This window comes from Rhizobium sp. USDA 4016, assembly GCF_056279705.1.
Genome location: NZ_JBWCCY010000004.1, coordinates 1 through 54935 on the forward strand (window position 1 = coordinate 1; position 54935 = coordinate 54935).

Sequence of the window (54935 nt, forward strand, 5' to 3'; positions counted from 1 at the left end):
AGGCCTGGCCGCAAATGGCGAACTTCATCCGGTTCAGGCCGCCTTCAAGGAGCATCACGGGCTCCAGTGCGGATTCTGCACGCCCGGCATGGTGATGACCGCGGTCGACATGATCAATCGTCACGGCGGGCAACTGGATGAACAGACGGTTCGCCAGGAGCTCGAAGGCAACATCTGTCGCTGCACCGGTTATCACAACATCGTCAAGGCCGTGCTTTCCGCCAATGCGGAGATGCATGGCGGCGCCAAGCAGGCTGCCGAGTAACATCTTTCCGGAATTGTCTGGCTGACTGCCGCACACGATGCTCTTTGGCGGAGGGCCAGGCCAAAACCCCATTGGGAGGACATCATGGGTGTCGAAGGAGTTGGTGCACGCGTCGCACGCAAGGAAGACAAGCGGTTCTTAACCGGCAAGGGCCGCTATACGGACGATATGGTCGTGCCCGGCATGAAATACGGCTATTTCGTTCGCAGTCCGCATGCGCATGCCAAAATCAAGAGCATCGATATTTCCGCTGCGAAAGCCATGCCTGGCGTCATCGACGCGCTGGACGGCAAGCAATTGCTCGCTGACGGCATCGGCAACCTCATCTGCGGCTGGATGATCCATTCGAAGGACGGTTCGGCGATGAAAATGGGCGCGTGGCGCCCGTTGGCGGTGGAGACGGTGCGCTATGTGGGCGATGCTGTTGCGATCGTCATAGCGGACTCGCTCGACGAAGCGCGCGACGCGGCAGAAGCGGTCGTTGTCGACTACGAGGAACTGCCGGCTGTGATCAAGGCGGTCGATGCTCTGGAACCCGGTGCGCCGCAAATCCATCCGGAAGCGGCCAATAATCTGATTTTCGACTGGGAGATCGGCGACGCTGCCGCTGCCGACCAGGCAATTGCGCAAGCAGCACATGTGATCGAGGTCGATATCGTCAATAACCGTCTCTCCCCCAATGCGATGGAGCCGCGCGCCGCGCTCGGCATCTACGATGCGGGCGACGACCATTATACCTGCTACACCACCAGCCAGAATCCGCATCTGGCGCGGCTGGTCATGAGCGCTTTCTACAACGTGGCCCCGGAAAACAAGCTGCGGGTCATCGCGCCGGATGTCGGCGGCGGCTTCGGCTCCAAGATCTACATCTATCCGGAGGAGATCGTCTGTCTCTGGGCATCCAAGAAGACCGGCGTGCCGGTGAAATGGACTGCAGACCGCACGGAGGCCTTTCTCACGGATGCGCACGGCCGCGATCATGTCTCCAAGGTCAGGATGGCCTTCGATGCAGACAATCGCATCACGGCACTGAAGGTCGACACGATCGCCAATCTCGGCGCCTACATGTCGCTGTTTTCGTCCTGCGTGCCGACCTACCTCTACGCGACGCTGCTTTCCGGCCAGTACGATATACCGGCAATCCACGCCAATGTGCGTACGGTCTATACCAACACCGCGCCTGTCGACGCCTATCGCGGCGCGGGGCGGCCGGAGGCGACCTATCTCCTCGAGAGGACCATGGAAACGGCGGCGCGCGAGCTCGGCATCTCGCCTGCTGAACTCAGGCGGAAGAATTTCATCCGCTCGTTCCCCCACCAGACGCCGGTCATTTTGAACTACGACGCAGGCGATTATGAAGCTTCGCTCAATGCGGCGATGCAGGCGGCCGATTGGAACGGCTTTGCCGCGCGCAAGGAGGAGGCTAGCCGGCGTGGCATGAAGCGCGGCATCGGCATGAGTTGCTATATAGAGGCATGCGGGCTTGCTCCGTCGCAGGCGGTCGGCTCCCTCGGCGCCGGTGTTGGCCTTTGGGAGTCCGCCGAGGTGCGGGTCAATGCCGTCGGTACCGTGGAGGTCCTGACCGGGTCGCACAGCCACGGGCAGGGACATGAAACGACGTTCGCACAGCTCGTTGCGGGCCGGCTCGGCGTGCCGATCGATAGCATTTCCATCGTTCACGGCGATACCGACAAGGTGCAGATGGGCATGGGTACCTATGGTTCGCGCTCTGGTGCCGTTGGCATGTCGGCCGTCGCCAAGGCGCTCGACAAGGTCGAGGCCAAGGCGAAAAAGATTGCCGCGCACCTCATGGAGGCGGATGAGAGCGATATTGTGATCGAAAACGGCGAGCTGAAGGTGGCGGGCACGGACAAGACGCTGCCGTGGTTCCAGGTAGCGCTTGCCGCCTACACCGCCCACAATCTGCCTGCCGGGATGGAGCCGGGGCTGAAGGAGACGGCCTTCTATGATCCGTCGAACTTCACGTTCCCGGCAGGCTGCTACATCTGCGAGGTCGAAGTCGATCCCGAAACGGGCACGACGAAGATCGTGCAGTTCGTCGCTGCCGACGACTTCGGCAATATCATCAACCCGATGATTGTCGAAGGCCAGGTCCACGGTGGCCTTGCCCAAGGCATCGGCCAGGCGCTGCTTGAAGGCGTTCACTACGACGAGAACGGCCAGCTTTTGACCGCGAGCTATATGGATTACGCCATGCCGCGAGCCGACGACCTGCCATCCTTCGATCTGTCGCATCAAAACACCCCGTGTCCGAGCAACCCGCTGGGCGTCAAGGGCTGCGGCGAGGCGGGCGCGATCGGCTCGCCGCCGGCGCTGATAAACGCGATCACGGATGCGATCGGCAACAACATGCTGACGATGCCCGCCACGCCGCAGAAGGTGTGGACGGCTGCGCAAGCAACCCACTGAGGAGGAACGGCCATGTATCAGACGAATTATCACCGCGCCTCGACAGTCGATGAGGCCGTGAGCATGATCACGGGCGCATCGGAGGGCAAATATGTCTCCGGGGGCATGACTTTGATCGCAACGATGAAGCAACGGCTTGCCGCGCCAAGCGACCTGGTGGATCTACGCCACATTGAGTCGATGAAAGGTATCCAGGTCGAAGGCCGCAAGGTGCGGATCGGCGCGGCATTGACACATGCGGAAGTGGCGTCTTCTGCCGCAATCGGCGCAATCTGCCCCGCCTTGTGCGAACTCGCCGGACGGATCGGCGATCCGCATGTGCGGCATATGGGTACCATCGGCGGTTCAATCGCCAATAACGATCCTGCTGCCGATTATCCGGCTGCGATGCTGGCACTGAATGCCCGTATCGTCACGAATAAACGCGAGATCGCAGCCGACGATTTCTTCACCGGTCTTTTCGAAACGGCGCTTGAGGAGGGTGAACTGATCGCAGCGATCAGCTTCGAGGCGCCGGAGAGGGCCGGCTACGCCAAGTTTCCGAATCCGGCTTCTCGCTATGCCATGACCGGCGTCTTCGTTGCGAAGGGATCGGGCGGCGTGCGCGTCGCCGTCACCGGTGCAGGCTCCAGCGGTGTTTTTCGCCAATCTGCGATGGAGCAGGCGCTGGGCGCCAACTGGTCGCCGGATGCGGTCACGAGCGTCAATGTCGATCCGGCCGCGTTGATGTCGGACCTGCATGCCAGCGCGGAATATCGCGCCAATCTGGTGAAGGTGATGGCGAAGCGCGCCGTTGCCGCAGCGGGCTAACATATCGAGCGGAGCCGGCTTGCCGGCTCCATCAATTGTGCAAGAACGCGCTCCGGATCAGCGAGGTTCGCGCAATTTTTTATCTGGAATCATTCAAAAATATGGGCCATTTGCCGCAGTTGATGCTAAAGCGTGAAGTAAGGGTTGACGCGCGATCGTCCGCTCAGCAAAACCGTCGCGCGATACTGGAGCACATGCATGGATTTCGAAGGATTTTTTAGGAGCGAGCTGGACGGGCTTCACAAGGAAGGTCGCTATCGGGTTTTCGCCGATCTCGAGCGTCATCGCGGCAGCTTTCCACGCGCCACGCGCCACACGGCGGACGGTCAGAAGGACGTCACCGTCTGGTGTTCCAACGACTATCTCGGCATGGGCCAGAACCCGAAGGTGATCGAGGCGATGAAGAACGCCATCGACCACTGTGGCGCGGGTGCGGGAGGCACCCGGAATATCTCTGGCACCAACCACTACCACGTGCTGCTCGAGCGCGAGCTGGCCGACCTGCACGGCAAGGAAGCAGCGCTGATCTTCACCTCCGGCTATGTCTCCAACTGGGCGTCGCTCGGCACGCTCGGCGCCAGGATCCCCGGGCTGATCATCTTCTCCGACGCCCTGAACCATGCCTCGATGATCGAAGGCATCCGCCATGCGAAATGCGGCAAGGTGATCTGGAAGCACAACGACGTCGCCGATCTCGAAGCCAAGCTTGCAGCCGCCGATCCGAAGGCGCCGAAGCTGATCGCCTTCGAATCCGTCTATTCGATGGATGGCGATATCGCGCCGATCAAGGAGATCTGCGATCTCGCCGACAAATATGGCGCGATGACCTATCTCGACGAAGTGCATGCCGTCGGCATGTATGGTCCGCGCGGCGGCGGCATTGCCGAGCGCGAGGGCCTGATGGACCGGCTGACCATCATCGAAGGCACGCTCGGCAAGGCCTTCGGCGTCATGGGCGGCTATATCGCCGCCTCAACGGCGCTGTGCGATTTCATCCGTTCGTTTGCCTCCGGCTTCATCTTCACGACGGCGCTGCCGCCGGCGCTTGCTGCCGGTGCGGTGGCCTCGATCCAGCACCTGAAAGTCAGCCAGTTCGAGCGCGCCCGCCATCAGGACCGGGTGCGCAAACTGAGATCACTGCTTGACCAGCGCGGCATCCCGCATATGCCGAACCCGAGCCACATCGTGCCGGTCTTGGTCGGCGATGCGGCGAAGTGCAAATGGATCTCGGATCTGCTGCTCGACAATTTCGGCGTCTATGTCCAGCCGATCAACTATCCGACGGTGCCGAAGAAGACTGAACGGCTGCGCATCACTCCGACGCCGCTGCATTCCGATGCCGACATCGAACAGCTGGTCGCAGCACTCCATTCCCTCTGGTCGCGCTGCGCGCTCGCAAGGCAGGTCGCGTAAAGTCGATTGGCTTCGTGGTCATCGGGAAGAACAACGCGAGGTCGCCGTCCGGCCGTGGGATAGGATAGGAACGCCGACCGCAACGGGCCGCTCCGTTTCGCCTTTGCTGGCCTTGCTGCCTCCGGCGATACGGATAGCGGATGACCGCTATCGGCATACGCAATTGACAGCCGTTTCGAATTCGGCCAGCAGCGCTTCCGACATGGTGCCATTGCAGTCGCTGCGCTCGTCGTTGCGATTGTGCGCCTGCGGTCGCGCTGGTCGGGAAGAAAGGACCGCCAATCGGCGGCCTGCCGTCAGGCGGCTTTTTCGTTGAGCGCAACCAGTTCGGCAGCAAGCCTGCGGGCTTCAGCGTCGGCGGCAAAGACGTCATCCATCGTGTGCGCGCCGCCCGTGCCGGCCATCCTGTCCATAACGGCTTCGACAATATCGGCCATTTGCAGGAAGCCGATCCGTTCGTCGACGAAGGCATGAAAGGCCACTTCCTCAGCAGCATTCATGATCGCCCCCTGCAAGCCGCCTCGCTCCAATGCCGTGCGCGCAAGCCTGAGAGCGGGGAAACGCATTTCGTCCGGCGCTTCGAAGTCCAGACGAGAGAGCTTTGCGAAATCCAGGCGCTCGACATTCAGCTTCGGCCGGCGCGGATACTCCAACGCATAGCCGATCGCCGTTCGCATATCCGGGCTGCCGAGTTGGGCGATGATGGATCCATCGGTATAACCGACCATGGAATGGACGATAGATTGCGGATGCACGACCACCTCGATCTGGTCCGGGCGGACACTGAAGAGGTGCTTAGCCTCGATCATCTCCAGTGCCTTGTTGAACATCGAGGCACTGCCGATGGAGATTTTCAAGCCCATCGACCAATTCGGATGGGCGCGTGCGGTTGCCGCAGTCACATTCGCCATCTCGGCGCGCGACCAGGTGCGGAATGGGCCGCCTGATGCCGTCAGGATGATCCGTTCGACGGCGTGCCGCTGATTTTCGTCAAGCGACTGGAAGATGGCGCTATGCTCGCTATCGACGGGGATCAACGGCCCGCCGCCCTTCAGCACCGCTTCGACAAAGAGATCGCCTGCTGAAACAAGGCACTCCTTGTTTGCCAGCGCGATCGCCGCACCCTTGCGCGCTGCCGCCAGTGTCGGCACCAGCCCCGCCGTGCCGACGATGGCGGCCATGACCCAGTCCGCTTCGATGTCGGCGGCTTCCGCCAGTCCTTGAGCACCGGCTGCGACCGCGATACCGCTGCCCGAGAGCTCGGCCTTCAGCGATCTGTATTTGCTGTCGCTTGCGGTGACTGCGAGCCGGGCGCCGGTCGATCTTGCCTGCTGCGCAAGAAGCTCAATATTTTCATTTCCGGTCACCACGGAAATTTCATAGCTCTCACGGCCGCCCAGCTGCTGGATGACATCGAGCGTATTTTGTCCGATCGAGCCCGTTGAACCAAAGATGCTGAGGCGCCGCGGCGCGTTTGTGCCGGTCGTCATGCGGTTTTTTTGCCGAAGATTTCCCATTAGCCTCTGGCTCTACAAGGCTTTGAAATGGGCGGCAAGTGTGCAGTGCAGCACTTTTCTACCGTTGAGTGGTTTACACGATGAGCTTGGGATGTGATCCTTATAACAATTCCTGCGGGATTTTAACTCCGCAGTTGTTCTGCAGTCGCCGACGACTGATGTCGCGCTGCATGGCACACGGCATCAGATGCCGGGCCAGTTCACAAATCGGGAGGAGTTGAAAGGATGCGTGGAAGCGCATCAGCGGGTTTTTGCGCGGTGCGCGCTGAGTGTGATTGGATTTGATGACGACGTTGAAGAAAATACTATTGTCGGGCGTATGCCTTCTGGGGGCCCTTCCGGCCAAGGCGGACAATCTTTTGATCTGGGCACCAGTGCGGGTTTCCGAGCAGTCCTACAAGGCGACGATGGGGTTTCGCCTTCCTTTCGAATGGGAAACGAGCGCCGGCGCCGACCTGGCGCTCGCGTCGACCGATGGCGAGGCCATCCAGCCCGGCTCCGAACAGGCGACGTTTTGGGGAAAGATCACAAAGGCGAGCGTCACGCCGGCAGGCAAAGCGCAACAGGATGCAAGCCTCCGGATCGATACGTTGCGCGGCAGTGGTTCGCTGATGCTGAGCCGCTCGCGCAGTTTTATTCTCTCTGACTCGCTCGACCTGCAGACAAGCCGGGCTGTCAGCGTCGGCTACGCTGCCGTCGAAACACGTCAGACGTCGGTGACGGCAACCCAGGCGCTGAAACTGATCTATCCGTGGACTGGAACGTCAATTTCGGCAGGAAGCAGCGTGACGGATTTCGGCAAGGATTTTTCGAGTTCAGTCGGCGTCAGCCAGACTGTTCTTCCGAACCTCAATCTCAATGCTTCGGTCACCGATCCGCTTTCATCGGGACGTTCAGCCAGCGTCAATGTCAACTACCGGGTAAGCTGGTAGGCGATCACGAGACCGACGGCTGCAACAAAGCCGGTTGCCTTTGCGTTTCTCCGCAATCCAACAAGGAGGAACGATCATGGTTTTCAAGAAGGCTACATTCCACGGGAAGCAGCCTGGAATCGAAGCGGTGTCGGTCGATCATGCATCGCTTGAAAGGGCAGTGGCTGGCGCGCTTGCGACAGCTGGCGGCATCGACGCTTCGGACGTCGAAGTAACGGCCGAAGGCGACGACATCGTACTCACCGGCTCGGTTGGTACTGTCGATGAAATCGAACGCGCGACGGCCGTCGCGCGAGACGTTGAGGGCGTAGGTTCTGTTCGGAACCGGATCCTGATTGGTTGAATGCACACGCAGCACCATAAACCAAGACGAAAGATTGGCACTCCGCAGTTGGACTGCTGGAAAGCGGGGCCCACATTGCTTTGAGCTGATTCAGCCGGCAAAGCGCTCGCTAAGGAATACCGAGCCATCGTCTGCGCCGCCAGCGCGGTCGGTCTTTTCTGTGGTGACTGGGCCGGACGACTGATAAGCGATTGCAAGCAACAGGCCACTGATCGCGACGTAAGCAATCACCAGGATGGTCATCTTTGTACGCATGACGAAACACTCCCTGTTTAGCCTTCAACGCCAGCCCTATTTCAAAGTTCCCCATGACGATATCGGGAGCCATTTGCTCGCTGTCGCTTTTCCGCCACTTGTTGGGAGAAAAGCACGCCGACCCGGGCCGATTTAGGCTGCGCCTTCGAAATGTCCGTTTGCGATGTGAGCAGTGTTGGCTGTCCGCAACATGCAACCAAGGCACGGCGCCATGACATGCAGATAGGTGGAGACAGCTTGGATCATTCTTCGATGACGCACGTTATGTGTTTCAGAGTTTGTTCTTCGCCGGCTGAAACCCAATGCCATCACCATAATTTGAGTAAGGAGACCATGATGAAAAAGTCCATTGCGATGATAGTTGCCGCAGCGTCACTGGCTCAAGCCTGCGTGACGGCTGCAAACGCAGCAGACACGATCCGGCGCTACCAAGAGCCAGACGCACGCGGCTACCAGGAGCCGGACGTACGCGGTGGGGTCAAGATTGGCCTTCTGACATGCGATGTCGGTGGAGGCCTCGGCTACGTGCTGGGTTCAGCGAAGGAGGCCGACTGCGTTTTTTCTTCGAGTGTTGGTCAGGAGATTTCCGATCACTATACCGGTGATATCAGGAAACTCGGTGTGGATCTCGGCTTCACGACGCGCAGCCGCCTCATTTGGGCCGTCTTTGCGCCGACTGCCGGCTATCATCGCGGCTCGCTCGGTGGCCTTTATGTCGGCGCCGTGGCTGAAGCCACGCTTGGCGCCGGTGTCGGTGCGAATGTCTTGGTCGGTGGTACCGCTGGGTCGATCCATCTCCAGCCTCTCAGCGTAACAGGCCAGCTCGGTCTCAATATTGCAGCGGCCGGCGCGTCGATGACGCTCACCCCGGCCTGACAAGTTGCGCGCCCCTTTCGTGATGTCGGAAGGGGCGCCAAGCTCGGATGAGGAGTTTGATGTTTGGTTCGGCAAATATAGCAAAAGCGTCCGCTGGAGCATGTAAGGCTCGCGGTCCCGCGCTGTTTATGTCGGCTCGTGGGAAAATCAAAATCGTAAGCGCAACTGGCCAAGCGTGGAATCTTTCGATTTTCCGCGCGCGGGAATCAGCAGCAGCGGCATTAGAAGCCCTTTGCGGCTTCATGTCACGTCCTCAAATGTGCTGATATCGCACTGGCGCCTTACGAATTAGGATATAGTATAGTTAGTTTGATTGGAGCCAAATCGACCGGTGGATGCACATTTTTGTGCATTGCTATAGACGGCCGACAGGTGTCCAATCAATTCACGAAACATATTGATTCTCAACGAAATGTTGTTTCCATTGCGGTGGTACGGCTATTTCGGGAGCCTGTGGCATAAACCTTGAATGGAGGGCCCATGCTGAATGAATCCGTGTTCGATGCGTTTACGCGTAACTATGAAACGCGACGCGAAACTGAGATGTCCATCACAGAATACTTGTCGCTCTGCAAGCAGGAGCCGCTTGCCTATGCCAACGCGACGGAGCGTCTCCTTGCAGCGATAGGCGAACCGGAGGTATTGGACACCGCCAAGGATCTGCGCCTCGGCCGGGTCTTCATGAACAGGACGATCCGGACCTACCCGGCCTTCGCTGGCTTTTACGGCATGGAGGAGACGATCGAGCGTATCGTTTCCTTCTTCACACATGCCGCCCAGGGGCTCGAGGAGCGTAAGCAGATTCTTTATCTGCTCGGTCCGGTCGGCGGCGGCAAGTCGTCGCTAGCTGAACGATTAAAGCAGTTGATGGAAGTCCATCCGATCTTTGTGCTGAAGGCGGGCGAGGAGGTCAGTCCGGTCTTTGAAAGTCCGCTCAGCCTCTTTGATCCAGCCACAATGGGGTCGCTGCTCCTTGAGGAATACGGCATTCCGACGCGGCGGCTGACCGGGCTAATGAGCCCTTGGTGCCTGAAGCGGCTTGACGAGTTCGGTGGCGATATTTCCCAATTCCGCGTCGTCAGAATGCAGCCTTCGCGGTTGCGCCAGATCGCGATCGCCAAGACCGAGCCGGGCGACGAGAACAATCAGGATATTTCTTCGTTGGCGGGCAAGGTCGATATCCGCAAGCTTGAGACCTATTCCCAGAACGATCCGGACGCCTACAGCTATTCCGGCGCGCTCAACCGCGCCAACCAGGGCCTGCTGGAATTCGTCGAGATGTTCAAGGCGCCGATCAAGATGCTGCATCCGCTGCTGACAGCGACGCAGGAGGGAAATTACATTGGTACCGAAAATATCGGCGCCATTCCTTTTTCGGGCATTGTTCTTGCGCATTCCAACGAGGCCGAATGGCAGAGTTTCAAGGCGAACAAGAACAATGAAGCTTTCATCGACCGCATCTGCGTCATCAAGGTGCCGTATTGCCTCCGGGTCACCGAGGAGCAGAAGATCTACGAGAAACTGATCGAAGGGTCGGAACTCGCGGATGCTCCTTGTGCACCGGGGACGCTTAAAATGCTGGCGCGCTTTTCGGTGCTTTCGCGCTTGCGAAAGCATGAAAACTCGACATATTTTTCCAAGATGCGCACCTATGACGGCGAAAGCCTCAAGGAGACCGATCCGCGCGCCCGTAGTGTCCAGGAATATCGGGATGCGGGCGGCGTTGACGAGGGAATGGACGGAATATCGACACGTTTCGCCTTCAAAGTGCTCGCTTCGACCTTTAATCATCACACGAGCGAAGTGGGGGCCGATCCGGTTCATCTGATGTACGTTCTGGAACAGGCGATCCGCCGCGAGCAGTTTCCTGACGAGACCGAGAAACGCTACATGGAGTTCATCAAGGCCGAACTCGCGCCGCGCTATGCGGAGTTCATCGGCAACGAGATTCAGAAAGCCTATCTGGAATCCTATGCGGATTACGGACAGAATCTTTTCGATCGCTACGTGGACTATGCCGATGCCTGGATCGAGGATGTGGACTTCAAGGATCCGGATACCGGCCAGCTTCTCGACCGGGAACTGCTCAATCAGGAGCTGACGAAGATTGAAAAGCCGGCGGGTATCGCCAACCCGAAGGACTTCCGCAACGAAATCGTCAAGTTCTGCTTGAGGTCGCGGGCAAACAACAGCGGGAAAAACCCGTCCTGGACGAGCTATGAAAAGATCAGGGAGGTGATCGAGAAACGCATGTTCTCGCAAGTCGAGGACCTGCTACCAGTTATTTCGTTCGGCACGAAGAAGGACGGCGAAGCCGAAAAGAAACACAGTGAATTCGTTTCGCGCATGACCACGCGCGGCTACACCGAAAGACAGGTTCGGCGCCTAGTGGAATGGTACATGCGCGTTAAGCAGGCAAGTTAACGCTCACGCGGGAGCTATCATGCACATTGTCGACCGCCGGCTGAATCCGCGCGGTAAAAGCTTGGAAAATCGTCAACGGTTTCTTCGGCGCGCGAAAAGCGCCGTGCAGCAGGCGGTGAAACGTTCTCTGCAAAGCCGTAATATTCGGGACGTGCTCGACGGTGGCGAAATCACCCTGCCGATTGACGGCCTGACAGAGCCGGGTTTCCGCCGGGGCGAGGGCGGCATCAGCGATCAAATTCTGCCGGGAAACAGAGCGTTCGTTGAGGGGGACATCATCCCGCGGCCGCCTGGCAGGAGCGGTGGCAGGCCGAAGGAGGCAGGTGAAGGCGACGGCGAGGATGGTTTCCGCTTCGTGCTGACGCGCGAGGAGTTCCTCGACGTCTTTCTTGATGATCTCGAACTGCCCGATCTCGCCAAGCGGCGGCTGACGGAAACCGAGGAAGAAAGCCCTGTGCGGGCCGGTTATTCGGTATCCGGTTCACCGTCCAACATTGCTGTCGGCCGCACGACGCGGATGGCGATGATGCGACGGATCGCGCTTCGCCGCCCGCGCATCCAGGAGATGGAGGCACTTCGGCGCGAGATCGGGGAATGCGAAGACGACGAGAAGCGCCTGGCTCTTGAGGCTAAACTCAAAGCGTTGACGGAAAAAAGCCGGCGCATTCCTTATATCGATCCGCTCGATGTGCGCTATCGCCGCTTCGAAAGCGAGCCGAAACCGGTGGCGAAGGCCGTCATGTTCTGCCTGATGGACGTCTCCGGCTCTATGTCGGAGCATATGAAGGATCTTGCGAAGCGGTTCTACCTGCTGCTCTACCTTTTCCTGTCGCAGCGCTACAAGAAGGTCGAGATCGTCTTCATCCGCCATACGGACAAAGCCGAAGAAGTCGACGAGGAAACCTTCTTCTATGGTCCGGCGACGGGCGGGACGCTGGTATCAAGCGCACTTGCGGCGATGCGCACGATTGTCGCGGCGCGTTTCGATCCGGCAGAGTGGAACATCTATGCCGCCCAGGCTTCCGATGGTGACAACTCCTATTCGGACGGCACCATGACAGGGCAACTGCTGCGTCATGAAATTTTGCCGCTGTGCCAGTATTTCGCCTATATCGAGGTCGGCGAGGAAGACAGCGATTCCTCCGTGTCGCGCTCACCGCTCTGGACGCTTTACGAAGGGATCCGTGCCGAACAGGTGCCCCTGTCCATGCGCAAGGTGTGCCGGCGCAACGAAATATTCCCGGTCTTCCACGATCTCTTCCAGAAACGCGATGCACAGTCGAAGGTGGCGCCATGACGACCACGTCGATGTCAAAGGAGCGGTTGCTGTTTAACGGCGCCGACTGGGATTTTCCAACGCTCCAGCGCGTTCACGACGCCTGCGAGGAGATCGCGCTCGGCGAACTCGGCCTGGATGTCTACCCAAATCAGATCGAGGTCATCACTTCGGAACAGATGCTGGATGCCTACTCATCGACCGGCATGCCGCTCTTCTATCGCCATTGGTCCTTCGGCAAGCATTTCGCCCATCACGAGGCTTTCTACCGTCGCGGCATGCGCGACCTTGCCTATGAAATCGTCATCAACAGTTCGCCCTGCATCTCCTATCTGATGGAGGAAAACTCGGCGACGATGCAGACCTTGGTCATCGCGCACGCCGCTTTCGGACATAATCACTTCTTCAAGAACAACTATCTCTTCCAGCTCTGGACGGATGCCGATGGCATCCTCGACTACCTCAATTTCGCCAAGAGCTACATCGCCCGCTGCGAGGAGCGCTACGGCGAAGTCGAGGTCGAGCGTACGCTCGATGCCGCGCACGCGCTGATGTCGCATGGCGTGCATCGGCACGCCGGCAAGACGAAGGTCGACCTTCGAGACGAGGAGCGGCGGGAGCAGGAGCGCCGCGTCCACGAAGAGCAGGTGTTCAACGATCTTTGGCGCACTGTTCCCGCCGGCAAGAAGCGCACGGCAGCCGATGTCGGCCTGGAGAAGCGGCGCCTCGCCCTTGGCCTTCCTCAGGACAACATCCTCTATTTCCTCGAAAAATCAGCGCCATTGCTGCAGCCATGGCAGCGTGAGATTTTGCGCATCGTCCGCCATGTCGCGCAGTATTTTCACCCGCAGCGCCAGACCAAGGTGATGAACGAGGGAACGGCCACCTACGTCCACTACCGGATCATGAACAGGCTTCATGAGCGCGGGCAGATCAGCGACGGAAACTTCCTCGAATTCCTGAAATCACATGCCAATGTCGTGTTCCAGCCCAACTACGACGATCGTCGTTTCTCGGGCTTCAATCCCTATGCGCTGGGTTTTGCAATGATGCAGGATATCGAGCGGATCGTGACGGCACCGACGGAAGAGGACAGGGCGTGGTTCCCGGACATTGCCGGAAAAGGCGATGCAATGTCCGTGCTGCGTGACATCTGGGCCGATTATCGGGACGAGAGTTTCATCAATCAGTTCCTGAGCCCCAACCTGATCCGCCAGTTGCGCCTTTTCCATCTTTACGACGACCCTGAGCAGGAAGAAGGAATTCTGGTTTCGGCAATCCACGACGAACGCGGCTATCGGCGCATCCGCCGTCAGCTTTCCCGCGAATACGACATCGGCTGGATCGACCCGGGAATAGACATCGTCGATGTCGATCTTGCCGGTGACCGCCGCCTTCTCTTGCGCCACAATGTCACGAACGATTGGTTTCTTCAGGAGGCCGATACGAAGCTTGTCCTGCAGCATCTCGCCAATCTTTGGGGCTATGAGGTCTTGCTTCAGGAAATCGATAGTTCAAATGAAGTGGTGAAGGAACACACCGCCAGCCCTCGCAAGCCCCTTCAGTGAGGCACTATCCGCATTGAGGGCTTCCTCGGAATGTTTTGGTGATCCCGGCGCGATTCGAACGCGCGACCCCCAGATTAGGAATCTGATGCTCTATCCTGCTGAGCTACGGGACCACTCCGTGCCATGCATACAAAAGGCTTGGCGGGAAGCCAAGCTTTTTTGAGACTCTTATCGAGTATAGATTTTCACGCGCCCAAACGCTGTTCGGCAAGGCGGACCCAATAAGAGATGCCGTGGGCAATGACTTCGTCGTTAAAATCATAGGCCGGATTATGAAGGCCTGCGCTGTCGCCGTTGCCGATGAAGATGAAAGCGCCGGGACGGGCGTTGAGCATGTAGGAGAAATCCTCGCCTCCCATCATCGGATCGATTTCAGAATTGACGTTTGCGGCGCCCGCTATGTCGCTGGCGATGGCAATCGCATGGGTGGTCTCCGTGGCATGGTTGACGGTGACGGGATAGTTGCGGTGGAAACTGATATCGGCCTGCGCGCCATGGGCAGCGGCTAGGCCGTTGATGATCTGCTTCAGGCGTGTTTCCGCCAGATCACGGACTTCGGCGTCGAGCGTGCGGATCGTGCCGGCGATCTGCGCATCATTCGGAATGACGTTGTGGGCGAAACCCGCATTGAACTTGGTAACCGAGACGACGACAGAACGCAGGGGATCGGCGCTGCGCGAAGCGATCATCTGCAGGTTGGTGACGATCTGCGCACCGATCGCGATCGGGTCGATCGTCCGGTGCGGCTGGGCGGCATGACCGCCGAGGCCCTTGATCGTCACCGTGAACTCGTCCGTTGCCGCCATGATCGCGCCTTGGCGGATGGCGAACTGCCCGACGGGAAGGCCCGGCAGATTATGCATCCCGTAGACCTCCTCGATACTGAAGCGCTCCATCATGCCGTCCTGGACCATCAGGTTGCCGCCACCGCCGCCCTCTTCGGCCGGCTGGAAGATTACGGCGATGTTGCCGTTGAAGTTGCGGGTCTCGGCAAGATATTTCGCGGCGCCGAGCAGCATTGCCGTGTGGCCGTCATGTCCGCAGGCATGCATCTTTCCGGGCGTCGTCGAGGCCCAGGGCTTGCCGGTGATCTCCGTCAGCGGCAGGGCGTCCATGTCGGCGCGGAGGCCGATCGTACGGCTGCCCTCTCCCTTGCCCTTGATCAGGCCGACCACGCCGGTGCGGCCGATGCCGGTCACAATTTCGTCAACGCCGAACTCCCTGAGCTTGCCGGCAACGAAGGCCGCCGTGTTTTCGACCGCGAAAAGAAGCTCCGGCCGGGCGTGGATATAGCGGCGCCATTCGGCCACTTCGGCTTGCATTTCAGCGGCTCTGTTCAAAATCGGCATACGTAGCTTCCTGTCGCGAAATCGGGTTGTCCGGCGGCTTGCGCAATGCTGCGCCGCGGAAATAACTTATTCAATGACCTTTGCCATGTCATGGCCATATAAGCTAAATAGGTGAAGCTTTCGAGATTTCCGGACATCTTAGGGACGAACCGTGTCAACGCGCCAGAAACGTTTGATTTCACTCGCAGCCACCGCTACCGCCGCTTTTTTCTTCTCGGTTCCGCTGGCGCAGGCCAATCCGCATATCCTCGTCGATGTCCAAAGTGGCCGCGTGCTGGAGCATGAGGAAGCCTTTCGCAAATGGTACCCGGCATCGCTGACGAAGCTGATGACGGCCTATACGGTGTTCAACGCAATCCGCGCCGGCGAGATCAGCCTCGAAACGCCGATCGTCATCAGCAAGCAGGCGGCTGCCCAGCCGGCTGCGAAAATGTATTACAAGCCGGGGCAGAAGCTGACGCTCGACAGCGCGTTGAAGATCCTCATGATCAAGTCGGCGAATGACGTCGCGGTTGCCGTGGCAGAGGCCGTCGCTGGTACCCAGAATGCCTTTGTCCTGCGCATGAATTCCGATGCAGCAAAGCTCGGCATGTCGGATTCGCATTTTGTCAATCCGAACGGCCTGCCAGGCAGGGGCCAATATACGACGGCGCGCGATCTCGCAGTCCTGACGGTCGCGTTACGGCGTGACTTCCCGCAATATGCGGGCTATTTCGCTCTTGAAGGCTTTACCAACGGCAAGACGAACACGCCGAATATCAATCTGCTGATCGGCCGTTTCGCCGGTGCGGACGGCATGAAGACCGGTTTCATCTGCGCGTCGGGCTTCAACCAGATCGGTTCGGCGACCCGTAACGGCCGCACCATCATTTCGGTCGTTCTGGGCACAGACAGCCTCGCGGCGCGTGCGGATGCGACGGCGAACCTGTTGCAGAAGGGCTTTACGGCACAGTTTCCCGCAGTCGATACCTTGGGTTCGTTGAAACCCTACGGACTGGGGCAGGATCAGGTCACCGACGTGAGCGCCGATATCTGCAGCGCCAAGGGTGCCAAGGTGCGCAGCGAAACGCGCGACGAGGTCGGCCGCATGAAAGTGCAGTCGCCCTATATCCAGGAAATGGATCACGAGCCGCGTTACGTCTTTGCCGGCCTCATTCCCGGCCAGGAAGTCCAGCCGGACAAGATGGCAAAGGCCGAGGCAATCGGCGACCTTGCCAATGTGCCGGTACCGCTGCCGCGCCCGACGTCCTTCTAAGGCAAAGAAAATGAGCAGTCATCACGACACAATCCCGGTCACGATCCTGACCGGCTTTCTTGGCGCCGGTAAGTCAACCTTGCTGAACCGCATCCTCAAGGATCCGGCGATGAAGGATGCCGCAGTTATCATCAACGAATTCGGCGATGTCGGCATCGACCATCTGCTCGTCGAAAGCTCGGGCGATGCGATCATCGAGCTTTCTGACGGCTGCCTTTGCTGCACGGTGCGCGGCGAGCTCGTCGATACGCTGGCGAACCTCATGGATGCGGTGCAGACCGGCCGGGTCAAGCCCGTGAAACGTGTCGTGATCGAGACTACCGGCCTTGCCGATCCGGCGCCGGTCATGCAGGCGATCATGGGCAACCCGATTATCGCCACCAATTTTGAGCTCGACGGCGTTGTCACGGTCGTTGACGCAGTCAATGGTCTTCAGACGCTCACCAATCATGAGGAGGCGCGCCGGCAAGTCGCAGTCGCCGATCGCCTCATCGTGTCGAAGCAGGCGATGGCATCCGCCGAGCTGTTGCCGGTGCTGGAGGCTCGGCTGCGTCACCTCAATCCGCGCGCGGTGCCGATGGATGCTGACAGCGCGCCCGCCGGTAGCGCGGAGATTTTCGTAAACGGTCTATACAACCCGGCAACGAAGATCGCCGACGTCAGCCGCTGGCTTCGCGACGAAGACGAGCATGATGACCATCACCATCATGGCCACGATCACCACCACCATCATGGTCATGACCACCAAGATCCCCATGATGTGAACCGTCACGATGCGTCGATCCGGTCCTTCTCGATTGTCGAAGACAAGCCGATCGAGCCGATGGCGCTCGAGATGTTCATCGACCTGTTGCGCTCCGCGCATGGCGAAAAGCTGCTGCGCATGAAGGCCATCGTTGCCGTTTCGGACAGGCCGGAGAGGCCTCTGGTCCTGCATGGCGTGCAGAATATCTTTCACCCGCCGGTGCGCCTTGCGGCCTGGCCGGATCCGGTCGACCGGCGCACGCGCATGGTACTGATCACCAAGGATCTGCCGGAAGATTTCGTGAAGAACCTCTTCGATGCATTCCTCGGGAAGCCGCGGATCGACACGCCCGATCGCGCGGCTCTCAACGACAATCCGCTCGCCATTCCTGGCATGAAGATCTGAGATTATCGCTTGCGGATCAGGAAACGGTGACCGGTTTCGGTTTTCACCGTTTCCAGTAACGCGTGGCCGTCTTCCTTACAGAAATGAGGGATGTCGATCCCAGCCAGCGGGTCGGTCGTTTCTACCCGAATCAGCGCGCCGCTTGTCATGGAAGAAAGCTTGCGGCGGGTCTTCAGCACGGGTAGGGGGCATTTCAGGCCGCGCAGGTCATAGGAAAAGGCGTCCAAGCCGCTCAGTTCCTGGCCCAGAATTTCCAGAACGGCTTCTTGGTGGCTTCTGCCGTTTCCTGCGGAGGCGGTTCCGGCGCGAAGGCCAGAGGATTCTGCGTCGGAACGGGGACATTGGCAGGTACAACCGCTGCAACAGCCGTCGCATTGTTTTGAGCAGGTGCTGCTGCCGGTGCCGGTGTTGCAGCAGCGGTCGCCGTCGCATTTGCCGCGGGTGCAGCGGGCTTCGACATCATTTCCTCAAGTTCGGCTACCTTGACCATGCGGCCTGCCTCCAGCGACGTGCCGGTCGGAGCATACGCGAGTTCACGGCCCTTGCGCTGCTTGGCGACGACGGCTTTACGCTCGGCTTCGGTTGGGTCGTACCAAGCCATGCCGTCGAATTTCCTTTCGGCCCTGGCGAAGTCGGTAGCGTATGTTTTGTTATAGGCAGCAAGTGCTGACGCCAGCGCTGGAGGCGTGGACATCGCTGGGCACTGGCCTGCCGGATTGAATGCGGCGCTGCCCTGCGCTAACTGCTGGTTGAAGACATATTTCTTCTCGCAGACATTCACTTCCGGCGGACGCTTGGTGACCTCGAAATTGTCGTAGCCGACCTTCAGCATCTTCCAGAAGTCATAGTTCTGGTTCAGGCGATGCTTGAACATGTTTTCCGCCGTCATGCGGAAGGGAAAAGCCTGCAGTTGAACGGTTGCCTGGCCGCCCTTGAAGGCATCACGCGCGAAAGCGTAGATTTCCAGAACCTGCTCGTCGGTCATCGAATAGCAGCCGGAAGACGAACATGCGCCGTGGATCATCAAGTCGGAGCCTGTGCGGCCATTGATGACGTCGTATCGGTTCGGAAAGCCGGTGTTGATCGCCAGATAATATTTGGAGTTCGGGTTCAGGTTCGCCCGTGTCAGGTTGTAGAAGCCCTCCGGCGCCTGCCGGTCGCCAGTCTTGACCTTCGGGCCCAGCCGGCCGGACCACGCGCAGATCTTGTAATCCGCGATCTTGTCGAAGCGGTTGTCCGTCTTTGCCTTCCAAACTTCGAGAGCGCCTTCTTCCTTGAAGATACGGATCATGATCGGGGAATTGCGGTCCATGCCTTTCGTTCTCATATCGGCGAGGATACGTGCCGGCAGAGGTTGCTCAACCTTGTTCTTGACCTTCGACAGATCAGTATGGGTGACGTCCAAAGCGTCGTTGCAGCCGGCAAGAACCAGCGCCATCAGAGAAACATAGGCAAAATGACGAATGCGCATTTCCCAACAAGCCCATTAAATCGATACGACCCGATCCGCGTCCATGGAGTCCGGGCGATCCCAGAATCATAGGCGGCTTATACTTCACAATTCCTTACCAGCCTATGACTTGCCCAAGGATATCCCGCAAGCGCGACTGTTACAGATAACATTATTGTGGCCAAGGTTTGGCCGCAATCCGGTCACGTATGCTGGGAGTTATGCGAGATTCCGGCCCATGGCGAGGAATTTCTGGCGGCGGTCGTTGCGCAGCTGTTCACCGGAACGCGGCGAAAGTTCGGCAAGGGCGCTGGCGATGACATCGCCGGTGGCGGCGATGACGCTTCCCGGATCGCGATGCGCGCCGCCGAGCGGTTCGGGAATGATGCCGTCAATGATGCTAAGCGACTTCAGGTCCTCGGCGGTGATCTTCATGTTGGTGGCTGCTTCCCTGGCGCGGGTCGAATCTCGCCATAGAATGGAGGCCGCGCCTTCCGGCGAGATCACGCTGTAGATCGAATGCTCGAGCATATAGACCTTGTTTCCGGTCGCGATCGCGATTGCGCCGCCGGAGCCCCCTTCGCCGATGATGACGGAGATGATCGGCACTTTCACGCCAAGGCACATTTCCGTCGAGCGCGCGATTGCCTCAGCCTGGCCGCGCTCTTCAGCGCCCACGCCTGGATAAGCGCCAGCGGTATCGACGAGGGTGACGACCGGAAGGCCGAAACGGTCAGCCATTTCAAGAATGCGGATCGCCTTGCGATAGCCTTCAGGGCGGGCGCTGCCGAAATTGTGCTTCAGTCGGCTCTTGGTATCGCTGCCCTTTTCCTGGCCTATGACGGCAATCGGCTGGCCGCGAAAGCGTGCAAGGCCTGCCTGGATCGCCGCGTCCTCGGAGAACTTGCGGTCGCCGGCGAGCGGCGTGAACTCCTGGAAGAGAATTTTTGCATAATCGACGAAGTGCGGGCGCTGCGGATGGCGAGCAACCTGCGTCTTTTGCCAGGCGTTGAGCTTGGAATAGATATCGACCATCGCTTCGCGAACGCGAACCTCCAGCCTGCCGACCTCATCGGACGTATCGATGCTCTCGTCTTCGGAAGCGAGCTTCTTCAGTTCGATGATCTTGCCTTCGAGGTCGGAGATCGGCTTTTCGAAGTCGAGATAGTTGTGCATGAGGTGCGTTTCCGTTCCTTGTGCCCGGGGCATCTTGCTGGCCTTGCCCCATGTCGCCGGTCCTATTCGTGCTTTTTCGCCTGTTTGGCAAGGGGGTGATGCGTCTGAACCAGTTGCTGCAGCCTTTCTTCAAGGACATGCGTATAGATCTGTGTCGTCGAAATGTCGGAATGTCCGAGGAGTTCTTGAACTACGCGAAGGTCGGCACCGTTAGCAAGAAGATGGCTTGCAAAGGCGTGACGCATGACGTGCGGCGAGATCATTGATGGCGTCAATCCGGCACGGATCGCGAGGTTTTTCAGCTCCCGGGCAAAAACCTGGCGGGGCAGATAGCCTTCCTTGGAGGCTGCCGGAAAAAGCCATGGACTATCAACCGGATCCTTCGTCTTGGCGTTCTCTTCTGCGAGCGACCGGCCATAGGCCTTGAGTGCAGCGATTGCCGATTGAGATAGAGGTACGAGCCGCTCCTTGTTGCCTTTACCGCGAATGATCAGGAAACGCCCTTCTTGGTCGAGAACGCGTGCCGGCAGCGAAACGAGCTCGCTGACGCGCATTCCTGTCGCGTAAAGCAGCTCCAGAAGCGCCAACATCCGCCGGCGCTGCAATTGGCCGTCCGCGGGATTGTTGGCTTCGGTTTCGGCTTGTGTCAGTAGTCGCGTCACCTCCTCGACGCCCATTGTCTTTGGCAGAGCTCGCGCCTTCTTCGGCGCGTCGAGAACGCCCGTCGGGTCATCTACCCGCAGGCCTTCGGCATAAAGGAACTTGTAGAATTGCCGCATGGCTGCCAGCCGGCGGGCCTGGGACGAGGACTTGAAGCCCCGTTTCGAGAGCGAGGAGAGGTAGGCAGCGAGATCGCCGGAGGCCGCTTCGGTCAGCCGCACGCTTTTGCCGTTCAGGAATGCATGGAGGTCGTCCAGATCGCGCTCGTAGGACTGCAGCGTGTTCACGGCAGCACCTCGCTCTGCACTCATCATCTCGAGAAAGGCTTCCACGTGGACGCGGCTCAGATCCTTCATCGGATCACTTCTTCGCCGGTTTGATCGTGCCAGTTGCCGGCGGGTTGATCCGTTCCGACGGGATGCGGATCGTCACGTCGCGCGGCTGTGGCTCCACGAAGGTCACGAGCGCCACCATCCCGCCATAAATCGCCCCAGCGATCATCGCCAGGACAGCCAATAGACGCAAGAGGGTCGGCATTTCGCAACTCCATGAGCTCTGCCTCTTTTATGAAGAAGCGGGTTTGCGTGCAAGAAGCGGCTTTTGAACCATGTTTCCCTGGTCCGCGACTTGACGCTACACCCGCATTTGTCGATACCGTTTGCAAACAAAATGTGAATGGACCGATGAGTGACCCAGTTCTGAAAGTGGGAGACAGCCTGAAAGACAGAGCTCGCGCCACGCTCGGGTCCCGCAATCTGATCCTCGTCGGCCTCATGGGGGCCGGCAAATCCTCCGTCGGCCGTATCGTCGCCCATCAGCTGGGTATTCCTTTCATCGACAGCGACGTAGAGATCGAGCGCGTCTCCCGAATGACCATCTCGGAGCTTTTCGCAGCTTATGGCGAAGATGAGTTCCGTGCGCTGGAAACACGCGTGATGAAGCGGTTGCTGAAAAATGGGCCGCGCGTGGTATCTACCGGAGGTGGCGCTTTCATCAATGATCGGACGCGCAAGCACATCAAGAAGAGCGGCCTTTCCGTCTGGCTGAAGGCCGATCTCGACGTGCTGTGGGAGCGGGTCAGCAAGCGCGACACGCGCCCGCTCCTGAAGACCGAGAATCCAAAGCAGACGCTCGAAAACCTGATGAACGCGCGATACCCGATCTATGCCGAAGCCGACATCACCGTGTTGTCGCGCGATGTGCGTAAGGAAGTCATGGCTGACGAAGTGTTGAAAGCCGTGATCGAAGCCCAAACCGAAAGTACCGAACCATGAATGCGATCACCTCCTCCGCCGAACGAAAGGTTCACGTACCGCTCGGTGAGCGCGCCTACGATATATTGATCGGGCCGGGCCTGATCGCGCGTGCTGGAGCGGAAATAGCGTCCCGGCTGAAGGGTCGCAAAGCTGCGATCATCACGGATGAGCATGTGGCGCCACTCTATCTCGAAGCTCTCGCAAAAAGCCTCGAAGGCTCGGGTATCATGTGCGCGCAGCTTGTGCTGCCCGCCGGCGAGAAGACGAAGAGCTTCGAGCATCTCATGATCGTCTGCGACAAGATCCTGGAGGCGCGCGTCGAGCGGAATGATTACGTCATTGCGCTTGGCGGCGGCGTTATAGGCGATCTTGCCGGCTTTGCCGCCGGCATCGTGCGTCGCGGCGTGCGCTTCGTGCAGGTGCCGACGTCGCTGCTTTCGCAGGTGGATTCTTCCGTCGGCGGCAAGACGGGCATCAACAGCCGACACGGCAAGAACCTTATCGGCGTCTTCCATCAGCCGGATCTGGTCCTTGCCGATACGGATGTTCTTAACTCTCTCAGCGAGCGCGAATTCCGTGCCGGCTATGCAGAAGTCGCGAAATACGGGCTTATCGACAAGCCGGATTTTTTCGCTTGGCTTGAAACAAACTGGAGCGCCGTCTTTGCCGGCGGCTCTGCGCGTATCGAGGCGATTGCCACAAGCTGTCAGGCGAAATCCGATGTCGTGGTCGCTGACGAGCGCGAGAACGGTCCGCGGGCGCTTCTCAATCTCGGCCATACTTTTGGGCACGCTCTGGAGGCGGCCACCGCCTATGAGAGTGCACGCCTGGTGCACGGTGAAGGCGTTTCGATCGGCATGGTCCTCGCGCATGAATTTTCCGCGCGCATGAATCTCGCAAGCCCTGATGACGCGAAGCGGGTTGAGAAACATCTGAAAGAGGTCGGCCTGCCGACGCGCATGTCCGATATTCCGGGCGCTCTTCCGCCGGCTGAAACGCTGCTCGACGCGATGGCGCAGGACAAGAAAGTGAAAAACGGCAAGTTCACCTTCATCCTGACGCACGGCATTGGCCGGTCGTTCATCGCCGATGACGTGCCGGCTTCCGAAGTGTTGGGCTTCCTCAAGCAAAAGCAGCCGCAATGACACTCGAAGGCACGCTGGCATTTCTTGCGGTTTACTGGCCGGAAATCGTTTCCATCGTGGCCCTCGTGCTGGTATCAGCCTTCTTCGTTGGTTCGGAGACTGCACTGACGGCGGTCTCTCGCAGCCGCATGCATACGCTCGAAGCCAACGGCGAAATGCGCGCCGGTCTTGTGCGCCAGCTGATCGAGCGGCGCGACCGGCTGATCGGGGCGCTGCTGATCGGCAACAACCTTGCAAACATCCTGTCTTCGTCTCTGGCGACTAGCTTGTTTCTCAGTCTCTTCGGCAGCCCGGGCGTGGCGCTTGCAACGCTTGCGATGACTGTGATCCTCGTCATTTTCGCGGAAGTTTTGCCGAAGAGCTGGGCGATCTCGTCGCCTGACCGTTTTGCATTGAGCGCGGCATTGCCAATCAAGCTCTTTGTCGCTGTCGTCGGCCCGATCTCATCTCTCGTCAATGCCGTCGTCCGCCGGATCCTGGGGAGCTTCGGCATCACACTATCGCGTGAAATCCCGATGCTGACGGCGCACGAGGAACTGCGCGGTACCGTCGATCTGTTGCATCGCGAGGGGGCGGTGGTGAAGGCTGACCGGGATCGTCTTGGCGGAATACTCGATCTTAGCCAGCTCGAACTCTCCGACATCATGGTCCACCGCACGGCGATGCGGGCGATCAATGCAGATGACGCGCCTGAGGTAGTGGTTCGCACGATCCTCGAGAGCCCCTATACCCGGATGCCGCTGTGGCGCGGCACGATCGACAACATCATCGGCGTCGTCCACGCAAAAGACTTGCTGCGCGCGCTGGCCGAGCCGAACGTGGAGCCGGAGAATCTCGATATCGTCAAGATTGCCCAGAAACCGTGGTTCGTGCCGGACAGCACAAATCTCGAAGATCAGCTCAATGCGTTCCTGCGCCGCAAGCAGCACTTCGCCGTCGTCGTCGATGAGTATGGTGAGGTGCAGGGCATCGTGACGCTCGAGGACATCCTGGAAGAGATCGTCGGCGATATTTCCGATGAGCACGACATCGATATGCAGGGCGTGCGCCAGGAATCCGACGGCTCGATCGTTGTCGATGGCAGTGTGCCGATCCGGGACCTGAACCGCGCGCTCGATTGGCAGTTGCCCGACGAAGAGGCGACGACGATCGCCGGCCTCGTCATCCATGAATCGATGACGATCCCGGAAGAGCGGCAGGCCTTCACTTTTTACGGCAAGCGCTTCATCGTCATGAAGCGCGAGAAGAACCGCATCACCAGGCTACGCATCCGTCCTGCTGCGGAGAACGAGACCAAACCGCTGTGAATCTTATCCGGTCGCTCCGTGGCTGGTGAGCAGACGCAGGATTTGCACTTCTTTCGGCAGTTCGATCAAAAATTCGCTGTCGCGTTCGAGGTGATGGATCTTCGTGGGATCGGTGCCGGCAAAGGTGCTCATCGCCTCGATATTCTCCCAATAAGATATCGTCACGAATTCGCTTTCCGTGTCGCGGTCTTCGCGAAAAGTCTGGACGCCAAGTGCTTTCTCAATCAGCGGCTTGATGCCCGCTTCGTAGTTATAGGCTTCGTACTCGTCAGCCTTGGCTCTTGGCGTACGTCCGCGCCAGATGCGGGCAATCGTCGGCTTCGTCATCCCTGTTTCCTCCTTGGTGAAAGGAGGGCAAACGCTTATTTGAGGGACGTGTTCCTACCAGCTGGTTGCTTCGCCGGGTGCGGCGAGCTCTACGGCGAGCGCATGCAGCCCTGCGTCAAGTTCCGGCTTCAGCAGTTCGGTGACGGCGCGGTGGCGGGCGAGCCTCGTCATTCCTGCAAACTTGGCTGAGACGATGCGCACGCGCATGTGCGTTTCACCGGTGCCGGTGAAACCCGGCTGATGGCCGGCATGCAGGCGGCTTTCGTTGATGACGCTCAGGCGCTCGGGCGCAAAAGCTTCGGTCAGTTTTTCTTCGATGCGGGTCTCAAGGGTCACGATTTCGTCCAGTTGCTTCGCAAAAAGGGGGTTCCCACCAAGCCAGCAACATTCGTGTTTGTCAATTCTTGTCGTCGCTTCGCGGCAGGCCCATAATTAGCGCCGTCATGAGACTCGATTCCAAATATTTCGATCGCATCCGCACCCGCCGCAAACGCGAGCAGGAAACCGAGCAGGCTCCTCCGACCTGCCAGTGGGACGGCTGTGATAAAAAAGGCGTGCATCGCGCGCCTGTCGGACGCAATGCCGAAGGGCAGTTCTTTCTTTTCTGCTTCGAGCACGTCAAGGAATACAACAAGGGCTACAATTATTTTTCCGGCCTCTCGGACGGCGAAATCGCCCGCTACCAGAAGGAGGCGGTCACCGGGCATCGTCCGACCTGGACCGTCGGCGTCAACAAGGCGGCGAAGGACAGCCCGCTGCATTCGGACATCCGCTCCGGCGCCTATAGCCGTGTGCGCGATCCCTTCGGTTTCGTCAGCGGCGCCAAGGGCAGCGGTCCGCGTTTTCCCGAGCAACGCAAGTTGAAGAGCCTGGAGGCCAAGGCCTTCGATACGATGGGGCTGCAGGCAAGTGCCACCTCTGCCGAGATCAAGACCCGCTACAAGGAATTGGTCAAGAAGCATCATCCCGATGCCAACGGCGGCGACCGCGGTTCCGAAGAGCGCTTCCGCGCCGTCATCCAGGCCTATCAATTGTTGAAGCAGAACGGTTTTTGTTAATTCCTGTCCTTGCTCTCCGCCTTCAATCGGGTATGGTCCAAATCGGCTGAGGCCGCAGGCAACCGCGGCATGCATCTGTGCGTTTTGCCAACGCCGCCTTTGCCAACCTTCCGGACGCGGCGTTTCTTGTCCGGGACTTTGTTCCAGAATGCTCGCAAGCGGTCATTATCCCGCCGAGGTTTCGCTTCAGTCCCGGAGAGGTATCGCCGACGTTCCCACCTTGAACGGGCGCAGAACAAAGCTGCGGCGTCATGGTTGCGAAATGGCCTGAGATAGTATGGCCGGGTGGAAGCACCCGCCTTGGAGACATGATGAGCAAGATTGACCTTGATATTTCCGAGCTTCCAGACACTACCGTTTCGGTCAGGGAGGTCTTCGGGATCGATTCCGATATCCGCGTGCCGGCTTACAGCAAGGGCGATGCCTACGTTCCGGACCTGGATAACGACTATCTTTTCGACCGCGAGACGACGCTCGCCATTCTTGCAGGTTTTGCCCACAACCGCCGCGTCATGATCTCCGGCTACCACGGCACCGGTAAATCCTCTCACATCGAGCAGGTCGCTGCCCGCCTCAATTGGCCCTGCGTGCGCATCAACCTCGACAGCCACGTCAGCCGTATCGATCTCGTCGGCAAGGACGCGATCGTCGTCAAGGACGGCCTTCAGGTCACGGAATTCAAGGACGGCATCCTGCCCTGGGCCTATCAGCACAATGTCGCGCTCGTCTTCGATGAATATGACGCCGGTCGTCCGGACGTCATGTTCGTCATCCAGCGCGTGCTGGAATCTTCAGGCCGCCTGACGCTGCTCGATCAGAGCCGAGTCATTCGTCCGCATCCGGCCTTCCGCCTCTTTGCGACGGCAAACACCATCGGCCTCGGCGATACCACCGGCCTCTATCATGGCACGCAGCAGATCAACCAGGCGCAGATGGACCGCTGGTCGATCGTCACCACGTTGAACTACCTGCCGCACGACCATGAAGTGAACATCGTCACCGCCAAGGTGAAAAGCTTCCAGAAGGACAAGAACGGCCGCGATACCGTTTCCAAGATGGTCCGCGTCGCCGATCTGACACGCGCTTCCTTCATGAACGGCGATCTGTCGACTGTCATGAGCCCGCGTACGGTCATCACCTGGGCCGAAAACGCCGATATCTTCGGCGACCTCGCCTTCGCCTTCCGCGTCACCTTCCTCAACAAGTGCGACGAGCTGGAGCGTCCGCTGGTCGCCGAGCACTATCAGCGCGCCTTTGGTGTCGAGCTCAAGGAGAGCGCAGCCAACATCGTGCTGGAGGCTTAAGGCCCGTCGATCATGGCATCACGTGGTGACAATTCGAAAGCAAGACCAAACGGCCCGGTCGACGTCGAGCCCTTGCGGCGCGCGATAACCGGCTGCGTGCGCGCGATTGCAGGCGACGGCGAGGTCGAGGTGACTTTTGCCAACGAGCGCCCCGGCATGACGGCTGAGCGTATTCGGCTACCCGAGCTTTCCAAGCGGCCAACGGCGCATGAGCTGGCGGTGACGCGCGGTCTAGGCGACTCCATGGCGCTTCGGCTTGCCTGCCACGATGAAAAAGTGCACGCGACGATGGCGCCGCAGGGCTCGGACGCGCGTGCGATCTTCGATGCCGTCGAGCAGGCTCGAGTCGAATCGATCGGCACGCTGCGCATGGAGGGGGTGGCTTCGAACCTGCGTTCGATGACCGAGGAGAAGTACTCCAAGGCGAATTTCACCGGCATCGAGCGGCAGGAGGATGCGCCGATCGGCGAGGCCGTCGCCATGATGGTGCGTGAGAAGCTGACCGGCCAGAAGCCGCCCGCCTCCGCGGGAAAGGTTCTCGATCTCTGGCGGTCCTTCATAGAGGAGAAGGCGGGTTCCGAACTCGATGACCTTACAAGCGTCATCAACGACCAGCAGGCTTTCTCGAAGGTGATCCGCCACCTGCTCTCCGCTATGGAAATGGCGGAAGAATACGGCGACGACGACAGCGAACCCGATGAGGACAACGAGCAGGATCAGGAAGACCAGCCGAACGGCGACGAGTCAAATCAGGACGAGGTCGATGATGACGCAGGCACCGATGCCGCGCCGGTCGAAGATAGCGAAGTTGCCGACGAGCAGATGGAGGACGGCGAGACCGAAGGCGCCGAGATCTCCGACGACGACATGATGGAAGAGGGCGAGGACGATTCGGAAACACCGGGCGAAACCCGTCGTCCAAACACGCCCTTTGCCGATTTCAACGAGAAGGTCGACTATCACGTCTTTACCGAAGAGTTCGACGAGATCATCACCGCCGAGGAGCTTTGCGACGCTGCCGAGCTGGAGCGCCTGCGCGCCTTCCTCGACAAGCAGCTCGCGCACCTGCAGGGCGCTGTCGGCCGGCTCGCAAATCGATTGCAGCGTCGCCTGATGGCGCAACAGAACCGCTCCTGGGACTTCGATCTGGAAGAGGGCTATCTCGATACCGCCCGCCTGCAGCGCATCATCATCGATCCGATGCAGCCGCTTTCCTTCAAGATGGAGCGGGACACGCAGTTCCGCGACACGGTCGTGACGCTGCTGATCGACAATTCTGGCTCCATGCGCGGGCGCCCGATCACCGTTGCTGCCACCTGCGCCGATATTCTGGCCCGCACGCTGGAGCGTTGCGGCGTCAAGGTCGAGATCCTTGGCTTCACGACCAAGGCCTGGAAGGGCGGGCAGGCGCGCGAGAGCTGGCTTGCCGGCGGCAAGCCGCAGACGCCCGGCCGCCTCAACGACCTGCGTCACATCATCTACAAGTCCGCAGACGCGCCGTGGCGCCGTGCGCGCACCAATCTCGGCCTGATGATGCGCGAAGGGCTGCTGAAGGAAAATATCGACGGCGAGGCGCTGATCTGGGCGCATAATCGTCTTCTTGCTCGCCGCGAACAGCGCCGCATCCTGATGATGATCTCCGACGGTGCGCCGGTCGACGACTCTACGCTTTCGGTCAATCCCGGCAATTACCTCGAGCGTCATCTGCGCGCCGTGATCGAGCAGATCGAGACCCGGTCGCCGGTCGAACTGCTTGCGATCGGCATCGGCCACGACGTGACGCGCTATTATCGCCGCGCCGTGACCATCGTCGACGCGGATGAGCTTGCGGGCGCGATGACCGAGCAGCTTGCCTCGCTCTTCGAAGATCAGGCAGCGCAGCCGCGTGGCGCCCGTTTGCGACGCGCAAGCTGATGGCGAAAGGAACCGGCGCTTAATGATCCGTCTGTCCCGCTCGGCTTTGCTTGTTCTTTTCCTCGCTGGGGATGCTTCGATCGCGGTTGCGCGCGAGAGCGTGGATATCAGCAGCCGCGTCATCTCGACCTTCAAGATTGGTTCCAGCGAGACGAGATTCGGGCCGCTGGAATTCCTTGGCGGGCTGGAAATGGTGTCCGGCAACCGGCTTTTTGGGTCTTGGTCGGCGATCCGTTTCGTGCCGGACCGGAGGCATTTCGTTGGTGTGCTTGATACCGGCCACTGGCTGACCGGCAGCATCGAGCGCGACCAGCAGGGAAGGCTTTCCGGTTTGTCCGGTGTTGAAATCACGCCTATGAAAAACCGGAGCGGGACCACTTTCGAGGGGAAGGGGCGCATGGATGCCGAGGGTCTTGCCCTCAAGGGCGACCAGGTTCTGGTTTCCTTCGAACAAGACCATCGGGTCGAAGCCTACCCCGATCCTGGGTTCGAGACCTCGTCATCGGTTGGCTCGATCCCCATTCTCGTGCCGATACGGTCGTTGCGAAGCGGCCGCGGCTTCGAGACGCTAGCGGTGGCTCCACCCGAGAGCGCTTTGAAGGGCGCTGCCGTCATCATTTCGGAAGAGAGCCGGGATCAGAAGGGGAATATCTACGGCGCAATCCTATCCGGGCCGCTCAAGGGCCGCTTCGCGGTCACGCGCAACGGTGATTTCGATCCGACCGATGGTGCGTTTCTGCCGGACGGCGATCTTTTGCTTCTGGAGCGTCGTTTCAACATCGCCAACGGCATCGCTATGCGGATCCGGCGCATCACTGCGGCAGAGATCAGGCCGGACGCCGTCGCCGATGGCGACATTTTGTTGACGGCCGATTTCGGTTACCAGATCGACAACATGGAAGGCCTGGACAGTTTTCAGGCGCCGGATGGCAGCACGCATGTGATCATCGTTTCCGATGACAACCACTCCATTTTGGAGCGGAACCTCATGCTGGAATTTCGTCTCACTGAGTAAATGGCTTTTTCGAAGGCCGCCCGCTGCCGATCAGCTTGCGCGGGCCGGCTGCATCGGCCGCAGCACGTTCATGAGTGCACCGTAGGGCAGCAGCATGACGAGGCCCATGATCATCTTCACCGAGAAATCGCTGATCGCCCAGGAAATCCAGCGCGGCGCCTGAGCGGCCATTGCACCGAGGATCGGGGCCCGCTCCAACGCAAACGGATCGTTCGGGCCGAGGAAGACGAAGAATGCGGCAAAGGCGAAGGAGAAGAAGATCGCCGTGTCGAGCGCCGAGCCGATCAGCGAGCCGACGAGCGGCGCACGCCACCAGGTCTGGCGGCGAAGGCGATTGAAGACAGCGATATCGAGCAGCTGGCCGGCGAGGTAAGCAGAACCGGAGGCGATCGCGATGCGCGGCACTGATGTGAAGAAGGAAAGCCCGATGCCGACGACAAAGCCGGCGAGCACGACCTTTCGCGCTACCTGAGGACCGAACTGGCGATTCGTGAGATCGGTGATCAGGAAAGCGACCGGATAGCTGAACGCACCCCAGGTCAGGATATCGGCGAGGTTGATGCCGGCGACTTCCGCGTTCACGGGAAACTGGACGAGGAAGTTGGAAGCCACGACGACGAGCGTCATCAGAGCGATGTAGAGGAGGGTATAGCGGGTCTTCAGCATTTTTTTATCCTGGGTGATGCCACCAGTTGGGTTATCGGGCCGGCAAAGCAAAAGGCTTGTCCGGTATTAGCCGTGCAAGCCTTTGAAGCCGTATGGAAGAAGGTGTCGAAGCTTATGCGGCTTCGGCGGTCTTCTTGACAATCTGACGGCGCAGAAGACGGGCGCGCATCGACAGTTCGTTTTCGCTTGCCTTGATCAGGAAGGCATCGAGGCCACCACGATGCTCGACGGAGCGCAGCGCAGCAGCTGAAACACGCAGACGGTAGCGCTGGCCGAGAGCGTCGGAGATCAGCGTAACCTGGCACAGGTTCGGCAGGAACCGGCGCTTGGTCTTGTTGTTGGCATGGCTGACATTGTTACCAGTCAGGACGGCCTTGCCGGTCAATTCGCACACGCGGGACATTGAACACCTATTCTTGTTTTTCTAGGCCATCGAATTACCATGCCCCGGCAAACGCGGGTCTGCAATCCAACAGGCCATAATTGGAAAGTTGCGGTTCTATAGTCAGACCGGCCGCCCGCGTCAAGCCAAACCTTGGCCTTTCCCGCAATTCTGTCAAAAAGCTCGTGTTTGCTTCTATGCGCGGCAGGAGTATAGACCGCTTGTGCAGGGCATTGTCTGCCCTTGAAAAAGGCTCTCTTCATGGCTCATCTGGGCAGGCGGATTTTCCTATCGTCAATTGCAGCGCTGATGTCCATCCCGGCCGGCGCAAGCGAGATCCGTCATCGTACGGAATATAGAGTTGCTCTTGGAATCCTGCCAATTGCGCGCGCCGCCTTCGTTACCCAGATCGACGATGATCAGCGCTACCAGGTTTCAGGCAATATCAGTTCGGCGGGCCTTGCCGATCTTGTGACGAACATTGCTGCGAAAACCAACGTCACCGGTGTCCTGCGCAACGACCGACTGCAAGCGCAGCGCTACTACCTCTATTACAAGAGTGGCAAACGCGCGCGTACCTACGAAGTCCGCTACAGAAACGGCGATATCGTCTCCACGACCGTGAAGCCGGAACGGCGCCAGCCACGCAACTGGGTCGATGTCAAGCCAGGCGATATGCGCTCCGTGCTTGATCCCATCTCCGGGTTGATCTTCCCGGCGGATACGAAACTCTGCTCGCAGCGCCTGCCGATCTATGACGGCGAGATGCGCATGGACCTTGTGCTTTCGCCAAAGGGATCCCAGGATTTCAAGACGGATGGGTTTTCCGGCAAGGCAACGGTCTGCGGCGTGCGTTTCGTGCCCAGGTCTGGCTACAGGAAAGGCCGCAAGGATATCGATTATCTGAGCAGAAGCGGCAACATGGAAATCTGGTTTGCAAAGGCGGATACGGCCAACGTATATGCTCCGGTCTATGTTCGCATTCCGACGCAGTACGGAACGGTGACGATTACCGCGGTGAAATACCGTGCAAACTGACGGAGCTGGTCTGCGTGAAGGGGGACAGGTGAAGCTTCGGGCGACATTGATCGGGTTCACGGCCATTCTGATGTGGTCGTTTCTGGCGCTCTTCACCGCTGCATCCGGCAAGATGCCGCCGTTCCAGCTTTCGGCGATCTGCTTTGCGATCGGCAGCATCCCGGGCATTGCCGTTTTGATCCTCAACCCGTCTCGCGTGGCGCTCCTGAGGCAGCCGGCAAAGGTCTGGATCATCGGCATCGCCGGCCTCTTCGGCTATCACTTCCTCTATTTCACCGCGCTTCGGAACGCGCCGGCCGTGGAGGCCGGCTTGATTGCCTATCTCTGGCCGCTGCTGATTGTCGTCGGCTCGGCGCTGCTGCCGGGCGAGCGGTTGCGCTGGTATCATGTGGCAGGCGCGCTCGCCGGGCTCTGCGGCACTTTCCTAATCGTCGGCCGCAACGGCATCGATTTCGACGGTGCCTATGCGATCGGCTACGGCGCTGCCTTCCTTTGCGCCTTCACCTGGTCCGGCTATTCGCTCCTGACGCGGCGCTTCGATGCGGTCTCGACCGATGTCGTTACCGGCTTCTGCCTTGCGACATCCATTCTGTCGTTCTTCTGCCATCTCGGGTTGGAAACAACCCTTTGGCCGGAAACGGCTTTCGAATGGATCGCCGTTGGCGGGCTCGGTCTCTTCCCGGTCGGCGCTGCGTTCTATGCCTGGGATTACGGCGTCAAGAACGGCGACATCCAGATCCTCGGCGCGGCAAGTTATGCAGCGCCGTTGCTTTCGACGCTCATCCTGACGATATTCGGCTTTGCCGAGCCAAGCTGGCGCATTGCGCTTGCCTGTCTGCTGGTCACCGGCGGTGCAGTGCTTGCGGCTCAGGAAATGTTCCGCCGTAAAAGCGTCGCAAAACAGGTTGCGGCGGCGGCTGAATAGGTCTCAGCCGCCCGGTTTCCAATCCATCGGTGCCATTTCGAATTTCGAGAACTCGAAGCCCGGCGCCACCGTACAGCCAACGAGCGTGTATTCGCCAAGCGTTTCTGCCGATTGCCACCAGTTTGCCGGAATGATTGCTTGCGGACGCTCACCATTTGCCAGGTCGATGCCGAGCATCAAGGTTTCGCTTTCCGCGCCGTCTGCGGACCTGTGGAGTGCCAAGGGCGCACCGGCGTAATAATGCCAGACCTCCGCCGCATCGTGAACGCGATGCCAGTGCGAACGTTGCCCGGCTTTCAGCAGATAGTAGATTGCCGTCGAGTGCCCTCGATCCTTGCCATTGCCATCGCGAAACGTCTGCACGTACCAGCCGCCTTCCGGATGCGGCTGCATCGAAAGCGCCTCTATAATATCGTCGGGAGACATCAGAAATTGTCCTTGCGCCTGCGGATCTCCGCAAAGACTTCCTCGTTCGTCTTGCTTTCCATCAGGAGATTGCGGCGGATGGCGGGATCGGCAGCGCGAAGAAAAGGGTTGGTTTCCTTTTCCAGGCCCAGCGTCGTCGGGATCGTGAACCTGCCTTCGGCGCGCAGAGCCTCGATCTCCGCAGCACGCGTCTTCAGCCGCTCGTTGTCCGGATCGATCGTCAAAGCGAAACGAGCGTTCGAAAGCGTATATTCATGGCCGAAATAGATCGCCGTCTCGTCTGGCAGCACGGCCAGCTTCTGCAGCGAATGCCACATATCCGCGGCCGGGCGCTCCAAGAGGCGGCCGCAGCCCAGTGCAAAGAGCGTATCGGCGGCAAAAAGCAGCTTGTCGTCAGCGAAATGGTAACAGATATGGCCGACGGTATGGCCCGGCGTTTCGATGACGTTGACCATATGGTCGCCGAAGGGAAAGCTATCGCCATCGGCCATCGATTTGTCGAGGCCGGGAATTGCCACGGCTTCGTTGACCGGACCGATGATCTCGCAGCCGAATTGCTCCTTCAACGCCAGATTGCCTTCGACGTGGTCGGTGTGGTGATGCGTGGCGAAGATGTGCGAAATCTTCCAGCCGCGCCGTTTAGCAGCCGCTGCCACGGCCGCCTCTTCCGGCGCGTCGATCGATGCCGTCAGCCCGGACTCCGGATCATGCACGAGAACGCCGAAATTATCGGATCGGCAAAGAAAAACTTCTAATTCCAAAGGTTTCATTGTCCAAGCGGCCTCTTTCCCACGAACATGTCCGGAATGTAGAGGCTCCGGCCTTGAAGTCCAATCGCCCGCTGATAACATTTATTGCGATGCACACGGATATTGTCGATCTGCGCCAGTTCTATCACTCCGAGCTCGGCCGCCTTGCCGAGCACTCGATTGCCGTGGCGCTGTCGTCGCTTTGGGTGCGCCTGCCGCAGGAGCGGCTCGTCGGCATCGGCTATGCCGTTCCCTTCCTCGACCGGTTCAGCGCCGATACCGAGCGCACCTTCGCCTTCATGCCAGCCGGGCAGGGCGCCGTGAACTGGCCGGTGGGGTCGTTGTCGTCGACAGCACTGATCTTCGACGAAGAACTGCCGCTTCCCGATTCGTCCATTGATCGTGTGCTGATGGTCCATTCGCTGGAATTCGCCGAAAGCCCGCGGGAGACCTTGAAGGAGCTCTGGCGCGTGCTTGCGCCCGGCGGACGCCTCGTCATCGTGGTGCCGAACCGGCGCGGCGTCTGGGCGCGCATGGAACATACGCCTTTCGGCTCCGGGCGCCCCTATTCGCGGGGTCAACTCACGCATCTGCTGCGCGAGACGAATTTCACGCCCGGCGCGACCGCCGAGGCGCTGTTCTTCCCGCCGTCGAAGCTTCGCACGGTTCTCAGCCTTCGCCGCGCCTTCGAACGCATTGGCCGCACACTCTGGCCGGCCTTTTCAGGCGTCATCATCGTCGAGGCACAGAAGCGGCTCTATCAGGGCCTGCCGGTAGCCGCACGGGCTTCGCGCCGCGTCTTCGTGCCGGTTCTTGCGCCGCATGGTGTTCCGACGACACGCAGCCGTTAAGTCTCACTCGACAAAGGCCGCTTTCCGCTTTATTGCCACAGGGCAATTTCCGGCCGGAATTTCCGGCGTTTTTTCAAGGTCGATCCCATGAGCGTTGAGATGAGCAAGCCTGTTCCGCGTCCCGGTATCCTCGATATTGCAGCCTATGTGCCGGGCAAGGAACATGCACCGGGCGTCGCCCGCGTCTACAAGCTCTCCTCCAACGAAACGCCGCTTGGTGCGAGCCCGAAGGCCATAGAAGCCTTCCGTTCGGCCGCCGGCCATCTCGAGCGCTATCCGGACGGGCAGGCGATCGAATTGCGCGAGGCGATCGCTGCGGTTCATGGCCTGAATCCGGCTAACATCATGTGTGGCAACGGCTCGGACGAACTGCTCGGCTTGCTCTGCCACGTTTATCTCAGCCCCGGTGACGAAGGCATCATCACCGAGCACGGCTTCCTCGTTTACAAGATTCAGATCATGGGCGCGGGCGCAGCGCCTGTCGTGGTGAAGGAAACGGATCATACCGTCGATGTCGACGCGATCCTTGCCGCCGTGACAGACAAGACGAAGATCGTCTTCATCGCCAATCCTGGCAATCCAACCGGTACCTATATCCCGGTCAGCGAAGTCCGCCGCCTGCAGGCCGGTCTGCCGAAGCATGTCGTCCTGGTGCTCGATGCGGCCTATGCCGAATATGTCCGGCGCAATGACTATGAATCCGGCATCGAGGTCGTCTCCTCGAACGCGAACGTCGTCATGACCCGCACCTTCTCGAAGGTCTATGGGCTTGCCGCGCTCCGCGTCGGCTGGATGTATGCGCCTGCCGAGATCATCGATGCGCTGAACCGCGTGCGCGGCCCGTTCAACATGAATACGCCGGCGATCGCGGCCGGCGCCGCGGCGATCCGCGATCAGGCCTTCGTTCAAGAGGCGACCTCCTTCAACCAAATGTGGATCGAGAAGGTTACCGGAGCGCTCGAAACGATCGGTCTCAAGGTTACGCCGTCGGTGACCAATTTCGTCCTCATCCATTTTCCGGATGTCGACGGCAAGCGCGCTGCCGATGCCGACGATTTTCTGACGAGCCGTGGCTATATCCTGCGGGCGGTTCGCAGCTACGGCTTCCCCAATTCACTCCGCATGAGCATTGGCCCCGAAGAAGCCAATCGCGGCGTCATCGAAGCGCTCGGCGAATTCATGGGACGCCCGGCATGACAGCGCAGTTTGATCGCATCGCGCTGATCGGCATCGGGCTGATCGGCTCCTCGATCGCCCACGACATCAAGCGACTGGGGCTCGCCAACGAAGTCGTCGTGGCAACGCGCAGTGCCGAAACGCTGAAGCGTGCCGAGGAATTGCAGCTCGGCAGCCGTTATACGACTTCGTCGGCCGAGGCCGCCGAGAATGCCGATCTCGTCATCGTGTCCGTGCCGGTCGGCGCCTCGGAAAGTGTTGCCAAGGAAATCGCAGGAAGCGTGAAGCCGGGGGCGATCGTCACCGACGTCGGATCCACCAAGGCGTCGGTCATCGCGCAGATGCAGCCGCATATGCCACCGCATGTGCACTTCATCCCCGGCCATCCGCTGGCCGGTACGGAAAAATCCGGTCCCGACGCCGGCTTCCCAGGCCTTTTCGAAGGCCGCTGGTGCATCTTCACGCCGATTGCAGGCACGGATGAGGGTGCGCTCAAGAAGCTTCGTAAATTCTGGGAAAGCCTTGGTTCCAAGGTCGATGAGATGGACGCCGACCACCACGACAAGGTGCTCGCCATCGTCTCGCACCTGCCGCACATCATTGCCTACAATATTGTCGGCACGGCCGACGATCTGGAAACCGTGACGGAATCGGAAGTCATCAAATACTCCGCCTCCGGCTTTCGCGACTTTACGCGCCTTGCGGCCTCCGATCCGACGATGTGGCGCGACGTCTGCCTGCACAACAAGGATGCGATCCTTGAAATGCTGGCGCGCTTTTCGGAAGATCTTGCCTATCTGCAGCGCGCGATCCGCTGGGGCGAGGGCGACAAGCTTTTCGAGCTCTTCAGCCGCACTCGCGCAATCCGCCGCTCGATCGTCCAGGCGGGACAGGATGTGGACACGCCAGACTTTGGCCGCCCACATGCGCAGGACACGAAGACGAACTGAGCCTCAGATCGGCGGAATCGTGCCGAGCGGGATGAAGCCGCCTACGGTGGCATTGCCGTGCTGGACGACGAGGTCGACCGAAACCCTGTCGCCGCCGACCGCGAGCGCCTTTAGAAGCTTGGCGGCGGTATCGACGGTCTTGGCGATTTCCGGGAGGGCCTGTTTCAGGCTGTCGCGCCAAGGGCCGAGTTGCTCGATCTCCAGCTTGAACTTTCCGGACAAAAAGCCTTGCTCATCGAAGGAGAAGGGGCCCGTCAAACTCATCACCTTGCCGTCGCCGATATCGGCCACGGCCTTGCGCAGCTCTCCGCTTGCCCCATAAAGCCCTTGCTGATCGCTTCCGTCGATCATTCCGCCTTTGCCTGCAAGGGTGATATCGGCGCTCGCCGAGAATTTCGGGAAGACCTGCGGCCAGTCCTTGATGACGGCATTTGCATCCTGGAGTGAGAAGGCACCGTCGAGATCGCCTGCATTCTGGCGGAGGTGGACTTCCGTGCGTCCTGCATCGACATTGACCGTTTGCCCGGTATAGGAGGAAACAGCGGTCGCCTTCAGGCCGTCGATGATCATGGAGGTGCGATCGATCCCCTTCAGCCTCGTCACCAGGCTGGATTGCAGGTTTGCCCACTGCGCCGAGATCGAAAGGCCGTTTGCCGTGCGGATTTCAGCCGGCGAATCGAGTTCCCAGACGATATGGCCCGGCGCGTAAACCTGGGCTGCGGAACGAAGTTCGCCAAAGGAAGCGGAGACGCCGTTCGTGTTGTCATCCATACCCACTTTCGAGCAATAGAGGCCAATGCGGAACGGATAGCCGCGAAAGTCGATATCGGCGCATTCGCCGCTGACGCCCGCCGTGCTGCGCGGGCGCAATAACCTTGAGCACGGTCTCCTTGAGGTGGGCGGCTGCGTAAAACCAGCCGCCGGTATAGACCGCGATCACCAGAACGATGCCCAAGCCGAGCAACCAGAATTTTCTTCCGCTGCCGGATTGGCTTGACGCTGCCATGATGGTTCTCCAATGGTGAATCGCGAATGGGAATTTCGGTCTGGCCTGCGATATGGACGAATTTTGGGTATTTGGCTACGGATCGCTGATGTGGAATCCGGGCTTCGAGTTTCTTGAGCGCTCTCAGGCTCTCGTTTACGGCTACCGGCGATCACTATGCGTCCATTCCTGGGTTCACCGCGGCACGCAGCAAAACCCGGGTCTCGTGCTAGGCCTCGATCGCGGCGGCTCCTGCCGCGGCATAGCGTTTCGCGTGGCCTTGGAAAGGCGCGACGAGGTGATGGACTATCTGCGCGCCCGCGAGCTCGTCACCAACGTCTATCTCGAGCGGCATGTGCCGCTATCGCTTCCCGGCCGACGCAACATCAAGGCAATTGCCTACATCGTTGATCGCGACCACGCCCAATATGCCGGCGCACTCGATGCCTCTGTAGCTGCGCGCACGGTGCACGCGGCAAAGGGTCAGTCAGGTTCGAACGACGCCTATGTTTTCAATACGCTCTCGCATCTTAAGGAGATGGGCATTCGCGACCACTGGCTAGAACGGGTCGCCGGCGAGGTCGAGCGGCTGCGGGCCGCTTAGGCAGAAGCGGCCGTTGCCTTCCGCAATTGCGCCAGTCTCTCTACGGCGGTCGGCGGCAGTGGCAAGTGCGGATTGCGCGCCACCGTATCGACCAGCAGTTCGTCGCTCGCCTTCTCGGTCACATCGATTAGATGCTCGAAGAACGCATCCGGATCCATGCCCGGCGGAATGGCAGGCAGGATGCGAACCTTGAAATGGCCGGGACGGCGCACGGCGCTGCGGCGCGGCCAGAAAAGGCCGGGATGCATGGCCACCGGCACGACCGGAATGCCGAGATCCCGATACATGCGGGCAATGCCGTATTTGTAGAGCGGTTCTGCGCCCGGAGGCCGGCGCGTGCCTTCCGGATAGATGATCAGCTGACGGCCTGTCGCAAGCTCTGCCTTTGTGCGCTTCAGCACCTCGACCATGACCTTGCCGCGTGCGCCGCGATCGACCGGGATCATGCGCTGTTTTTTCGCATACCAGCCGAAAAGCGGGATCCACATCAATTCGCGCTTGAGGATGTAAACCGGGTCCTTCAACCAGGGCAGCAGTGCATAGGTGTCCCAGAAGGACTGGTGCTTAGGGGCGAGGATGTAGCTGCCGTCCGGCAGGTTCTCTATGCCATCGATCTCGAAGGTCGTCCCGATGATCTTTTCCATCAGCCAATGGTTCGAAAGCGCCCAGTTCTTGGGGATCGCATAGGCGGTCTTGCGGGGCACGACGAAATAATAGGGCGAAAGCACGATCATCCGGATGATGAGGTTGGCGTAGAAGAGCGTGTTGAAGAGAACGGAACGCAGGGCGATCATGAAATTTTCCAAAGCCAGTATCCGCGCAAACGGCGGGCTGGCCCTGCCTACACGATAATGGCTCTCATAAAAAGCGCTCGATGGAAATCAGCTCGGACCGGTGATGCTTGCCGAGCGAAGGCCCGGATGGCGCCCGAAGCCGGTGATGTTGCGCGCGCCTGCCAGAAGCACCTTGGCATATTCGGCGAGCATGACGCGAAGCGCATTTGGATCGGTGAACCAGGCCCTGGTCTTCAGGTCGGAATTGACGACCGGGTAGGGGATGAACTGCGTATCGGCATCGACGTAGGCGAGTTCGGCGAGACTGCGTGGCATGTGGTAGTTGTTGGTGACGACCAGAACGCTCTTGTAGCCTTTCGCATGGATCCAGTTTGCGGCTTCCTGCGCATTGCCGATCGTGTCGATTGCGTCATAGCCGATGTCGACGCAGCAATCGAAAAGATCAGCAGACGCCGATGTGGTTTTGCGTATCTGCCCCGGCGTTGTCGACGGATGAACGCCCGATATGAGCAGCCGCTTGCCCGCACCTTTCTCCAGCAGTTCGACGGCCTGATCGATGCGCTGATAGCCGCCTGTCAAAACGACGATGGCATCGGCCTTCGGTTCGGCCGGAGGTTTCAAGGTGGTGACGGAATCGGCGAACCGCAGGAAGCCGACGAAAAGCAGCGCGGTCGCCAGGACGAAGGCGAATCCGCCCCATCGCAACATCCGGCGTAGGGGACCACGACGCAAGGTTTCGACACCGTAGCTGGCTAGCGCCGGGTCGGGACGAATCGGAGTGCGTCTAGTATGGCCCATGGTCATAAATCGTGAATATATGCAGATTGCGGCAGGGAACAGACACTTTCGTGGCAAAAAGACTGAGCCGTTCAATTCGCGATGCCATCGCTTCGGGTCGGGTCGGAGCGCAGCGTATCGATTTCATAGATCGTGCGCATCACGGTGAGCCGCGCTGTGAGCGTCGTCAGCAATGCAATGACGATCATCGTCGCAAAAATGCCGAGGTAGCCAAGGGCTCCGACCGAGAAGGTGCCGAAGAGAGCCGTGGCTTGATCGGTCTGCGGCGTCGCAATCGTACGGCTCTGCAGGAAGCCTGCCGCTAAGAAAAAGAGAGCTGCCAAAGCGCTGCCGATTGCCGATCCCTTGAGACTGATCTTCAGGAAATGCTTCTGGAATTCAGTCGCGACGAAGGAACTTTCGGCGCCCACGAAATGCAAGACCTCGACGATATGGCGGTTGCCGGAAAGCGCGCCACGTGTCGCAAAGACGACCGTCAGCACCATGGCGATGAAGACGAGCAGCAGCACGCCGGTGCCGAGCATCACCGTTGTATGCGCCATTGAAACGAGGCGATCGACCCATGTGCGGTGATCGTCCAGCGACGCCTGAGGGATGCTCTCCTTCAAAAGTGAGCGCATCGCGTCAAAATCGGGGGGGTTCGTCTCGTCAATGGTTATAATCACGAGGCGGGGGACGGGAAGCTCCTTGATGTCTAGGCCGCTGCCGAGCCATGGCTCCAGCAGACGGGCCGTTGCCGCCTCATCGACGATCTGGCCGCTTTTGGTGCCGACAAAGGTCATGGCGATATCGCGTGCCTGCGTCAGCGCCTTTTCCATATCGAGGCCGTCGTCCGGCTTGATCTGGATGGTGATCTCGCGGGAAATCTGGCTCTCCCAGCTGGCCGCTGTCGAACGCACCATGCTGACGCCGCCAAGCGTCAGGCAGGCGAGGAAGGCCATGATGGCGATGACCACCGTCAGCGCGTTGCCCTGGATATTCGAGGGCGGAAGGATCGGCGCCGTTGGCCGCACGCGCATCTCCGCCCGCTTCTGCTGTGCTTGGGCGGCGCTTTGCGCGCGGTTCTTTGATGCGGGCTCAATCATAGACGTCAAGATGCCCTTCCGAAAGGATCATGCGGCGGGCTTCCACCTGGTCCATCAATGTCAGATCGTGAGTTGCGATCACGACAGCTGTACCAAGGCGGTTGAGTTCGAGAAAGAGGTTCAACAGGCGGCGTGCCATCGGCGGATCGACGTTGCCGGTCGGCTCGTCGGCAAGCAGAACCTCGGGCCGGTCGATCAGCGCGCGGGCGATCGCCGCGCGCTGTTTCTCGCCGCCGGAAAGCACCGGCGGAAGCACATTGATACGCTCGCCGAGCCCCACCCATTTCAGCAGTTCGAGCACGTCTGTCTTGTAAGAGCTCTCGTCCTTGCCGCGTACACGAAGCGGCAGTGCGACATTCTCATAGGTCGTGAGATGATCGAGCAGGCGGAAATCCTGGAAGACGATACCCACGCGGCGGCGAAGCAGCGGCAGCTCCGGCCGCGGGATGTCGGAAATGTCGCGTCCGAACATGCGGATCAAGCCGCGCGTCGGCTGCAGCGACATAAAAAGCAGGCGCAGAAGCGTCGTCTTGCCGGCGCCAGAGGGGCCGGTCAGGAACTGAAAGGACTTTTTCGGAATATCGAAGGTGAGGTCCCGGAGAATCTCCGGGCCCATGCCGTAACGCAAACCGACATTCTCGAAATGGATCAACGGGCAGCCCAGTCTTTCATGGTTTCACGCCATCGACTTGTTAACCAACACCGTTAACAATCAGTGAATTTCGTCGGAAAGATGCCTGTTTGAAGGCAAGCTTAGCGAAGCATTAACCATTAAAATTTACGACTGGGCAGGATTCGTTTCAATGCCGGATTTTAACCGTGCACTGAAACCATGTGGAGATGGGAGAGACCGTCAACATGGAAGCATCCGCCTTCAGGCGCCGCGCGCCGAGCAACGCCTACGATTTCTTGCCGCCGGAGCCTGCCGCGCGTCAGCCCCGCTATCCTGGCCGTCCGACTGATGTCGCCGATGCCGAATTCGTCGTTATCGGCAACCGGAGCCAAGGCTTCAACGCCAAAAGTTTCAATGACAATCGTAAGCGCGCCGCTGCCGCTGCCAAGTTACCTGCGACGCCTGCGGCTTTCTCGAAGGCGACTATGTTTCTCGCGATCGCAGAAGAATGGCTGCAGCAGGCGTCGCTCAAGAGCTTTATAGCCCTGGTCTTCATGCTTTTCGTTCTCGTTTTCGGCCTGACGGGCGGTTTCTCCGGCCTGGCGGGGAGCGATACTGCTGCCTTGACCTCGCCGCTTCACTTCACGCATGTCACGGTGGCGCCGCGCGAGGCAAATGGTATGCGCATCCTGGTTATCAACGGCATCATCGAAAACGGCAGTGGTACCACACAGACCGTGCGGCCGATCCGCGCCGATCTGATGAGCGGCGAGCGGCTGGTGACCAGCATGGTCATCAATCCGCCAGCAGACGTCATCTATGGTGGCGAGAGCCGCGGCTTTTCGGCACGCGTGCAGCACTCTGGCGGAAAAATGCCGGAAGTCCGGCTTTCGTTCATGCCTTAGGGTGTTTCTGGCCTTCTAATGTGCTAACGGCTTACCCTTCGTTTCATGGAGCTAGCCGTATGCCTGTCGTGCGCGGAAAAATTATCGAACCGCTTTTCACTGCTGAGCAGATTGCCGAACGCAATCACGCGATGGCAAAGCACATTGCTGCGGGTCCGACAAAGGACCTGCTCGTCATTGCCGTGTTAAAGGGGTCGTTCATTTTCGCCGCAGACCTCATCCGCGCGCTACACGACAGCGGGCTTGCGCCTGAAGTCGAATTCATCACGCTTTCCAGCTACGGCACGGGAACGGTTTCTCAGGGCGTCCGCATCGTCAAGGATATCGACAGCGACGTGAAAGATCGCGACGTGTTGCTGATCGACGACATCCTCGAATCCGGCCGCACGCTGCTTTTCGCCAAGGAACTGCTCTACGAACGCGGCGCGCGCAACGTCAGCATCGCCGTGCTGCTCGACAAGAGCGTCAAGCGCAAAGAAAAGCTCGAGGCAGACTATGTCGGCTTCGAATGCCCGGATTATTTCGTCGTCGGCTACGGCATGGACGTCGCCTATGCCTTCCGTGAGCTGCCCTACGTCGGCGTGGTTACCGGCGACGCCTGACCTCATCGAGGATAAGACGGGTTGTTAACCATCCCTTCCATCGCCTTCTTTCGTTTACCGATCGAAAAGGAACGCCGTGCAATTTCCGTTCCGGGGCATGAAGACGGAGCGATGCACATCATGGCAAAAATTCTGATCACGGAAGACGAAGATTCGCTTCGCTCTTTCGTCGCCCGGGCCTTGCGCCTTGACGGTCATGAGACCGACGAAGCCGCCGATGGCGCCGAGGGACTGGAGAAGCTGAAGGACGGGATCTACGATCTACTGCTTTCGGATATCCGCATGCCGGTCATGGACGGCATCGAGCTTGCGCATCAGGCGAAATCCGCCTTTCCGGCGCTCAAAATCCTGCTGATGACGGGCTATGCCGAGCAGCGCGAACGGGCCGATGACCTTGCAGAAAAGATCGTCGACGTCGTGTCGAAGCCGTTTGCACTTCCAGACATCCGAAAAGCGGTTGCCCGGGCGCTGGCTGCGTGAGACGGGTTGGCGGCACCTTCCCCTGCTCCCCATTCCTGTCCTTGTGACAGGAATCCCGCCACGATGCGTCAGCGCCGTGAGCGAATCATCGTTTGAAAGAGAATCGTCTGCACCCAAGGAGTTGGATGGCGCATTGCGATCCAAGTTCAGCTACTGAATATCCAGCAGCCGTTCCAGATAGCGCCGCTCCATCTCCTGCGGCGGGTTGTTGCCGAGCTTCTCGCGGATCGCATCGAGAATTTCGCGTGCGCGCTGCACGTCGATTTCGTCGGGTACCTTCACTTGCTCGCCGAAATCGGGACCCTCTGCGCGACGCGGACGACCGAGCGGATCGCGGCCGTTCTGGTTGCCCTGGCCAACCTGACCTTGTGGCCCTTGGCCTTGCTGGCCCTGTTGCGCCTGCATCATCTGGTTCATCATGTCCCGGGCGCCCTGGCGCAACGCTTCCAGCGCGCGGCCCTGGCCCTGGAGGGCCGGTTCGCCGCGGCCCTGGCCGAGTTCGCGCCCGGCACCTTCCATTTCGCGCTGTGCCTGACCAAAGCCCGGGCCGGGCTTCATACCCATCTCGCCAAGGCCCTTCTGCAGTTCGCCGAGCTGCTTGCCAAGCGCATCCTGCTGTGCTCGGAGCTGTTTCAACGCGTCGCGCAATTGCTCCTCAGTCATCTGCTCCGACGGTGACTGCCCCTGTTCGCCGTTCTGCCCCTGCTGCTGATCCTGCGGCTGGCCATCCTGGCCTGGCATCATCTGGTCAAGCAGCGGATCGTTCATACCCATATTCGGGTCGCCGCGCTGCATACGGTCCTTCAACTGTTGGTCCAGCTTGAAGGTCTGCTCCATCAGCTTCTGCTGGTCGCGGAGGATCTGGCCAAGCTTGTCCATCTGCTGGCGCATCTGGCTGTTGTCGCCCTGCTGTTGCTGGCCCTGTTGCGGCCTGCCTGCCTGCAGGTTGTTCATCATGCGCTGCAATTCTGAAAGCATCTGCTGAGCGGCATCGCGGTTGCCTGAACGGGCCAGATTCTCGATCTGGTCCATCATGCGCTCCAGATCCTGCTGGCGGATGACGTTCTGCGCGTTCTGATTCGGTTGCATCGGCGCATTCTGCATGCGCTGAGCCAGTTCCTTCATGTATTCGTTCATCGCCTTGCGAAGCTCGTCCATGAGCTTCTCGATCTCCGGGTCCGGCGCATTGCGCTGAAGCGCGTCGGCGAGATTCTGCTGGGCGTTGCGCAGGTTGCGTTCCGCAAGCGAAAGGTCGCCGTCCTCCATGCCGATCGCGATATCCCAGAGATAGTCGGCCGTATCCTTCAACTGCTCGTCGCCCTTGGCGAGCTTCATGCGCGTGTGCGCCGATTGCAGCAGCAGATAGTTGGTGAGCCTAGGAATCGTTTCTTCAGGACGGATCGTCAGCGCCTCGTTGAGAGCGATCGCTTCCGGCATCTTGCGGGTATCGAGTGCGAAAACCTGGCGTTCTTCCGCAACGGCTGCGGCCAGCGGTTCGTTGAACGGCCGTGACGGCAGCGTCATTTCATGCGGCGGGCTCCGGCCGGTCTGGCCGGCCGCATCCTTGGCAACCAGCGTAACGCGTACGCGCTTTCCGGCCAGCGGGTGTTCGGTCAGGTTTTTGCTGGTCACGGCCTTGGCATCACGCGCGTTGCGGCGCGGAATGTCGAGCCGGAAATCGGGGAGTGGATAAAGCGGCTTTGCCTCCGGATCGGATTGGGCCGGCAGGATTTCCGCACGCGCTTCCTGCACGCCGTAATCATCCTTTACCGTGAAGCCGATTTCCAGCGCGCCGTTTACGCTGGGTTTGGGCAATCCGTCGAAAGCAATCTCGGGTGCCTTGTCGGGAATGACATTGAAGTTCCACCTGCGGCCATTGACGAGCAGCGCACCGTTTTCCTCAAGCTTCATCGAATGTGTCTGTGCGGCAAGTGCTGGCGTGGCAGGAGTCTGTGGCTTCGCCTGCGGTGCAGCACCAGGCTGCTGATTTGCCTTTGCCTCGGCTGCGATTTCCCGCACCTCGCCGCTCTCTTTCCTGAATACGACCTTTTCGTCCGTCTGCCCGCCGCTGACGCGAACGGTCAGGTTCGAGAACTGCGGAATGTTGATCGCCTGCTCAGTGCCGGTTGCCGTCAGATAGACCGGAGCGCGGCTGGTATAGGAGGGCGGGGTGACCCATGCGTCGATACGCACAGCCGGATTGGTCGCTGCCGGCGCGACGGGTGGCTGCAGCGCGTCGGTGATTGAGCCGCCGTTGGTCGAAAGCGAGTAACCGAAGGCCGTGACGAGAAGGAGGGCCGGGATGGCACGCAGCGCGAAACGGTCGTGGGTTGCGATGTCCGGGCGGGGGAAGCCAGTGTCGAGGGCTGCTATCGTCTTCGCCATCCGCGTCTGATGTTCGCGCCAAAGCGCCTTTGCGAAGGGCGTGTCGAAGGCCGGTTCATCTTCCTGCACCGTCACCGGCTGATGCGGTAGGCCGTTGCGCTCCTCAAGCAGGTGGTCGGCTTCGGCGGTATTGGGCCAGCGGAGATTGCGAAATGGGATGAGCGCGGCGAGGAAGGCGATGGCGAAGGCAATCAGCAGCCCGACACGCATGAAGTCAGGAACGGAGCGGAAGAGGCCGAACCAGGACGCTGCCAGATAGAAGGCAACGACGGAAAGAACCGGGACAAGCGGTGGCAGGACCTGCTCGGATACAAGTACCAGGCGCGCAAAGAACCGCTTTACCGCTACGAGCCTCGCGAGAGAGGGCCGAAGGGCATACGTGCCATGGCTTTGCCTGCGGGGGCTGTTCGTCAATCCGGTCTCCGCCATTTGATGCTGGAGTAATGGAGGGCGCTTCCGGCGCTTGCTAGGCAATATGCTCGCATGGAGAAAAGATAACACTCTTTGTGGCGAAGGCGAGGGCAGGCGGTCGGCAAAGCCGTTTTTTCACCTCTATTCGCCAAAAAGTGATGAGGCTGTCACTCGATCCAGGCAGGTACGGAGTCGAGGCCGATCAGTTCTTCATAGGTTCGGCGAGGCCGAACTACATGGAAATCGGCGCCCTTCACCAGAACTTCTGGCACCAGCAGGCGGCTGTTGTAGGTGCCTGCCTGCACTGCGCCATAGGCGCCGCCGGAACTGACCGCAAAGAGATCGCCCGGCTTCGGCATCGCCATCTCTCGATCGAGCGCCAGATAGTCCCCGGTCTCGCAAACCGGCCCCACGATATCGGCCTTGATGCGCGGAGCATTTGCCGCCGAGATCACGACTGGCCGGATTTCGTGCCAGGCGTCGTAAAGCGTCGGGCGGATCAGGTCGTTCATTGCCGCATCGACAATGACGAAGGTCTTTTCGCCACCGTCCTTTACATAGATAACTTCGGTAACGAGAATGCCGGCGTTGCCGACGATCAGGCGGCCCGGTTCAGTCACGATCTTGCAGTTCAGCCCGCGGAGCTGGTTCTTGACGATGGCCGCGTAGGCATCCGGCAGCGGCGGCGGCTCGTTGTCTTCCTTGTAAGGAATGCCGAGGCCGCCGCCAATATCGACATGGTGGATGTCGTGGCCGTCGGCACGCAGGGTGTCGACCAGTTCGCGCAACAGCTTGAAGGCATCGTCGAAGGGCTGCAGCTCGGTGATCTGGCTGCCGATATGCATGTCGATGCCGGTGACTTCGATACCGGGCAGCTTGGCGGCTTGCGCATAGACGGCGCGAGCGCGTTCCCAGGAAATGCCGAACTTGTTTTCCTTCTTGCCGGTCGAGATCTTCGAATGCGTCTTCGCATCGACGTCCGGATTGATGCGGAAGGAGACCGGCGCCTTCCTGCCGGCCTTGACCGCGCGCTGATTGAGGATTTCGAGTTCCGGTTCGGATTCGACATTGAAGCAGTAGATGCCGGCCTCGAGCGCGAAGTCCATCTCACGGGGCGTCTTGCCGACGCCGGAGAACATGATGCGGCTTGCCGGGATGCCGGCAGCAAGTGCGCGGCGTAATTCGCCTTCGGACACGACGTCGATGCCGGCGCCGAGCTTGCCGAGAGTCTTCAACACAGCCTGGTTCGAATTCGCCTTCATCGCATAGCAGACCATGGAGTCGATATCGCTGAAGGCTTCGGCGAAGACCCGGTAGTGGCGCTCAAGCGTTGCGGTCGAATAGCAATAGAAAGGCGTGCCGACGGCCTTGGCGATCTCCGGAACGGGGACGTTCTCGGCGTAAAGGATGCCGTCGCGATATTCGAAGTGGTTCACGGGACGTGCCTATCAAAGCAAAGGATCGAGAAGGAATGGCCTGTCGACGGCGCCCGGCTGTTTCGTCGGCTTCGATACGTCGCCTTCCTTCGTTGCCATCGCGCTCGGCGGATCGAGATCGCCTTTGCGTCCACATCCGGCAACGGCAAGGCCGATGACGGCAAAGACAACCGTCAGGCGGATGAGGTGCGGCAAGCTGGTCTGCATGGGATTCCTCTTGGAGCGGCGCTGGTGGACATCTTCATAGCGAAGTTTATCCGCCTTGTGCACCCTGATTGTTTTCTCAGTTGCGAGCCCGCCAAAAGGCGATCTGCTTCCTCACTTCGGAGGGTGCCGTGCCGCCGAAACTCTTGCGGCTTGCAACCGAAGCCTCGACAGTCAAGACGTCGTAGACCTTGCCGGTGATTGCCGGGTTGATGGACTGGAGATCGGCAAGCGGCAGTTCGGCGAGGTCGCAGCCCTTGCTTTCGGCAAGCGCCACGGCACGGCCGGTCACATGATGTGCGTCGCGGAACGGAAGTCCCGCCTCGCGCACCAGCCAGTCGGCGAGATCGGTGGCCGTCGAATAGCCGGAACCGGCTGCGGCTTTCATGCGCTGCGTATTGACCGTCATGTCGCGGACCATGCCGGTCATGGCGGCGATCGCAAGTTCCAGGCTCTCGGCCGCGTCGAACACCTGTTCCTTGTCTTCCTGCATGTCCTTGGAATAGGCGAGCGGCAGGCCCTTCATGATCGTCAGCAGCGCAATCAGCGAGCCGTTGATGCGGCCGGTCTTGGCACGCACGAGTTCGGCGGCGTCGGGGTTCTTCTTCTGTGGCATGATCGAGGAGCCGGTCGAAAATGCATCGGAAAGCCGCACGAAACCAAATTGCGGCGTCGACCAGATGACGATCTCTTCGGCCAAGCGTGACAGATGCATGCCGCAGATCGCGGCGATCGACAGGAACTCGATGGCGAAGTCGCGGTCGGAGACGGTATCGATCGAGTTGCGCGTAGGTTCCCGGAAGCCGAGCGCCTTTGCCGTCATGTGGCGGTCGATCGGGTAGCCGGTCCCGGCCAGCGCTGCAGCGCCAATGGGGCTTTCGTCCAGATGCTCGATGGCGTGGCGTACGCGCGAACGGTCGCGGCCGAACATTTCGACATAGGCCATGCAATGGTGGCCGAAGGTGACGGGCTGAGCGGTCTGCAGGTGCGTAAAGCCCGGCATGACGCTTTCGGCATGCTCTTCAGCGCGGTCGAGGAAGGCTGCGATGAGGTTCGTCAGCATCGCTTCAGTCTTCTGCAGCTCTTCCTTCACCCAGAGGCGGAAGTCGAGCGCTACCTGGTCATTGCGTGAACGGGCGGTGTGCAGGCGGCCGGCGGCCTGGCCGATCAGCGCGGCAAGGCGGGCTTCGATATTCATGTGAATATCTTCGAGCTGGCGGGAGAATTCGAAATTGCCGCTTTCGATTTCTGACAGGATCGTGCTTAGTCCGTGAACGATCTTGTCCTTATCGTCCACGGAAATGATGCCCTGATGGGCAAGCATCGTCGCGTGGGCAATCGATCCACGGATGTCCTGGGCAAAGAGCTTCTTGTCGAAACCGATCGAGGCATTTATCTCCTCCATGATCGCGTCGGGGCCGGATGCGAAACGTCCGCCCCACATCTGGTTGGAGGATTTGGTGTCCTTTGTGCCGTCGGCCATGAAAGATGCCTGTCTTAAGGGTGCATGCCCTGGAGAATGAAATGACGACAAGAAAGCTGTTCGGGCTGCCATCCTTGAAATTGATCGCGGTAGCCGCCGTCGCAGGCGTAATTGCCGGTGCGGCAGCGGTTTACATTAAGGAGGCCGGGTATGGCAATGCCGGCGGTGAAACGGCCTCTGCCGAATGCACCGCGGCCAAGGATCTCGTCCAGAAGGTTACGCCGCTCGCCAAAGGCGCGGTGGCGGCGATGGTTGCTGTCAACGCGCCACGAAAGCTCACGTCCGTCGCCTTCAACGGTCCGGACGGCAATCCGGTGACGCTCGAGAATTTCGCGGGCAAGACCGTGCTTCTCAATCTCTGGGCCACATGGTGCGTGCCCTGCCGCGAGGAAATGCCGGCGCTGAACGCGCTGGAGAAGGAGATGGGCAGTGACAAATTCCAGGTCGTCGCGGTCAATATCGACACTGGAGATGAAGAGAAACCGAAGGCTTTCCTAAGCGAAATCGGCGTCGATTCCCTGCAGTTCTATCGCGACAATACGATCGGCGTCTTCAACAGCCTGAAGAAAGAGGGGGTTGCTTTCGGCCTGCCGGTGACGTTGCTCATCGACGACAAAGGGTGCCTGGTTTCGGCGATGAACGGCCCTGCCGCATGGGATAGCGGCGATGCAAAGGCGCTGATCCAGGGTGCAACAGGGTCTTAGCGCTACCGCGTCGGGACGGGCGTGTCGCCGCGATAATCGTAGAAGCCGCGGCCGGACTTGCGGCCGAGCCAGCCGGCTTCGACATACTTTACCAGCAGCGGGCAGGGGCGGTACTTGGAATCGGCTAGGCCGTCGTGCAGCACCTGCATGATCGAGAGGCAGGTGTCGAGGCCGATGAAATCGGCAAGCTGAAGCGGGCCCATCGGGTGGTTGGCGCCGAGCTTCATCGCCGTGTCGATGGCATCGACAGTGCCGACGCCTTCGTAGAGCGTGTAGATCGCCTCATTGATCATCGGCAGCAGGATGCGGTTGACGATGAAGGCCGGAAAATCCTCAGCTACCGTGACGGTCTTTTCCAGCGAGGCGACAAATTCCTTTGCGGTCGAAAACGTAACCTCGTCCGTTGCGATGCCGCGCACCAGTTCCACCAGTTTCATCACCGGGACGGGGTTCATGAAATGAATGCCCATGAAGTGCTCAGGCCGGTCCGTTGCCGATGCCAGGCGGGTAATGGAGAGCGAGGACGTGTTCGTCGCAAGCAGCGCGCCCGGCTTCAGCACTGGACAGACCTGCGCATAGATCTTGCGCTTTACCGCTTCCTCTTCGGTTGCCGCCTCGATAACGAGGTCGGAGGGAGCAAGGTCATTGAGGTTGGCGGAGCCGGAGATGCGGGAAAGAGTTGCTTTGCGCTCCTCATCCGTCATCTTGCCGCTCGTTACCTGCCGGGCAAGGTTGCCATTGATGGTCGCGAGACCGGATTCGATGCGCTCCTGCGTCAGGTCGTAGAGCTGGACCTTATAGCCCGCAGCTGCTGAAACATGGGCGATGCCGCAGCCCATCTGGCCCGCGCCGACAATACCGATCGTTTTCAACACCGCACTCATCTCCAAACCCCCGTGGCAGCCGCCCGCTCCGCCCGTATTTTTCTTCTAATGAAACTGCCGGGCAAAATGATCGCCCGGCAGCAGTAGTAGCCCCATAAGAGATAATTTTCCAGTCATTCGCAAGTGCGAAAAGCTGGCATTCTGCCCGTTTAAAGAGCTTTCTGCAGTTCCGGCAGGGCCTCGAAGAGATCGGCGACGAGGCCGTAGTCTGCGACCTGGAAGATCGGGGCCTCCTCGTCCTTGTTGATGGCGACGATGACCTTCGAGTCCTTCATGCCGGCAAGGTGCTGGATGGCGCCGGAAATGCCGCAGGCGATGTAGAGTTCCGGGGCGACGACCTTGCCGGTCTGGCCAACCTGCCAGTCGTTCGGCGCATAGCCGGCATCGACGGCCGCACGGCTTGCGCCGACGGCGGCTCCCAGCTTGTCGGCGAGCGGCAGGATGACTTGCCTGAACTTCTCGGCCGAGCCGAGTGCGCGGCCGCCGGAGATGATGATCTTTGCCGACGTCAGCTCCGGGCGGTCGGAAGCCGACAGCGCGTCCTTGACGAAGGTCGAAAGACCCGGATCGGAAACGGCCGGGATTGCCTCGACCGGAGCCGAACCGCCGGTCTCGGCAACAGCGAAGGAGGCGGTGCGCACGGTGATGACTTGTCTGGCGTCGGTTGCCTGCACCGTCTGGATGGCGTTGCCGGCATAGATCGGCCGCTTGAAGGTGTCGGGCGCGACGACTTCGATGATTTCCGACACCTGCGCCACGTCGAGAAGGGCTGCAACGCGCGGAGCGACGTTCTTGCCGGTCGAGGTCGCAGCCGCAATGATCGTGTCGTAGCTGCCGGCGAGCGAAACGATCAGGTCGGCCAGCGGCTCGGCCAGATTGTTGGCAAGCGTGTCGCTTTCGGCCAGCAGCACCTTGGAGACGCCGGAAAGCTTGGCAGCGGCATCGGCGGCAGCCTTGGCACCCTTGCCGGCAACCAGCACGGTGACATCGCCGCCGATCTGGCGAGCTGCGGTCAGCGCCTTGGCGGTCTGGTCGGAAAGGCTTGCATTGTCGTGGTCAGCCAGAAGCAGAATGGCCATGGTCGTATTTCCTTTCTCGCCTTAGAGGACGCCGGCTTCGTTCTTGAGTTTCTCGACGAGCTCGGCGACCGACTTGACCTTGACGCCCGCCTTGCGGCCACTTGGCTCTTCGGTCTTCAGCACCTTCAGGCGCGGAGCGGTGGAAACGCCGAAGTCGGAAGGCGCTTGTCTGTCGAGCGGCTTCTTCTTCGCCTTCATGATGTTCGGCAGTGAAGCATAGCGTGGTTCGTTCAAGCGCAGGTCGGTGGTGACGACGGCCGGCAGCTTGATGTCGATCGTCTGCAGGCCGCCATCGACTTCGCGGGTGACGGTCGCTTTACCGTCGGTAATCTCGATCTTCGAGGCGAAGGTTGCCTGGGCAGAGCCCAAGAGCGCGGCGAGCATCTGGCCGGTCTGATTGCTGTCGTCGTCGATCGCCTGCTTGCCGACGATGATCAGACCCGGCTGTTCGGCGTCTGCCACGCCCTTGAGGATCTTGGCAACGGCAAGCGGCTCGAGCGTCTCGTCGGTCTCGACCAGGATGGCGCGATCGGCACCCATGGCGAGCGCCGTCCTCAGCGTCTCTTCGGCCTTGGCCGGACCGATCGACACGACGACCACTTCCGCAGCCTTGCCGGCTTCCTTCAGCCGCAGCGCCTCTTCCACCGAGATCTCGTCGAACGGGTTCATCGACATCTTGACGTTGGCAAGCTCGACGCCCGTGCCATCCGGCTTGACGCGGATCTTCACATTGTAATCAACCACCCGCTTCACGGGGACGAGAATTTTCATGGGGTCCTTCCTTCAACTCTTTCGCCAAGAAAATGCGCGCTTCGGCGTCGCTCCGATTGTCGAATGGCGACATGGATACGCGTTTTTCCTCCAAATACAACGCTTGCCGGTCGCAGACAGACAAATTGCGTCTGCAAATATATGACGTTTACGTTCACGTCAATATTCGAGACGGCGCGATATTTCTTTTCAGTGTCCAGGCGCCCCATCGTCAGCGGCGACGACCGCCCGCCTCACAGCCGGCGTGCTGAAAACGGCGCGGGGCGTGACGATCTCGCGGTCGAACAGCGGCACACCCTTGCGGCGCATGAAGAAGACTAGAACGGCGCCGGCGACGATGCCGCCGGCATGGGCGCCCCAGGAAACATTGCCGTCCGGATCGACAAGCAGCATGAAGAACTGCTGGCCGATCCAAAGCAGCAGCGGCACGAAGGCAGGAAGCGGCAACGGAACGCGGAAGAAGACCAGCACCCAGATTTTCACGCGCGGGTGAAGGACGACATAAGCAGCAACCACCCCTGAGATCGCGCCTGAGGCGCCGACCAGCGGCGCCTGCGATTCCGACACGAGCAGGCCATGGCAAAGCGCGCCGAAGGCGGCGCAAACGAGATAAAAGATCAGGAAGCGGACATGCCCCATGGCATCCTCGACATTATCGCCGAAGACCCAGAGGAAGATCATGTTGGAAACGAGGTGCCAGAAGCCGGCATGCACAAAGGCATGGGTGATGTAGGTCAGCGGCTCCGGAACAATCGCGAGGCCGGGTGCAAGTGTTGCATAGTCAAAGGAGACCGCCGGTATGTAGCCCAGGCCGACTGATGTCGCCTGAGCCGTCTGTTCCGGAGCGAAGAAGCCGGTGAAAAGCCAGACGGCGATATTCATGCCGATCAAGCCCAGCGTCACCCACTGGACCTTGATGTGTTTCAGCGTATTGGCGTCGTGCAGCGGTATGAACATAAAGCCTGCCCCTGGCTATCGTGACCGCGAGAAGCCTATCTGTTTTTTCCAGGAACCCAAAGCACATCCGCGTTGCCGCGGTCATTCGCGTGGCGCGCGGCAACGAAGAGGAAGTCC

Annotated in this window: 56 protein-coding genes, 1 tRNA gene and 1 pseudogene (1 of these 58 running past the window's edge); 29 read left to right on the plus strand and 29 right to left on the minus strand. The window is 59.9% G+C overall.

Features of this window, described 5'->3' with window-relative positions; genetic code table 11:
* The 4 genes from ACZ9DP_RS15260 to hemA all read left to right on the plus strand — a co-directional run.
* A partial coding sequence (locus ACZ9DP_RS15260) for a (2Fe-2S)-binding protein (RefSeq protein ID WP_476202796.1) occupies positions 1-265 on the plus strand: 265 nt, incomplete at its 5' end.
* 84 nt (positions 266-349) lie between these two features.
* The gene (locus tag ACZ9DP_RS15265; protein ID WP_476202797.1) at positions 350-2695 is read left to right on the plus strand and encodes a xanthine dehydrogenase family protein molybdopterin-binding subunit; all 2346 of its coding nucleotides are present in this window, start codon (positions 350-352) and stop codon (positions 2693-2695) included.
* A gap of 12 nt (positions 2696-2707) precedes the next feature.
* Positions 2708-3505: an FAD binding domain-containing protein gene (locus ACZ9DP_RS15270; protein WP_476202799.1), complete on the plus strand. Its 798-nt coding sequence runs from the start codon at positions 2708-2710 to the stop codon at positions 3503-3505.
* 198 nt (positions 3506-3703) lie between these two features.
* The gene (hemA, locus tag ACZ9DP_RS15275) at positions 3704-4918 is read left to right on the plus strand and encodes a 5-aminolevulinate synthase (protein ID WP_074069874.1); all 1215 of its coding nucleotides are present in this window, start codon (positions 3704-3706) and stop codon (positions 4916-4918) included.
* 296 nt (positions 4919-5214) lie between these two features.
* Here hemA and dxr read toward each other — a convergent pair whose 3' ends face one another.
* Positions 5215-6408 (minus strand): 1-deoxy-D-xylulose-5-phosphate reductoisomerase, encoded by a 1194-nt coding sequence (gene dxr, locus ACZ9DP_RS15280; RefSeq protein ID WP_476202800.1) that lies wholly within the window; start codon positions 6406-6408, stop codon positions 5215-5217.
* A gap of 311 nt (positions 6409-6719) precedes the next feature.
* Here dxr and ACZ9DP_RS15285 point away from each other — a divergent pair, with 311 nt between their 5' ends.
* Positions 6720-7367, plus strand: a complete 648-nt coding sequence (locus tag ACZ9DP_RS15285; protein ID WP_239596658.1) for a hypothetical protein — start codon at positions 6720-6722, stop codon at positions 7365-7367.
* Between the two features lie 76 nt (positions 7368-7443).
* Entirely contained in the window at positions 7444-7710 is a 267-nt protein-coding gene (locus ACZ9DP_RS15290; protein ID WP_476202803.1) for a BON domain-containing protein, read from the plus strand.
* A gap of 90 nt (positions 7711-7800) precedes the next feature.
* Here ACZ9DP_RS15290 and ACZ9DP_RS15295 read toward each other — a convergent pair whose 3' ends face one another.
* Positions 7801-7965, minus strand: a complete 165-nt coding sequence (locus ACZ9DP_RS15295; RefSeq protein ID WP_476202805.1) for a hypothetical protein — start codon at positions 7963-7965, stop codon at positions 7801-7803.
* Between the two features lie 336 nt (positions 7966-8301).
* On the opposite strand from ACZ9DP_RS15295, the gene ACZ9DP_RS15300 reads away from it, so the two are divergent.
* From ACZ9DP_RS15300 to ACZ9DP_RS15315, 4 genes are all read left to right on the plus strand, one after another.
* Complete coding sequence (locus tag ACZ9DP_RS15300) at positions 8302-8841, plus strand: DUF992 domain-containing protein (RefSeq protein WP_194730247.1); 540 nt, start codon at positions 8302-8304, stop codon at positions 8839-8841.
* 480 nt (positions 8842-9321) lie between these two features.
* The gene (locus tag ACZ9DP_RS15305) at positions 9322-11265 is read left to right on the plus strand and encodes a PrkA family serine protein kinase (RefSeq protein WP_074069869.1); all 1944 of its coding nucleotides are present in this window, start codon (positions 9322-9324) and stop codon (positions 11263-11265) included.
* Positions 11266-11284: 19 nt separating this feature from the next.
* Positions 11285-12562, plus strand: a complete 1278-nt coding sequence (locus ACZ9DP_RS15310; protein WP_039846312.1) for a YeaH/YhbH family protein — start codon at positions 11285-11287, stop codon at positions 12560-12562.
* Positions 12559-14109: a SpoVR family protein gene (locus ACZ9DP_RS15315; RefSeq protein WP_194728348.1), complete on the plus strand. Its 1551-nt coding sequence runs from the start codon at positions 12559-12561 to the stop codon at positions 14107-14109. The genes ACZ9DP_RS15310 and ACZ9DP_RS15315 overlap by 4 nt, the downstream gene beginning before the upstream one ends.
* 36 nt (positions 14110-14145) lie before the next feature.
* Here ACZ9DP_RS15315 and ACZ9DP_RS15320 read toward each other — a convergent pair.
* Positions 14146-14222: transfer RNA gene (locus ACZ9DP_RS15320), tRNA-Arg, on the minus strand.
* A gap of 72 nt (positions 14223-14294) precedes the next feature.
* Entirely contained in the window at positions 14295-15458 is a 1164-nt protein-coding gene (locus tag ACZ9DP_RS15325; protein WP_239596662.1) for a M20 aminoacylase family protein, read from the minus strand.
* A 151-nt stretch (positions 15459-15609) separates the two neighbouring features.
* Here ACZ9DP_RS15325 and ACZ9DP_RS15330 point away from each other — a divergent pair, with 151 nt between their 5' ends.
* The gene (locus ACZ9DP_RS15330; protein WP_476202807.1) at positions 15610-16713 is read left to right on the plus strand and encodes a D-alanyl-D-alanine carboxypeptidase family protein; all 1104 of its coding nucleotides are present in this window, start codon (positions 15610-15612) and stop codon (positions 16711-16713) included.
* A gap of 10 nt (positions 16714-16723) precedes the next feature.
* Positions 16724-17863, plus strand: coding sequence for a CobW family GTP-binding protein (locus tag ACZ9DP_RS15335; protein WP_476202808.1), 1140 nt, complete (start codon positions 16724-16726; stop codon positions 17861-17863).
* A 2-nt stretch (positions 17864-17865) separates the two neighbouring features.
* Here ACZ9DP_RS15335 and ACZ9DP_RS15340 read toward each other — a convergent pair whose 3' ends face one another.
* The 5 genes from ACZ9DP_RS15340 to ACZ9DP_RS15360 all read right to left on the minus strand — a co-directional run bounded on the left by ACZ9DP_RS15340 (position 17866) and on the right by ACZ9DP_RS15360 (position 21686).
* Positions 17866-18090, minus strand: a complete 225-nt coding sequence (locus ACZ9DP_RS15340) for a sulfurtransferase TusA family protein (protein ID WP_039846307.1) — start codon at positions 18088-18090, stop codon at positions 17866-17868.
* A gap of 5 nt (positions 18091-18095) precedes the next feature.
* Positions 18096-19334, minus strand: coding sequence for a L,D-transpeptidase family protein (locus ACZ9DP_RS15345; RefSeq protein ID WP_074069864.1), 1239 nt, complete (start codon positions 19332-19334; stop codon positions 18096-18098).
* A gap of 198 nt (positions 19335-19532) precedes the next feature.
* On the minus strand, positions 19533-20489 hold the full coding sequence (locus tag ACZ9DP_RS15350) for an acetyl-CoA carboxylase carboxyltransferase subunit alpha (RefSeq protein ID WP_074069863.1): 957 nt from the start codon (positions 20487-20489) through the stop codon (positions 19533-19535).
* 62 nt (positions 20490-20551) lie between these two features.
* On the minus strand, positions 20552-21505 hold the full coding sequence (gene xerD / locus ACZ9DP_RS15355) for a site-specific tyrosine recombinase XerD (RefSeq protein ID WP_194728343.1): 954 nt from the start codon (positions 21503-21505) through the stop codon (positions 20552-20554).
* A gap of 4 nt (positions 21506-21509) precedes the next feature.
* Positions 21510-21686, minus strand: coding sequence for a hypothetical protein (locus ACZ9DP_RS15360; protein WP_022718059.1), 177 nt, complete (start codon positions 21684-21686; stop codon positions 21510-21512).
* Positions 21687-21832: 146 nt separating this feature from the next.
* Between ACZ9DP_RS15360 and ACZ9DP_RS15365 the strand changes: the two genes are divergently transcribed.
* The 3 genes from ACZ9DP_RS15365 to ACZ9DP_RS15375 are packed head-to-tail and all read left to right on the plus strand — an operon-like array spanning position 21833 to position 24857.
* Complete coding sequence (locus ACZ9DP_RS15365; protein ID WP_194730246.1) at positions 21833-22423, plus strand: shikimate kinase; 591 nt, start codon at positions 21833-21835, stop codon at positions 22421-22423.
* Positions 22420-23550, plus strand: a complete 1131-nt coding sequence (aroB, locus tag ACZ9DP_RS15370) for a 3-dehydroquinate synthase (protein WP_476202809.1) — start codon at positions 22420-22422, stop codon at positions 23548-23550. Before ACZ9DP_RS15365 ends, aroB begins: the two co-directional genes overlap by 4 nt.
* Positions 23547-24857 (plus strand): HlyC/CorC family transporter, encoded by a 1311-nt coding sequence (locus ACZ9DP_RS15375; RefSeq protein WP_476202810.1) that lies wholly within the window; start codon positions 23547-23549, stop codon positions 24855-24857. The genes aroB and ACZ9DP_RS15375 overlap by 4 nt, the downstream gene beginning before the upstream one ends.
* 3 nt (positions 24858-24860) lie before the next feature.
* Here the strand turns inward: ACZ9DP_RS15375 and ACZ9DP_RS15380 are convergent, their stop codons facing one another.
* Positions 24861-25184 carry an antibiotic biosynthesis monooxygenase family protein gene (locus ACZ9DP_RS15380; RefSeq protein WP_074069858.1) on the minus strand — a complete coding sequence of 108 codons (324 nt, stop codon included), beginning with the start codon at positions 25182-25184 and terminating at the stop codon, positions 24861-24863.
* A 54-nt stretch (positions 25185-25238) separates the two neighbouring features.
* Positions 25239-25523: a BolA family protein gene (locus tag ACZ9DP_RS15385; protein ID WP_028740097.1), complete on the minus strand. Its 285-nt coding sequence runs from the start codon at positions 25521-25523 to the stop codon at positions 25239-25241.
* 104 nt (positions 25524-25627) lie between these two features.
* On the opposite strand from ACZ9DP_RS15385, the gene ACZ9DP_RS15390 reads away from it, so the two are divergent.
* From ACZ9DP_RS15390 to ACZ9DP_RS15405, 4 genes are all read left to right on the plus strand, one after another.
* A complete protein-coding gene (locus ACZ9DP_RS15390) occupies positions 25628-26242 on the plus strand; it encodes a J domain-containing protein (protein ID WP_074069857.1) in 615 nt (204 codons plus the stop codon).
* Positions 26243-26553: 311 nt separating this feature from the next.
* The gene (cobS, locus tag ACZ9DP_RS15395) at positions 26554-27546 is read left to right on the plus strand and encodes a cobaltochelatase subunit CobS (RefSeq protein ID WP_022718065.1); all 993 of its coding nucleotides are present in this window, start codon (positions 26554-26556) and stop codon (positions 27544-27546) included.
* Positions 27547-27558: 12 nt separating this feature from the next.
* Positions 27559-29460 (plus strand): cobaltochelatase subunit CobT, encoded by a 1902-nt coding sequence (gene cobT, locus ACZ9DP_RS15400; RefSeq protein WP_476202812.1) that lies wholly within the window; start codon positions 27559-27561, stop codon positions 29458-29460.
* A 22-nt stretch (positions 29461-29482) separates the two neighbouring features.
* The gene (locus tag ACZ9DP_RS15405) at positions 29483-30475 is read left to right on the plus strand and encodes an esterase-like activity of phytase family protein (RefSeq protein WP_476202813.1); all 993 of its coding nucleotides are present in this window, start codon (positions 29483-29485) and stop codon (positions 30473-30475) included.
* 30 nt (positions 30476-30505) lie between these two features.
* Here ACZ9DP_RS15405 and ACZ9DP_RS15410 read toward each other — a convergent pair whose 3' ends face one another.
* Together ACZ9DP_RS15410 and rpmB are read right to left on the minus strand one after the other, a co-directional pair.
* The gene (locus tag ACZ9DP_RS15410; protein WP_476202814.1) at positions 30506-31141 is read right to left on the minus strand and encodes a queuosine precursor transporter; all 636 of its coding nucleotides are present in this window, start codon (positions 31139-31141) and stop codon (positions 30506-30508) included.
* Between the two features lie 112 nt (positions 31142-31253).
* Entirely contained in the window at positions 31254-31544 is a 291-nt protein-coding gene (gene rpmB, locus ACZ9DP_RS15415; protein ID WP_022718069.1) for a 50S ribosomal protein L28, read from the minus strand.
* A 240-nt stretch (positions 31545-31784) separates the two neighbouring features.
* Here rpmB and ACZ9DP_RS15420 point away from each other — a divergent pair, with 240 nt between their 5' ends.
* Positions 31785-32561 (plus strand): DUF3108 domain-containing protein, encoded by a 777-nt coding sequence (locus ACZ9DP_RS15420; protein WP_074069852.1) that lies wholly within the window; start codon positions 31785-31787, stop codon positions 32559-32561.
* A 28-nt stretch (positions 32562-32589) separates the two neighbouring features.
* A complete protein-coding gene (yddG, locus tag ACZ9DP_RS15425; protein ID WP_476205381.1) occupies positions 32590-33486 on the plus strand; it encodes an aromatic amino acid exporter YddG in 897 nt (298 codons plus the stop codon).
* A 3-nt stretch (positions 33487-33489) separates the two neighbouring features.
* Here yddG and ACZ9DP_RS15430 read toward each other — a convergent pair whose 3' ends face one another.
* Together ACZ9DP_RS15430 and gloB are read right to left on the minus strand one after the other, a co-directional pair.
* A complete protein-coding gene (locus ACZ9DP_RS15430; protein ID WP_074069850.1) occupies positions 33490-33912 on the minus strand; it encodes a cupin domain-containing protein in 423 nt (140 codons plus the stop codon).
* Positions 33912-34682, minus strand: a complete 771-nt coding sequence (gloB, locus tag ACZ9DP_RS15435; protein ID WP_194728337.1) for a hydroxyacylglutathione hydrolase — start codon at positions 34680-34682, stop codon at positions 33912-33914. The genes ACZ9DP_RS15430 and gloB overlap by 1 nt, the downstream gene beginning before the upstream one ends.
* A gap of 53 nt (positions 34683-34735) precedes the next feature.
* Here gloB and ACZ9DP_RS15440 point away from each other — a divergent pair, with 53 nt between their 5' ends.
* The 3 genes from ACZ9DP_RS15440 to ACZ9DP_RS15450 all read left to right on the plus strand — a co-directional run bounded on the left by ACZ9DP_RS15440 (position 34736) and on the right by ACZ9DP_RS15450 (position 37638).
* Positions 34736-35512 (plus strand): class I SAM-dependent methyltransferase, encoded by a 777-nt coding sequence (locus ACZ9DP_RS15440; protein ID WP_476202816.1) that lies wholly within the window; start codon positions 34736-34738, stop codon positions 35510-35512.
* Positions 35513-35599: 87 nt separating this feature from the next.
* Positions 35600-36709, plus strand: a complete 1110-nt coding sequence (gene hisC / locus ACZ9DP_RS15445; protein ID WP_239596673.1) for a histidinol-phosphate transaminase — start codon at positions 35600-35602, stop codon at positions 36707-36709.
* Positions 36706-37638 carry a prephenate/arogenate dehydrogenase family protein gene (locus ACZ9DP_RS15450; RefSeq protein ID WP_074069847.1) on the plus strand — a complete coding sequence of 311 codons (933 nt, stop codon included), beginning with the start codon at positions 36706-36708 and terminating at the stop codon, positions 37636-37638. Before hisC ends, ACZ9DP_RS15450 begins: the two co-directional genes overlap by 4 nt.
* A 3-nt stretch (positions 37639-37641) precedes the next feature.
* Here the strand turns inward: ACZ9DP_RS15450 and ACZ9DP_RS15455 are convergent.
* Positions 37642-38644: pseudogene (locus ACZ9DP_RS15455) on the minus strand (DUF2125 domain-containing protein).
* Positions 38645-38696: 52 nt separating this feature from the next.
* On the opposite strand from ACZ9DP_RS15455, the gene ACZ9DP_RS15460 reads away from it, so the two are divergent.
* Positions 38697-39227 carry a gamma-glutamylcyclotransferase gene (locus tag ACZ9DP_RS15460; RefSeq protein WP_239596678.1) on the plus strand — a complete coding sequence of 177 codons (531 nt, stop codon included), beginning with the start codon at positions 38697-38699 and terminating at the stop codon, positions 39225-39227.
* Here the strand turns inward: ACZ9DP_RS15460 and ACZ9DP_RS15465 are convergent.
* From ACZ9DP_RS15465 to ftsE, 4 genes are all read right to left on the minus strand, one after another.
* Entirely contained in the window at positions 39224-40021 is a 798-nt protein-coding gene (locus ACZ9DP_RS15465) for a lysophospholipid acyltransferase family protein (RefSeq protein WP_074069844.1), read from the minus strand. The genes ACZ9DP_RS15460 and ACZ9DP_RS15465 overlap by 4 nt on opposite strands.
* 87 nt (positions 40022-40108) lie before the next feature.
* Positions 40109-40825, minus strand: coding sequence for a YdcF family protein (locus ACZ9DP_RS15470; protein ID WP_183930982.1), 717 nt, complete (start codon positions 40823-40825; stop codon positions 40109-40111).
* Between the two features lie 65 nt (positions 40826-40890).
* Positions 40891-41904, minus strand: coding sequence for a cell division protein FtsX (locus ACZ9DP_RS15475; RefSeq protein WP_022718082.1), 1014 nt, complete (start codon positions 41902-41904; stop codon positions 40891-40893).
* A complete protein-coding gene (gene ftsE / locus ACZ9DP_RS15480; RefSeq protein WP_022718083.1) occupies positions 41897-42556 on the minus strand; it encodes a cell division ATP-binding protein FtsE in 660 nt (219 codons plus the stop codon). The genes ACZ9DP_RS15475 and ftsE overlap by 8 nt, the downstream gene beginning before the upstream one ends.
* A gap of 206 nt (positions 42557-42762) precedes the next feature.
* Between ftsE and ACZ9DP_RS15485 the strand changes: the two genes are divergently transcribed.
* The 3 genes from ACZ9DP_RS15485 (at position 42763) to ACZ9DP_RS15495 (ending at position 44504) form a co-directional block, all read left to right on the plus strand.
* Positions 42763-43422, plus strand: a complete 660-nt coding sequence (locus tag ACZ9DP_RS15485; RefSeq protein ID WP_194728331.1) for a hypothetical protein — start codon at positions 42763-42765, stop codon at positions 43420-43422.
* A 59-nt stretch (positions 43423-43481) separates the two neighbouring features.
* Positions 43482-44024 (plus strand): hypoxanthine phosphoribosyltransferase, encoded by a 543-nt coding sequence (gene hpt / locus ACZ9DP_RS15490; RefSeq protein WP_022718085.1) that lies wholly within the window; start codon positions 43482-43484, stop codon positions 44022-44024.
* A 120-nt stretch (positions 44025-44144) separates the two neighbouring features.
* A complete protein-coding gene (locus ACZ9DP_RS15495) occupies positions 44145-44504 on the plus strand; it encodes a response regulator (RefSeq protein WP_028740102.1) in 360 nt (119 codons plus the stop codon).
* A gap of 150 nt (positions 44505-44654) precedes the next feature.
* Here ACZ9DP_RS15495 and ACZ9DP_RS15500 read toward each other — a convergent pair whose 3' ends face one another.
* The 4 genes from ACZ9DP_RS15500 to argH form a co-directional block, all read right to left on the minus strand.
* Positions 44655-47318, minus strand: coding sequence for a TIGR02302 family protein (locus ACZ9DP_RS15500; RefSeq protein WP_476202817.1), 2664 nt, complete (start codon positions 47316-47318; stop codon positions 44655-44657).
* A 149-nt stretch (positions 47319-47467) separates the two neighbouring features.
* Positions 47468-48736, minus strand: coding sequence for a diaminopimelate decarboxylase (gene lysA / locus ACZ9DP_RS15505; RefSeq protein WP_476202818.1), 1269 nt, complete (start codon positions 48734-48736; stop codon positions 47468-47470).
* A gap of 12 nt (positions 48737-48748) precedes the next feature.
* Positions 48749-48943 (minus strand): LPS translocon maturation chaperone LptM, encoded by a 195-nt coding sequence (gene lptM, locus ACZ9DP_RS15510; RefSeq protein WP_074070451.1) that lies wholly within the window; start codon positions 48941-48943, stop codon positions 48749-48751.
* A gap of 76 nt (positions 48944-49019) precedes the next feature.
* Entirely contained in the window at positions 49020-50423 is a 1404-nt protein-coding gene (argH, locus tag ACZ9DP_RS15515; RefSeq protein WP_074069841.1) for an argininosuccinate lyase, read from the minus strand.
* A 41-nt stretch (positions 50424-50464) separates the two neighbouring features.
* Between argH and tlpA the strand changes: the two genes are divergently transcribed.
* Positions 50465-51127 carry a thiol:disulfide interchange protein TlpA gene (tlpA, locus tag ACZ9DP_RS15520; RefSeq protein ID WP_476202819.1) on the plus strand — a complete coding sequence of 221 codons (663 nt, stop codon included), beginning with the start codon at positions 50465-50467 and terminating at the stop codon, positions 51125-51127.
* Between the two features lie 2 nt (positions 51128-51129).
* Here the strand turns inward: tlpA and ACZ9DP_RS15525 are convergent, their stop codons facing one another.
* The 5 genes from ACZ9DP_RS15525 to ACZ9DP_RS15545 form a co-directional block, all read right to left on the minus strand.
* A complete protein-coding gene (locus ACZ9DP_RS15525) occupies positions 51130-52011 on the minus strand; it encodes a 3-hydroxybutyryl-CoA dehydrogenase (RefSeq protein ID WP_074069839.1) in 882 nt (293 codons plus the stop codon).
* A gap of 149 nt (positions 52012-52160) precedes the next feature.
* Positions 52161-53090, minus strand: a complete 930-nt coding sequence (locus tag ACZ9DP_RS15530) for an electron transfer flavoprotein subunit alpha/FixB family protein (protein ID WP_476202820.1) — start codon at positions 53088-53090, stop codon at positions 52161-52163.
* A 21-nt stretch (positions 53091-53111) separates the two neighbouring features.
* Positions 53112-53861, minus strand: a complete 750-nt coding sequence (locus ACZ9DP_RS15535) for an electron transfer flavoprotein subunit beta/FixA family protein (RefSeq protein ID WP_074069837.1) — start codon at positions 53859-53861, stop codon at positions 53112-53114.
* Positions 53862-54050: 189 nt separating this feature from the next.
* Positions 54051-54818 (minus strand): rhomboid family intramembrane serine protease, encoded by a 768-nt coding sequence (locus ACZ9DP_RS15540; RefSeq protein ID WP_074069835.1) that lies wholly within the window; start codon positions 54816-54818, stop codon positions 54051-54053.
* 35 nt (positions 54819-54853) lie between these two features.
* Positions 54854-54935: the 3' end of a cob(I)yrinic acid a,c-diamide adenosyltransferase gene (locus ACZ9DP_RS15545; protein ID WP_183930785.1), read on the minus strand. The gene runs 497 nt beyond the window's last position; 82 of the gene's 579 nt are visible here — the last part of the coding sequence; its start codon lies off the right edge, out of view — the gene reads right to left on this strand; its stop codon occupies positions 54854-54856.

Excerpts from the sequence above, each read along its gene's own strand:
- ACZ9DP_RS15265 (WP_476202797.1), top strand. The coding sequence starts at position 350 with ATGGGTGTCGAAGGAGTTGGTGCACGCGTCGCACGCAAGGAAGACAAG.
- ACZ9DP_RS15270 (WP_476202799.1), top strand. The coding sequence starts at position 2,708 with ATGTATCAGACGAATTATCACCGCGCCTCGACAGTCGATGAGGCCGTG.
- hemA (WP_074069874.1), top strand. The coding sequence starts at position 3,704 with ATGGATTTCGAAGGATTTTTTAGGAGCGAGCTGGACGGGCTTCACAAG.
- dxr (WP_476202800.1), bottom strand. The coding sequence starts at position 6,408 with ATGACGACCGGCACAAACGCGCCGCGGCGCCTCAGCATCTTTGGTTCA.
- ACZ9DP_RS15285 (WP_239596658.1), top strand. The coding sequence starts at position 6,720 with ATGACGACGTTGAAGAAAATACTATTGTCGGGCGTATGCCTTCTGGGG.
- ACZ9DP_RS15290 (WP_476202803.1), top strand. The coding sequence starts at position 7,444 with ATGGTTTTCAAGAAGGCTACATTCCACGGGAAGCAGCCTGGAATCGAA.
- ACZ9DP_RS15295 (WP_476202805.1), bottom strand. The coding sequence starts at position 7,965 with ATGCGTACAAAGATGACCATCCTGGTGATTGCTTACGTCGCGATCAGT.
- ACZ9DP_RS15300 (WP_194730247.1), top strand. The coding sequence starts at position 8,302 with ATGAAAAAGTCCATTGCGATGATAGTTGCCGCAGCGTCACTGGCTCAA.
- ACZ9DP_RS15305 (WP_074069869.1), top strand. The coding sequence starts at position 9,322 with ATGCTGAATGAATCCGTGTTCGATGCGTTTACGCGTAACTATGAAACG.
- ACZ9DP_RS15310 (WP_039846312.1), top strand. The coding sequence starts at position 11,285 with ATGCACATTGTCGACCGCCGGCTGAATCCGCGCGGTAAAAGCTTGGAA.
- ACZ9DP_RS15315 (WP_194728348.1), top strand. The coding sequence starts at position 12,559 with ATGACGACCACGTCGATGTCAAAGGAGCGGTTGCTGTTTAACGGCGCC.
- ACZ9DP_RS15325 (WP_239596662.1), bottom strand. The coding sequence starts at position 15,458 with ATGCCGATTTTGAACAGAGCCGCTGAAATGCAAGCCGAAGTGGCCGAA.
- ACZ9DP_RS15335 (WP_476202808.1), top strand. The coding sequence starts at position 16,724 with ATGAGCAGTCATCACGACACAATCCCGGTCACGATCCTGACCGGCTTT.
- ACZ9DP_RS15345 (WP_074069864.1), bottom strand. The coding sequence starts at position 19,334 with ATGCGCATTCGTCATTTTGCCTATGTTTCTCTGATGGCGCTGGTTCTT.
- ACZ9DP_RS15350 (WP_074069863.1), bottom strand. The coding sequence starts at position 20,489 with ATGCACAACTATCTCGACTTCGAAAAGCCGATCTCCGACCTCGAAGGC.
- xerD (WP_194728343.1), bottom strand. The coding sequence starts at position 21,505 with ATGAAGGATCTGAGCCGCGTCCACGTGGAAGCCTTTCTCGAGATGATG.
- ACZ9DP_RS15360 (WP_022718059.1), bottom strand. The coding sequence starts at position 21,686 with ATGCCGACCCTCTTGCGTCTATTGGCTGTCCTGGCGATGATCGCTGGG.
- ACZ9DP_RS15365 (WP_194730246.1), top strand. The coding sequence starts at position 21,833 with ATGAGTGACCCAGTTCTGAAAGTGGGAGACAGCCTGAAAGACAGAGCT.
- aroB (WP_476202809.1), top strand. The coding sequence starts at position 22,420 with ATGAATGCGATCACCTCCTCCGCCGAACGAAAGGTTCACGTACCGCTC.
- ACZ9DP_RS15375 (WP_476202810.1), top strand. The coding sequence starts at position 23,547 with ATGACACTCGAAGGCACGCTGGCATTTCTTGCGGTTTACTGGCCGGAA.
- ACZ9DP_RS15380 (WP_074069858.1), bottom strand. The coding sequence starts at position 25,184 with ATGACGAAGCCGACGATTGCCCGCATCTGGCGCGGACGTACGCCAAGA.
- ACZ9DP_RS15390 (WP_074069857.1), top strand. The coding sequence starts at position 25,628 with ATGAGACTCGATTCCAAATATTTCGATCGCATCCGCACCCGCCGCAAA.
- cobS (WP_022718065.1), top strand. The coding sequence starts at position 26,554 with ATGAGCAAGATTGACCTTGATATTTCCGAGCTTCCAGACACTACCGTT.
- cobT (WP_476202812.1), top strand. The coding sequence starts at position 27,559 with ATGGCATCACGTGGTGACAATTCGAAAGCAAGACCAAACGGCCCGGTC.
- ACZ9DP_RS15405 (WP_476202813.1), top strand. The coding sequence starts at position 29,483 with ATGATCCGTCTGTCCCGCTCGGCTTTGCTTGTTCTTTTCCTCGCTGGG.
- ACZ9DP_RS15410 (WP_476202814.1), bottom strand. The coding sequence starts at position 31,141 with ATGCTGAAGACCCGCTATACCCTCCTCTACATCGCTCTGATGACGCTC.
- rpmB (WP_022718069.1), bottom strand. The coding sequence starts at position 31,544 with ATGTCCCGCGTGTGCGAATTGACCGGCAAGGCCGTCCTGACTGGTAAC.
- ACZ9DP_RS15420 (WP_074069852.1), top strand. The coding sequence starts at position 31,785 with ATGGCTCATCTGGGCAGGCGGATTTTCCTATCGTCAATTGCAGCGCTG.
- ACZ9DP_RS15430 (WP_074069850.1), bottom strand. The coding sequence starts at position 33,912 with ATGTCTCCCGACGATATTATAGAGGCGCTTTCGATGCAGCCGCATCCG.
- gloB (WP_194728337.1), bottom strand. The coding sequence starts at position 34,682 with ATGAAACCTTTGGAATTAGAAGTTTTTCTTTGCCGATCCGATAATTTC.
- hisC (WP_239596673.1), top strand. The coding sequence starts at position 35,600 with ATGAGCGTTGAGATGAGCAAGCCTGTTCCGCGTCCCGGTATCCTCGAT.
- ACZ9DP_RS15450 (WP_074069847.1), top strand. The coding sequence starts at position 36,706 with ATGACAGCGCAGTTTGATCGCATCGCGCTGATCGGCATCGGGCTGATC.
- ACZ9DP_RS15460 (WP_239596678.1), top strand. The coding sequence starts at position 38,697 with ATGGACGAATTTTGGGTATTTGGCTACGGATCGCTGATGTGGAATCCG.
- ACZ9DP_RS15465 (WP_074069844.1), bottom strand. The coding sequence starts at position 40,021 with ATGATCGCCCTGCGTTCCGTTCTCTTCAACACGCTCTTCTACGCCAAC.
- ACZ9DP_RS15470 (WP_183930982.1), bottom strand. The coding sequence starts at position 40,825 with ATGACCATGGGCCATACTAGACGCACTCCGATTCGTCCCGACCCGGCG.
- ACZ9DP_RS15475 (WP_022718082.1), bottom strand. The coding sequence starts at position 41,904 with ATGATTGAGCCCGCATCAAAGAACCGCGCGCAAAGCGCCGCCCAAGCA.
- ACZ9DP_RS15485 (WP_194728331.1), top strand. The coding sequence starts at position 42,763 with ATGGAAGCATCCGCCTTCAGGCGCCGCGCGCCGAGCAACGCCTACGAT.
- hpt (WP_022718085.1), top strand. The coding sequence starts at position 43,482 with ATGCCTGTCGTGCGCGGAAAAATTATCGAACCGCTTTTCACTGCTGAG.
- ACZ9DP_RS15495 (WP_028740102.1), top strand. The coding sequence starts at position 44,145 with ATGGCAAAAATTCTGATCACGGAAGACGAAGATTCGCTTCGCTCTTTC.
- ACZ9DP_RS15500 (WP_476202817.1), bottom strand. The coding sequence starts at position 47,318 with ATGGCGGAGACCGGATTGACGAACAGCCCCCGCAGGCAAAGCCATGGC.
- lptM (WP_074070451.1), bottom strand. The coding sequence starts at position 48,943 with ATGCAGACCAGCTTGCCGCACCTCATCCGCCTGACGGTTGTCTTTGCC.
- argH (WP_074069841.1), bottom strand. The coding sequence starts at position 50,423 with ATGGCCGACGGCACAAAGGACACCAAATCCTCCAACCAGATGTGGGGC.
- tlpA (WP_476202819.1), top strand. The coding sequence starts at position 50,465 with ATGACGACAAGAAAGCTGTTCGGGCTGCCATCCTTGAAATTGATCGCG.
- ACZ9DP_RS15525 (WP_074069839.1), bottom strand. The coding sequence starts at position 52,011 with ATGAGTGCGGTGTTGAAAACGATCGGTATTGTCGGCGCGGGCCAGATG.
- ACZ9DP_RS15530 (WP_476202820.1), bottom strand. The coding sequence starts at position 53,090 with ATGGCCATTCTGCTTCTGGCTGACCACGACAATGCAAGCCTTTCCGAC.
- ACZ9DP_RS15535 (WP_074069837.1), bottom strand. The coding sequence starts at position 53,861 with ATGAAAATTCTCGTCCCCGTGAAGCGGGTGGTTGATTACAATGTGAAG.
- ACZ9DP_RS15540 (WP_074069835.1), bottom strand. The coding sequence starts at position 54,818 with ATGTTCATACCGCTGCACGACGCCAATACGCTGAAACACATCAAGGTC.